General features: G+C 71.4%; 54 protein-coding genes (1 of these 54 only partly in view). 28 read left to right on the top strand and 26 right to left on the bottom strand.

The window, feature by feature from the left end; translation table 11 throughout:
* Window positions 1–56 precede the first annotated feature (56 nt).
* Entirely contained in the window at window positions 57–1394 is a 1338-nt protein-coding gene (locus tag VH914_03450; protein HEX4490239.1) for a putative Ig domain-containing protein, read from the top strand.
* 9 nt (window positions 1395–1403) lie between these two features.
* Here the strand turns inward: VH914_03450 and VH914_03445 are convergent, their stop codons facing one another.
* From VH914_03445 to VH914_03435, 3 genes are read right to left on the bottom strand one after another with little or no spacing between them, the layout of a single operon-like run.
* A complete protein-coding gene (locus VH914_03445; protein HEX4490238.1) occupies window positions 1404–1964 on the bottom strand; it encodes a histidine phosphatase family protein in 561 nt (186 codons plus the stop codon).
* Window positions 1961–2794 carry a DUF2127 domain-containing protein gene (locus tag VH914_03440; protein ID HEX4490237.1) on the bottom strand — a complete coding sequence of 278 codons (834 nt, stop codon included), beginning with the start codon at window positions 2792–2794 and terminating at the stop codon, window positions 1961–1963. Before VH914_03440 ends, VH914_03445 begins: the two co-directional genes overlap by 4 nt.
* Before the next feature lie 4 nt (window positions 2795–2798).
* Complete coding sequence (locus VH914_03435) at window positions 2799–3197, bottom strand: hypothetical protein (GenBank protein HEX4490236.1); 399 nt, start codon at window positions 3195–3197, stop codon at window positions 2799–2801.
* Window positions 3198–3361: 164 nt separating this feature from the next.
* Between VH914_03435 and VH914_03430 the strand changes: the two genes are divergently transcribed.
* Window positions 3362–7420, top strand: coding sequence for a Calx-beta domain-containing protein (locus VH914_03430; GenBank protein ID HEX4490235.1), 4059 nt, complete (start codon window positions 3362–3364; stop codon window positions 7418–7420).
* A 63-nt stretch (window positions 7421–7483) separates the two neighbouring features.
* Here VH914_03430 and VH914_03425 read toward each other — a convergent pair whose 3' ends face one another.
* The 3 genes from VH914_03425 to VH914_03415 all read right to left on the bottom strand — a co-directional run bounded on the left by VH914_03425 (window position 7484) and on the right by VH914_03415 (window position 10611).
* The gene (locus VH914_03425; GenBank protein ID HEX4490234.1) at window positions 7484–8896 is read right to left on the bottom strand and encodes an NAD(P)/FAD-dependent oxidoreductase; all 1413 of its coding nucleotides are present in this window, start codon (window positions 8894–8896) and stop codon (window positions 7484–7486) included.
* A gap of 91 nt (window positions 8897–8987) precedes the next feature.
* Window positions 8988–9944 carry an NAD-dependent epimerase/dehydratase family protein gene (locus tag VH914_03420; GenBank protein HEX4490233.1) on the bottom strand — a complete coding sequence of 319 codons (957 nt, stop codon included), beginning with the start codon at window positions 9942–9944 and terminating at the stop codon, window positions 8988–8990.
* Between the two features lie 28 nt (window positions 9945–9972).
* Window positions 9973–10611 (bottom strand): hypothetical protein, encoded by a 639-nt coding sequence (locus VH914_03415; GenBank protein HEX4490232.1) that lies wholly within the window; start codon window positions 10609–10611, stop codon window positions 9973–9975.
* Window positions 10612–10752: 141 nt separating this feature from the next.
* On the opposite strand from VH914_03415, the gene VH914_03410 reads away from it, so the two are divergent.
* The gene (locus tag VH914_03410) at window positions 10753–12036 is read left to right on the top strand and encodes a nucleotide sugar dehydrogenase (protein HEX4490231.1); all 1284 of its coding nucleotides are present in this window, start codon (window positions 10753–10755) and stop codon (window positions 12034–12036) included.
* An 89-nt stretch (window positions 12037–12125) separates the two neighbouring features.
* Here the strand turns inward: VH914_03410 and VH914_03405 are convergent, their stop codons facing one another.
* The 7 genes from VH914_03405 to VH914_03375 form a co-directional block, all read right to left on the bottom strand.
* Complete coding sequence (locus VH914_03405; protein ID HEX4490230.1) at window positions 12126–13559, bottom strand: hypothetical protein; 1434 nt, start codon at window positions 13557–13559, stop codon at window positions 12126–12128.
* Window positions 13556–14668, bottom strand: a complete 1113-nt coding sequence (locus VH914_03400; GenBank protein HEX4490229.1) for a nucleotidyltransferase family protein — start codon at window positions 14666–14668, stop codon at window positions 13556–13558. Before VH914_03400 ends, VH914_03405 begins: the two co-directional genes overlap by 4 nt.
* Window positions 14668–14961, bottom strand: a complete 294-nt coding sequence (locus tag VH914_03395; protein HEX4490228.1) for a PqqD family protein — start codon at window positions 14959–14961, stop codon at window positions 14668–14670. The genes VH914_03400 and VH914_03395 overlap by 1 nt, the downstream gene beginning before the upstream one ends.
* A gap of 2 nt (window positions 14962–14963) precedes the next feature.
* The gene (locus VH914_03390; GenBank protein ID HEX4490227.1) at window positions 14964–17060 is read right to left on the bottom strand and encodes a P-loop NTPase; all 2097 of its coding nucleotides are present in this window, start codon (window positions 17058–17060) and stop codon (window positions 14964–14966) included.
* Entirely contained in the window at window positions 17039–18898 is a 1860-nt protein-coding gene (locus VH914_03385) for a nucleoside-diphosphate sugar epimerase/dehydratase (GenBank protein HEX4490226.1), read from the bottom strand. Before VH914_03385 ends, VH914_03390 begins: the two co-directional genes overlap by 22 nt.
* 268 nt (window positions 18899–19166) lie before the next feature.
* On the bottom strand, window positions 19167–20966 hold the full coding sequence (locus VH914_03380) for an ABC transporter ATP-binding protein (protein ID HEX4490225.1): 1800 nt from the start codon (window positions 20964–20966) through the stop codon (window positions 19167–19169).
* A gap of 76 nt (window positions 20967–21042) precedes the next feature.
* The gene (locus tag VH914_03375) at window positions 21043–21894 is read right to left on the bottom strand and encodes a glycosyltransferase (protein HEX4490224.1); all 852 of its coding nucleotides are present in this window, start codon (window positions 21892–21894) and stop codon (window positions 21043–21045) included.
* Window positions 21895–22007: 113 nt separating this feature from the next.
* Between VH914_03375 and VH914_03370 the strand changes: the two genes are divergently transcribed.
* From VH914_03370 to VH914_03355, 4 genes are read left to right on the top strand one after another with little or no spacing between them, the layout of a single operon-like run.
* Window positions 22008–22919 carry a glycosyltransferase gene (locus VH914_03370; GenBank protein ID HEX4490223.1) on the top strand — a complete coding sequence of 304 codons (912 nt, stop codon included), beginning with the start codon at window positions 22008–22010 and terminating at the stop codon, window positions 22917–22919.
* Window positions 22916–23689, top strand: coding sequence for a class I SAM-dependent methyltransferase (locus tag VH914_03365; protein HEX4490222.1), 774 nt, complete (start codon window positions 22916–22918; stop codon window positions 23687–23689). Before VH914_03370 ends, VH914_03365 begins: the two co-directional genes overlap by 4 nt.
* Complete coding sequence (locus VH914_03360; protein HEX4490221.1) at window positions 23686–24516, top strand: FkbM family methyltransferase; 831 nt, start codon at window positions 23686–23688, stop codon at window positions 24514–24516. The genes VH914_03365 and VH914_03360 overlap by 4 nt, the downstream gene beginning before the upstream one ends.
* Window positions 24513–25226: a hypothetical protein gene (locus VH914_03355; protein HEX4490220.1), complete on the top strand. Its 714-nt coding sequence runs from the start codon at window positions 24513–24515 to the stop codon at window positions 25224–25226. The genes VH914_03360 and VH914_03355 overlap by 4 nt, the downstream gene beginning before the upstream one ends.
* On the opposite strand, the gene VH914_03350 is transcribed toward VH914_03355, so the two are convergent.
* The 3 genes from VH914_03350 to VH914_03340 are packed head-to-tail and all read right to left on the bottom strand — an operon-like array spanning window position 25210 to window position 27862.
* Entirely contained in the window at window positions 25210–26115 is a 906-nt protein-coding gene (locus VH914_03350; GenBank protein ID HEX4490219.1) for a hypothetical protein, read from the bottom strand. The genes VH914_03355 and VH914_03350 overlap by 17 nt on opposite strands.
* A gap of 2 nt (window positions 26116–26117) precedes the next feature.
* On the bottom strand, window positions 26118–27005 hold the full coding sequence (locus VH914_03345) for a glycosyltransferase family 2 protein (protein HEX4490218.1): 888 nt from the start codon (window positions 27003–27005) through the stop codon (window positions 26118–26120).
* The gene (locus VH914_03340) at window positions 27002–27862 is read right to left on the bottom strand and encodes a sulfotransferase (protein HEX4490217.1); all 861 of its coding nucleotides are present in this window, start codon (window positions 27860–27862) and stop codon (window positions 27002–27004) included. The genes VH914_03345 and VH914_03340 overlap by 4 nt, the downstream gene beginning before the upstream one ends.
* A 40-nt stretch (window positions 27863–27902) precedes the next feature.
* Here VH914_03340 and VH914_03335 point away from each other — a divergent pair, with 40 nt between their 5' ends.
* Both VH914_03335 and VH914_03330 read left to right on the top strand, forming a co-directional pair.
* A complete protein-coding gene (locus VH914_03335; GenBank protein HEX4490216.1) occupies window positions 27903–28808 on the top strand; it encodes a sulfotransferase in 906 nt (301 codons plus the stop codon).
* A 3-nt stretch (window positions 28809–28811) separates the two neighbouring features.
* Complete coding sequence (locus VH914_03330) at window positions 28812–29858, top strand: sulfotransferase (GenBank protein ID HEX4490215.1); 1047 nt, start codon at window positions 28812–28814, stop codon at window positions 29856–29858.
* Here the strand turns inward: VH914_03330 and VH914_03325 are convergent.
* Both VH914_03325 and VH914_03320 read right to left on the bottom strand, forming a co-directional pair.
* The gene (locus VH914_03325; protein ID HEX4490214.1) at window positions 29843–30742 is read right to left on the bottom strand and encodes a glycosyltransferase family A protein; all 900 of its coding nucleotides are present in this window, start codon (window positions 30740–30742) and stop codon (window positions 29843–29845) included. The two genes, VH914_03330 and VH914_03325, sit on opposite strands and share 16 nt — an antisense overlap.
* 7 nt (window positions 30743–30749) lie before the next feature.
* Window positions 30750–31691: a glycosyltransferase gene (locus VH914_03320; protein ID HEX4490213.1), complete on the bottom strand. Its 942-nt coding sequence runs from the start codon at window positions 31689–31691 to the stop codon at window positions 30750–30752.
* Between the two features lie 53 nt (window positions 31692–31744).
* On the opposite strand from VH914_03320, the gene VH914_03315 reads away from it, so the two are divergent.
* The 5 genes from VH914_03315 (at window position 31745) to VH914_03295 (ending at window position 37199) form a co-directional block, all read left to right on the top strand.
* Complete coding sequence (locus tag VH914_03315) at window positions 31745–32581, top strand: glycosyltransferase (GenBank protein HEX4490212.1); 837 nt, start codon at window positions 31745–31747, stop codon at window positions 32579–32581.
* Window positions 32574–33539 (top strand): sulfotransferase, encoded by a 966-nt coding sequence (locus tag VH914_03310; GenBank protein HEX4490211.1) that lies wholly within the window; start codon window positions 32574–32576, stop codon window positions 33537–33539. The genes VH914_03315 and VH914_03310 overlap by 8 nt, the downstream gene beginning before the upstream one ends.
* 63 nt (window positions 33540–33602) lie before the next feature.
* Complete coding sequence (locus VH914_03305; protein HEX4490210.1) at window positions 33603–34295, top strand: class I SAM-dependent methyltransferase; 693 nt, start codon at window positions 33603–33605, stop codon at window positions 34293–34295.
* 22 nt (window positions 34296–34317) lie between these two features.
* Window positions 34318–36048, top strand: coding sequence for a hypothetical protein (locus tag VH914_03300; GenBank protein HEX4490209.1), 1731 nt, complete (start codon window positions 34318–34320; stop codon window positions 36046–36048).
* 8 nt (window positions 36049–36056) lie between these two features.
* Complete coding sequence (locus VH914_03295) at window positions 36057–37199, top strand: glycosyltransferase family 4 protein (GenBank protein ID HEX4490208.1); 1143 nt, start codon at window positions 36057–36059, stop codon at window positions 37197–37199.
* Here the strand turns inward: VH914_03295 and VH914_03290 are convergent.
* Window positions 37189–38256 carry a glycosyltransferase family 4 protein gene (locus VH914_03290; protein HEX4490207.1) on the bottom strand — a complete coding sequence of 356 codons (1068 nt, stop codon included), beginning with the start codon at window positions 38254–38256 and terminating at the stop codon, window positions 37189–37191. The genes VH914_03295 and VH914_03290 overlap by 11 nt on opposite strands.
* Window positions 38257–38317: 61 nt before the next feature.
* On the opposite strand from VH914_03290, the gene VH914_03285 reads away from it, so the two are divergent.
* The 6 genes from VH914_03285 to VH914_03260 all read left to right on the top strand — a co-directional run bounded on the left by VH914_03285 (window position 38318) and on the right by VH914_03260 (window position 44426).
* Window positions 38318–39583 (top strand): right-handed parallel beta-helix repeat-containing protein, encoded by a 1266-nt coding sequence (locus VH914_03285; protein ID HEX4490206.1) that lies wholly within the window; start codon window positions 38318–38320, stop codon window positions 39581–39583.
* 105 nt (window positions 39584–39688) lie between these two features.
* Window positions 39689–40489: a polysaccharide deacetylase family protein gene (locus tag VH914_03280; protein HEX4490205.1), complete on the top strand. Its 801-nt coding sequence runs from the start codon at window positions 39689–39691 to the stop codon at window positions 40487–40489.
* Window positions 40486–41661 (top strand): glycosyltransferase family 4 protein, encoded by a 1176-nt coding sequence (locus VH914_03275; protein ID HEX4490204.1) that lies wholly within the window; start codon window positions 40486–40488, stop codon window positions 41659–41661. The genes VH914_03280 and VH914_03275 overlap by 4 nt, the downstream gene beginning before the upstream one ends.
* Window positions 41658–42263 (top strand): GNAT family N-acetyltransferase, encoded by a 606-nt coding sequence (locus VH914_03270; GenBank protein ID HEX4490203.1) that lies wholly within the window; start codon window positions 41658–41660, stop codon window positions 42261–42263. Before VH914_03275 ends, VH914_03270 begins: the two co-directional genes overlap by 4 nt.
* Window positions 42254–43210, top strand: coding sequence for an MraY family glycosyltransferase (locus VH914_03265; protein HEX4490202.1), 957 nt, complete (start codon window positions 42254–42256; stop codon window positions 43208–43210). The genes VH914_03270 and VH914_03265 overlap by 10 nt, the downstream gene beginning before the upstream one ends.
* 97 nt (window positions 43211–43307) lie before the next feature.
* On the top strand, window positions 43308–44426 hold the full coding sequence (locus VH914_03260; protein ID HEX4490201.1) for a glycosyltransferase: 1119 nt from the start codon (window positions 43308–43310) through the stop codon (window positions 44424–44426).
* Between the two features lie 145 nt (window positions 44427–44571).
* Here VH914_03260 and VH914_03255 read toward each other — a convergent pair whose 3' ends face one another.
* Complete coding sequence (locus tag VH914_03255) at window positions 44572–45555, bottom strand: GNAT family N-acetyltransferase (GenBank protein ID HEX4490200.1); 984 nt, start codon at window positions 45553–45555, stop codon at window positions 44572–44574.
* 103 nt (window positions 45556–45658) lie between these two features.
* On the opposite strand from VH914_03255, the gene VH914_03250 reads away from it, so the two are divergent.
* From VH914_03250 to VH914_03235, 4 genes are read left to right on the top strand one after another with little or no spacing between them, the layout of a single operon-like run.
* The gene (locus VH914_03250; protein ID HEX4490199.1) at window positions 45659–46594 is read left to right on the top strand and encodes a hypothetical protein; all 936 of its coding nucleotides are present in this window, start codon (window positions 45659–45661) and stop codon (window positions 46592–46594) included.
* Window position 46595: 1 nt separating this feature from the next.
* Window positions 46596–46937 carry a PqqD family protein gene (locus tag VH914_03245; protein ID HEX4490198.1) on the top strand — a complete coding sequence of 114 codons (342 nt, stop codon included), beginning with the start codon at window positions 46596–46598 and terminating at the stop codon, window positions 46935–46937.
* 43 nt (window positions 46938–46980) lie between these two features.
* Window positions 46981–47823 (top strand): hypothetical protein, encoded by an 843-nt coding sequence (locus VH914_03240; protein ID HEX4490197.1) that lies wholly within the window; start codon window positions 46981–46983, stop codon window positions 47821–47823.
* Window positions 47820–48602 (top strand): PqqD family peptide modification chaperone, encoded by a 783-nt coding sequence (locus VH914_03235; protein HEX4490196.1) that lies wholly within the window; start codon window positions 47820–47822, stop codon window positions 48600–48602. Before VH914_03240 ends, VH914_03235 begins: the two co-directional genes overlap by 4 nt.
* On the opposite strand, the gene VH914_03230 is transcribed toward VH914_03235, so the two are convergent.
* The 4 genes from VH914_03230 to VH914_03215 all read right to left on the bottom strand — a co-directional run bounded on the left by VH914_03230 (window position 48595) and on the right by VH914_03215 (window position 51885).
* Window positions 48595–48978: a helix-turn-helix transcriptional regulator gene (locus tag VH914_03230; GenBank protein HEX4490195.1), complete on the bottom strand. Its 384-nt coding sequence runs from the start codon at window positions 48976–48978 to the stop codon at window positions 48595–48597. The two genes, VH914_03235 and VH914_03230, sit on opposite strands and share 8 nt — an antisense overlap.
* On the bottom strand, window positions 48978–49958 hold the full coding sequence (locus tag VH914_03225) for a hypothetical protein (GenBank protein ID HEX4490194.1): 981 nt from the start codon (window positions 49956–49958) through the stop codon (window positions 48978–48980). The genes VH914_03230 and VH914_03225 overlap by 1 nt, the downstream gene beginning before the upstream one ends.
* Window positions 49955–51124 carry a DegT/DnrJ/EryC1/StrS family aminotransferase gene (locus VH914_03220; protein HEX4490193.1) on the bottom strand — a complete coding sequence of 390 codons (1170 nt, stop codon included), beginning with the start codon at window positions 51122–51124 and terminating at the stop codon, window positions 49955–49957. Before VH914_03220 ends, VH914_03225 begins: the two co-directional genes overlap by 4 nt.
* Before the next feature lie 128 nt (window positions 51125–51252).
* Entirely contained in the window at window positions 51253–51885 is a 633-nt protein-coding gene (locus VH914_03215) for a hypothetical protein (protein ID HEX4490192.1), read from the bottom strand.
* Between the two features lie 164 nt (window positions 51886–52049).
* Between VH914_03215 and VH914_03210 the strand changes: the two genes are divergently transcribed.
* Both VH914_03210 and VH914_03205 read left to right on the top strand, forming a co-directional pair.
* The gene (locus tag VH914_03210; protein ID HEX4490191.1) at window positions 52050–52640 is read left to right on the top strand and encodes a hypothetical protein; all 591 of its coding nucleotides are present in this window, start codon (window positions 52050–52052) and stop codon (window positions 52638–52640) included.
* A 103-nt stretch (window positions 52641–52743) separates the two neighbouring features.
* Window positions 52744–55188 carry an EAL domain-containing protein gene (locus VH914_03205; protein HEX4490190.1) on the top strand — a complete coding sequence of 815 codons (2445 nt, stop codon included), beginning with the start codon at window positions 52744–52746 and terminating at the stop codon, window positions 55186–55188.
* Here the strand turns inward: VH914_03205 and VH914_03200 are convergent.
* A complete protein-coding gene (locus VH914_03200; protein HEX4490189.1) occupies window positions 55160–55675 on the bottom strand; it encodes a pyridoxamine 5'-phosphate oxidase in 516 nt (171 codons plus the stop codon). The two genes, VH914_03205 and VH914_03200, sit on opposite strands and share 29 nt — an antisense overlap.
* A gap of 90 nt (window positions 55676–55765) precedes the next feature.
* Here VH914_03200 and VH914_03195 point away from each other — a divergent pair, with 90 nt between their 5' ends.
* Window positions 55766–56857, top strand: coding sequence for a TauD/TfdA family dioxygenase (locus VH914_03195; protein ID HEX4490188.1), 1092 nt, complete (start codon window positions 55766–55768; stop codon window positions 56855–56857).
* Entirely contained in the window at window positions 56854–57450 is a 597-nt protein-coding gene (locus VH914_03190; GenBank protein HEX4490187.1) for a YkgJ family cysteine cluster protein, read from the top strand. The genes VH914_03195 and VH914_03190 overlap by 4 nt, the downstream gene beginning before the upstream one ends.
* A 16-nt stretch (window positions 57451–57466) precedes the next feature.
* Here the strand turns inward: VH914_03190 and VH914_03185 are convergent, their stop codons facing one another.
* Window positions 57467–57671, bottom strand: the 3' portion of a protein-coding gene (locus VH914_03185; protein ID HEX4490186.1) for a helix-turn-helix transcriptional regulator. Its footprint extends 290 nt past the window's final position; the window shows 205 of its 495 coding nt (coding positions 291–495); the start codon falls outside the window, past its right edge; its stop codon occupies window positions 57467–57469.

Raw genomic sequence — 57671 nt, 5'->3', positions numbered from 1 at the left:
TGGGGAGGTCGAGAATGACGCGACGCCGCGTCGCTGTGTCCGTCGTCGGTTTGGTCGTGGCGCTGCTCGCGATTCCGCTGCAGACCGCCAGCGCGACCTCCGACACGACACCGCCGGTCCTCAGCGCGTTCGACTTCACACCCAAGTCGATCGACACGTCGTCGGCGCCGGCGACGATCACGGTGACCGCGACGATCACCGACGACTTGAGTGGCTTCGACCACGGCGACGTGACGTTCTCTGCATTGGGTCGCACGGGTGAAACGCCTGCCGAAGCGGACGTCGAGTTCGACGCGTCCGACCGCATCTCGGGCACTGCGCTCGCAGGGACGTACCAGAACACGATGACGTTCCAACCGACGGCGATCGGTGGGAAGTGGGGCGTCCAGCCGGGTGGATCGGCGTGGTTCTACGACGCGGCCGGAAACAGTGCGACGTACGGGGCCGACGACTTTCGCGCCGCCGGTTTCCCGACCGAGTTCGCGAACCACTCACCGACGCGGCCGCCGACGCAGCCGCGCAACCTGCGATTGGTGCAGCACGACCTCGAGAACGAGTGTGTCGGTACGACGGGTCCGCTGCGCTGGGAGCCGCCCGCGAACACCGGCGGCTACCCGCTCATCCGCTACGAGGTGCAAGCCGAGCACGACGCGAGCAATCCGCCGGAGTCGGAGTTCTACAACCTCGCACCCGACCGGACGCGACACCGCGTCGGCGCGTCGCTCTGGCTCAACGCCTATTGGGTGTGGGCCGTCACCGACGTCGGACGCAGCGAACGCGCCGCGATCAGCGTCGAGATGCACGCGCCGCCGAACGCTCAGCAGTTCGACTACTCACCCGGTCTGTTCGGAGACTCCGTCGGTAACCACCGAATCGACGTCTGGTCCTCGTGGTCGGGACAGAACCTTCTCTTCGATACCGGCGATCTCGGCGGCACCGTGACGGCGACCGCGTATCCCGACGGCACGAGCGTGACCGAGCCGACGTCGTACCCGGGCGAGCAGTTGCATCTGAAGGGCCTCACGAACGGGAAGCCGTACAGCGTGACGCTGCAGGTCGCGAACGCGTGCGGATCGCCCGGACCGGTCACGTCTCCGGTGTTGTTCATTCCGGGCGTCGGACCGTCGTGGACGGCGTCGGAACCGCCGCTCACTGCCACGACCGGCGCGACCTATGCGTACCGCTTCCATGCGTCGGGCAGCCCCGCACCGTCGTACTCCGTCGAAGGCCCCCGATGGCTTCACATCGACTCCGCGTCCGGGCGCGTGTCGGGCCGCCCGCCGGCGCATGCGACCTCGTTCCAGTATTCGGTGACTGCGCACAACGGTGTCGGCATCACCGAGATCCACTCCACCGACCTCACGGTCGGACCCATCACCGTCACGGTCGGCTGACCGCACCGCTCAACGCGCCGCGTTCCACTCCTGGATCACCGCGACCTCACGTTCGTAGCCGAGCGTCGAAGGGCGCGCGGGTTCGAGCGCGAGGCGCATGCCGCCTTCGGGCGGTAGCTCGATCCAGCGCGCCGCGAGCACGCGCAGCACGTGACCGTGCGCGAACACGAGTGCGTCGCCGTCGGCCGCGCGCAATCTCGCGAGCACGCGATCGGCGCGCCGACCGACCGCGGCGGCGTCCTCGCCTGCGGGCACGCCGTCGGTCCAGAGCAACCAGCCCGGCCGTTCGCCGCGAATGTCGGCGGTGGTGCGGCCCTCGTACTCGCCGTAATCCCACTCGAGGAGGTCGTCGTCGATCGCCGCGTCGGCGAAGCCGGCGAGCGCGGCGGTGTCGCGGGCGCGCGCCAACGGGCTCGTGAGCACGAGCGCGAACTCCCGGCGCGCGAGCAGCGACGCGAGCGCGGCCGCGGCGCGGCGACCGTCGTCGTCGAGCGGGATGTCGGTCCGCCCCGTGTGCCGCCCCTGCGTCGACCACTCCGTCGGCCCGTGCCGCACCACGACGACGCTCACGCGTCCTGCTCCCGCTCGCGCTCCTGCACCGCGGCGACGTGCGGCGGTTCGGGATGCGCGAGCGCGTCCGGCCAGTCGAACTCCTCTTTCGCACCCGGCCCGCCCCGGATGCCGAACAACCGCTTGTCCCACAGCAGGAAGATCACGAGCGCGATGTTCACGACGAACGCGCCCAGCCGCAAGGCCGTGACCCGCTCGATCAACTCGTGCACCTCGAACGGCAGGAAACCGGCCGTCGCAATCACCGTGAGGTACTCCGCCCAGCGTTGCTCGAGCCACAGACCGACCGCTTCGACGCCCTCGACGACTGCGTACACCGTCGCCGTGATCACGAGCACCGTGATCGTCGTGCGGTGCAACCCGAGCACGCGCGCGATCGAGCTGTCGAGGAACGTCCGGCTGCCGCCGCGACCCGACTGCTGCGCGAGCGAGTCGAGCTGGTCGCGGACGCTCTGCGCGGAGTGGTGCAACGCGTTCAGATGCGTGTCGAGCACGACGAGCACGATCGCGAGCAGCGCGAACGCGACGCTGTGCACCGCGCGTTCGAGCGAGATGAGTCGGAGGACGATCGCGTCACGCAATCGATCGGATCGGCGCGGCAGCTCGAGCTGCGAGAGCGGTGGTACGACGTCGAAGTTCGGCTCGTCGACCGCGGCGACGAAAAGCCACGCGTCGCAGCGCAGACAGCGACCGAAGCGTCGACCGTCGACCTCGAACCCGATCGACGCGTCTTCCTCTCGCAATCGCCGCACGTTTGCGACGGGAACGCAGTGACCGCGCAGCGAGCAGATCCAGGTCTCCGCGCTCCACCGGCGCGGGATCAACCGCACGCGACTATTGGATGTCGAGCGCGACCAGCGCGTGGCCGGCACGCGCGGCGGCGAGACACGCGTCCTGCATCGCGTCGAAGTCGATGCAGTAGGTCATGCGGCACTGGTGGTCGCACCGGTAGGTGAGCCGCGCGCAGACGTGGCCCTCGGCGTCGACGTAGTCCCGCAACCGGACCGACGGCCCGCGGCCGCGACGGGGCACGCGCTCGCGGAAGAAGACCCGTCCGTTCGGGAGGTCGACGGCGACCCACTCGAGCACGCGCCCGCAACGCCCGCAGACGAGCGGCAGCGCGGGCGCGGTGCGCAGGTCGTAGAGCGCATCCGTGGCCGACGGCGGACTCGCCCACAGCTCAGTGGCAACATCCGCCACTTCCACCACCTCGGCAACGCCCGGTTCCGGCATCGCCCGGAAACGCTAGCGATCCCGACCCCCGACTCTGGGGATCGGGCGCGCAGGCCCGCCGATCACGACTGCCGGTACGCTGCGAACGCGGTCGTTCGGGGCGCGCTGGTCGAGCGCGGGCGCCTGAGCGTGCGTTCGTAGTGGGACGAAGGGCGGATCCCGGCATGCGTATCGGTGGAACGCGGCGGCGCGTCGCGTGGGCGACCGCGGTCGCCGTGATCGTCTCGATGGCGAGTGCCGCCGGGTGGACACGCGGCGAGCCCGCGCTGGCCCGCGCGCGCGACCAACAGGTCGCGGCCACCACGACTCCCAGCCGCCCGAACATCCTGCTCATCGTCTCCGACGACCAGACCTGGTCGACGTTCAACCCGTCGCTCATGCCGAACGTGTACTCGCAGATCGCCGACCAGGGCGTGCTGTTCGACAACGCGTACGTGAACACCTCGCTGTGCTGCCCGTCGCGCTCGCAGATGCTGACCGGTCTCTTCGCGACCGACACCGGCGTGTCGGCGAATACCGACCAACTCGAGCGCCCGACGCTCGTGCAGGCCATGCACGACAGCGGCTACCGCACGATGCTCGCGGGCAAGTACCTCAACAGCTATCCGTGCCAGGACGTCCGGCCGGAGTTCGACGACTGGTACTGCTACGGCGGCGGCAACTCCGGCGAGAAGGACCCGACGATCGACGTCAACGGGACCGACCTTCCGTTCACCGGCTACTCCCCCGACATCCTGGCCGGGTTCGTGTCGCACTTCATCCAGACGACGCCGAGCGACCAACCGTTCTTCGCGGTGTACACACCGAAGGATCCGCACGCCCCCGCGAACGACGACCGCTTCGACAACATCGACGTGCCCACGTACCGCCCGCCGAACTTCGACGAGGACACCGTCGCCGACGGGAAGCCGCTCGTCGACCAGCGCGGCCCGTTCACGAATCGCGACATCAGCACGATCGACACGAACTATCAGGACATGTACCGATCGAGCCGCGGGGTCGACGACGCGGTGGGCACGATGCTCGCGTCGCTGGGCCCGCGCGCCGACAACACCGAGGTCATCTACATCTCCGACAACGGCTTCTTCTACGGCGAGCACCGCAAGGTGCAGGGCAAGATCGCGCCGTACCAGGAGTCGGTGAACGTCCCGCTCGCGATCCGCGACCCGCAGCTGCGCGCGACATCGGATCCATTGGAGTCGAAGGCCGTCGTCCAGAACATCGACCTCCCGGCGACGATCGCCGCGCGTGCGGGCGTGCCCTGGCACGCCGAGGGCGAGTCGCTGTCGCCGATCCTCGACGGATCGCAGTCGACGGTGCGCGACGCCGCCCTGATCGAACACTGCATCGCGGCCGCGGGCAGAGCCTGCTGGCCGCCGAACTCGCCGGCGAAGCAGGTGTTCCTCGGTGTCGTCACCGACCGCTACAAGTACATCGAGTACGCGAGCGGCGACCGGGCGCTGTACGACCTCGACGACGACCCGTACGAGCTGCACAGCGTCGCGGGTGATCCCGACTACGCCGACGTGCAGAGTCAGCTGGTCGCCACGCTCGCCGCGCTGCGCGCCGGTCCGCCACCGGACACGACGATCGTCACCGGACCGAGCGGCATCGTCGCGCCCGGAGTCCGGACGTTCACGTACTTCACGCAAGCGATCGCATCCACCTACACGTGCCGGCTGTCGAGCGTCGGCGATCCGGGCGCGTGGGCTCCGTGCGGCGCGCAGCAGACCACCATCGGTCCGCTCGATCCCGGCACCTACACGTTCGCGGTCGAGGGCACCACCAACGGCGTCACGGATCCCACGCCCGCCGAGCGCACGTTCACGGTCGACGGCACGCGGCCCGTCGTCTCCGTCGGCGACACCGCAGGCCCGGAGCACGGCTCCCTGTCGTTCACCGTCTCACTCGACCGGCCGTCGAACAAGCGCGTCAGCGTCGAGTACCGAACCGACGACCTGACTGCGCAGTCGGGCTCCGACTACACGACCCGCTCCGGCACGGTCGCGTTCGCGGCGCATCAGACGAGCAAGGTCGTGACGGTGCCGGTTCACACGGACCGGTTCCACGAAGCCGACGAGACGTTGCGGTTCGATCTCCGCAATCCCGTGAACGGGGTGCTCGGCGCGACCGACGCGACCGGAACGATCTTCGACGACGATGCCGCGCCCAAGGTGTCGGTCGCGCGCGCGTCCGCCGTCGAAGGCACGGAGCCCGGCGGCACGCTGCGGTTCCCGATCAAGCTCTCGGCGATCAGCGGCCTCCCGGTCACCGTGCAGGCCGACACCGTGATCGGCACCGCGCACCAGCAGGATTTCAAGGCGGTGCACACGACGGTCACGATCGGCGCCGGCGAACGCACCGCGTCGGTGAGCGTGCCGATCACGGGCGACGCGCTGAGCGAGAACGACGAGCACTTCAAGCTGCAACTGTCCGATCCCGTCGGCGCCGCGCTCGGCACTGCCTCGGCGCAGGGCACGATCGTCGACGACGACCCGTCACCCTCGATCTCGATCGGCGACACCAGCGTGATCGAAGGCGACGAGGGCGATCAAACGACGGTGTCGTTCCCGGTGACGCTGTCGGCGCGCGCCGGCCGTCCGATCACCGTCCACTACGCAACGGCCGACGGCAGCGCGTCCGCGCCCGACGACTACACCGCGACGAGCGGCACCCTGACGTTCCCGATCGGCGTGACCAGCGAGACCGTCCACGTCCCCGTCGTCGGCGACGACCTGACCGAGGGCGACGAGCAGTTCACCGTCGGGCTGTCGAATCCGTTGCACGCCACGCTCGCGGACGTCACCGGAACCGCGACGATCTTCGACGACGACAGCCCGCCCGTCGTGTCGATCGCCGACCCGAGCGTGCTCGAAGGCGACACCGGATCGGTGAACGCGCACTTCGTCGTGTCACTGACGGTGCCGAGCCGGCAGACGGTCACCGTCGCGTACACGACGGCCGACGGCAGCGCGACCGCGCCCGACGACTACACCGCGGGCTCGGGCACGATCACGTTCACGCCCGGTCAGACCGAAGCGAGCGTCGATGTCCCCGTGGTCGGCGACACGCTCGTCGAATCCGACGAGACCTTCACCGTGATCTTGAGCGACCCGATCCACGCGTCGCTCGGCACTGCGAGCGCGACGGGCACGATCCTCGACGACGACTCGCGTCCGACGGTGTCGGTCGGCGACAGCCCGCGCGTGTCCGAGGGCGACTCCGGCACCACCGACGCGGTGTTCCCCGTCTCGCTCGACGCGCCCAGCAATCGCGACGTCTCGGTCGACTACGCGACGAGCGACGGCACCGCGACCGCCCCCGAGGACTACCTCGCGACCTCGGGCACGCTGACGATCCGCGCCGGTGAGACGAACGGAACGATCTCGGTGCCCGTCGTCGGCGACACGCGCTACGAGCAGCTCGAGCACTTCACGCTCACGATCTCGAACCCCGTCGCGGCGCTGCTCGGCGACGACACCGCCGACGCCGCGATCCTGGACGACGACCCCACGCCCACGATCACGCTGCAAAAGAACGTCGTCGTCACCGAGGGCGACTCGGGAACGACCGACGCGGTCTTCACCGCGCAGCTGTCGGCCCCGAGCGGCTTGACGACGACCGTCGACTTCGACACCTCCGACGTCACGGCGACGGCACCCGCCGATTACACCGCGACCTCGGGCACGGTCACGATCGCACCCGGCGACACGACGGGAACCTTCTCGGTGCCCGTCGTCGGCGACACGCTCTACGAGGGTGAGGAGCGCTTCCTCGTCACCTTGTCGAACGGCACCAACGGCGATGTCTCCGACGACGACTTCGGCGGTTACGGGATCATCGAGGACGACGACGCCGAACCGGTGATCTCGGTCGCGGACCCGCGCGTCGACGAGGGCGACGCCGGCACGACGAACGCAACGTTCACGGTGTCGATCGACGCGCCGAGCGGTCTCGACACGTCGGTTGCGTACACGACCGTCGACGGCAGCGCGACCGCGCCCGACGACTACGACACGACGACGGGCGTCCTCACGATCCCGGCCGGCGAGACGAGCGCGACGGTCGACGTCGCGGTCAACGGTGACACCGAGTTCGAGGGCGACGAGACGTTCTCGCTCGCGATCTCGGATCCCCTGAACGCGCAGCTCGGGTTCGGGAGCGCGGACGCCACCATCGTGGATGACGATCCGGCCCCCGAACCCGGGCTGCACGTCTTCTGAGCTTCGAGCGACCCGCCCGCGACTGCGGGAGCGGCGAGCGCGCGAGCGGAGCGACCAGAAGGATCAGCGATGCTCGCGCTTCAGCACCGCGCGCGCGGCGTTCCAACCACACATGCCGTGCACTCCCCCGCCCGGTGGAGTCGACGACGAGCAGAGATAGACGTGCGGGATCGGCGTCACCCACGGCCGCGGCGACACGACCGGGCGCGTGAAGAGCTGGCGGATGTCGCCCGCGCCCCCGCTGATGTCACCGCCGATGTAGTTGGCGTCGTGATGCTGGAAGGCTTCGGTGTTCATCGTGTGCCGCGCGCGGATCGTGTCGCGGAAGCCGGGCGCGAAGCGTTCGACCTGACGCTCGATCGCGTCGGTGCGGTCGACGGTCGACCCGTTGGGCACGTGGCAGTACGCCCACGCGGTGTGCGCGCCGGGCGGCGCGCGCGTCGGGTCGAAGAGCGACGACTGCACCAGGATGACGAATGGTGAGTCCGCGTGGTGGCCCGACCCGACCGCGGCCTCCGACGCCGCGACCTCTTCGAACGATCCGCCGAGGTGCACGGTCGCGGTGCGCGCGACCTCGGGTGCCGCCCACGGGATCGGCGCGTCGAGCGCCCAGTCGACCTTGAACACACCGGGTCCGTACCGGAACCTTCGGAGCGCGCGCGCGTAGCCGCTCGGGATCGCGTCGCCGCCGATCGCGAGCAGCTGTCGCGGCGTGACGTCGAGCAGCACGGCGCGCGCCGCCGGAAGCTCCCCCAGCGCGCGCACTTCGGTGCCGGTCTCGATCCTTCCGCCGTGCGCGACGAGCTCGGCGGCGAGCGCGTCGGCGATGCGCTGCGAGCCACCCGCGGGGATCGGCCAACCGACGCGATGCCCGAGCATGGTCATGAACAGCGCGTAGCCACCGGTACCGAGCGCGGTGAACGGAAGGATCGCGTGCGCGGCACTTCCCGCGACCAGCCCCCTCGCCTCGTCGCCGGAGAAGCGCTTCACGAGCCCGGTCGCGGAGCGGATCGCGTGCAGCCCGAACCGCGCGTTGGCCAGCGGCGCGTGCGGCACGCCCAGCGGCGACATCATCGTGTCGACGATCGCGTCGCCGTGCGCGACGAGCGGATCGAGCAGCGCGCGGTACGCGTCGCCGTCGGAACCCAAGCGACTCGCGGTCGCGTCGACGCTCCGCTCGAGGATCGCGGCGCGGCCACCGTCGAGCGGGTGCGCGTACGCGGCGTCGGGCTGGATCCACTGCAGCCCGTGGCGTTCGAGGTCGAGCGCGCGCATCGCCGGGGATCCGACGCCGAGCGGATGAACCGCCGAGCACACGTCGTGCACGAAGCCGGGTTCGGTGAGCGCCGCCGAACGCGTGCCGCCGCCGATGATGTCGGCGGCCTCGAGCACGAGCACGTCCCAGCCGGCCCGAGCGAGCGTGACCGCGGCAACGAGCCCGTTCGGACCCGATCCGACGACCACCGCGTCTGTCATCGCGCTCAGTCTCGCGCCCCGATTGCGTCACGACGTTCCCGCAGGAACGGGCGGGTCGCTCCGCGGCCGGGTCGAACCGGGGACTGAGGCGTTAGGAGCGGCGAGCGGAGCGAGCGCGACCAGAAAAGCCGTTGAACCAATCGACGGTCTGACGAAGGCCGTGCTCGAAGTCGACACTCGGGCGGTAGCCGAGATCGGCGGCGGCGGCGCTGATGTCGGCCTCGCTGTGCTTCACGTCGCCCGCGCGCGGCGCGGTGAAGTCGGGCTCGGCGGCAACACCGAGGATCGCGCCGAGCTGCTCGAGCAGGTCGAGCAACGAGTACCGGTTGCCGCCGGCGACGTTGTACGCCTTGCCACTGCACGCGCTCGCGGGTGCGGTCGCGGCCGCGAGGTTCGCGGCGACCGCGTCGTCGATGAACGTGAAGTCGCGGCTCTGCTTGCCGTCGCCGTGCACGGTCGGGCGCACGCCGGCCTCGAGCGCCTCGATGAACAGCGGGATCACGGCCGCGTACGCGGAGTCCGGGCGCTGGCGCGGCCCGTAGACGTTGAAGTATCGGAGGCTCACCGTCTCGAGCCCGTGCAGCTCGCTGTAGACACGGCAGTACTGCTCCCCCGTGAGCTTCGACACCGCATACGGCGAGCGGGGCACGAGCGGCGCCGACTCCGGCGTCGGCAACTGCGTCGCGCCGCCGTACACGCTGCTCGACGATGCCGACACGACGCGGCGCACGCCCGCGGCCTGCGCGCACTCGAGGATCGTGAGCGTGCCGTGCACGTTCGCGGTGTCGGTCTGCAACGGATGCTCGACCGACGCGAGCACCGAACGGCGCGCGGCCTGATGGAACACGACGTCGATACCGTCCATCACGGCGCGCACGGCGATCTCGTCCGCGACGTCGCCGACGACGAGCTCGACACCGTCGGGCACGTTCTCGCGCGCGCCGGTACAGAGGTCGTCGATCACGCGCACGTCGTGACCGCCGGCCACGAGCTGGTGCACGATGTTCGAGCCGATGAAGCCCGCGCCGCCGGTGACGAGTGCTCTCACGAAACGCGCAACGCGGAGGGGGTCGCCGTCAGTGCTTCGTCGGGCAGCGCACGGTGCCGTGGCGCTTGTTGCGGTGCGGCTCGAAGCGCCCGCAACGCTGCGACTCGGAGCCGGTCACCTGCGTGAAGCAGACCTTGTGCACCTTCGTCGCCATGCACGTCTTCTGCGCGCCGTTCTTGCCGGCCTGGCAGGTGAGCGTCGACGCGATCTGCAGCGTGATCGTCGCCGGGTATGCGGTGACGTGCACGACGCACTGGTCGTCGGTCTGCGAGTAGAGCGTGCATCCCGTCGCGTGCACGACGGTCCAGACGTGGCTCTCGCTCACCTGCTCGCAGTTGGGACGGGTTCCGCAGCTGCCGCCGGTGAGCACTTGCAGCGTGACGTACTTGCCCGACTTCGCGATGCGCAGATGGGTGCCGGGCTCCGCGTGGCACGCGATGGGCTGCACGGTGACGATCGCCTCGCTGCACACGCACTGGCCCGGGTTGCCCGAGCCGCGGAACCACGCGTACGCGGAATCGTTGCCGAGGGTCTGTACGACGGGTGTCGCCCACAGCAGGGCGCCGCCCGCGATGGCAGTACGGCGGATCATGGTCCGCCGTGACATGCCCCCCGCGTCGCCCGAATCAGCCTCCGCGCTCGCGCCGAGGTCGACCTCGTCTTGCATGCCTCCGCCTCTCTCTGTGGGGAGTGTATCGGCCGAACCCGGGGCGTGCCTATGCCCGCGCCGCGCGCGCAGAGCTCACTCTGCGTACGATTCCCGTTTCCCCTCGTGGCGAGCCCGGCCGGGAACTGCCAAACTGGTGGGGTGAGGGGGCAGGGTCAGGAAGACGGCAGGACCAGGGTCCTCGTCGTCGGTCAGGGTTACGTCGGTCTTCCGCTGGCACTCCGCGCGGTCGAGGCCGGTCATGTCGTCGTCGGCTACGACACCAACGAATCGCGAGTGAAGCGCCTCTGCGCGGGCGAGTCGTACGTCGAGGACGTCAGCACCGAGCAACTCGCCGCGGCGCTCGAGAGCGGGCGCTACACACCGTCCGACGAGGCCAAGGCGTGCGCGGGCTTCGACGTCGCGGTCATCACCGTGCCGACGCCGCTGCGCGACCGCGCACCCGACCTTTCGTTCATCGAGGCGTCGGCCGCGACGCTTGCGCGTTACTTGCGTCCCGGCGCGACCGTCATCCTGGAATCGACGACGTATCCCGGAACGACGGAAGAGCTCGTCGGTCCGATCCTTTCGGAAGGATCCGGACTCACGCCGGGCATCGACTTCCATCTCGGCTACAGCCCCGAGCGCATCGACCCCGGCAATCCGACGTGGACGCTCGTCAACACACCCAAGGTCGTATCCGGTATCGACGACGCATCGCGCGACGCGGTGCAGTGGTTCTACGACACGATCGTCGAGCGCACCGTGCCGATCTCGGGCACGCGCGAAGCCGAGCTCACGAAGCTGCTCGAGAACACGTTCCGCCACGTGAACATCGCGCTCGTCAACGAGCTCGCGATGTTTGCGGCCGACCTCGGCATCGATGTGTGGGAGGCAATCGACGCGGCGTCGACGAAGCCGTTCGGCTACCTGCGCTTCACACCCGGACCCGGCGTCGGCGGCCACTGCCTCCCGGTCGATCCCAGCTACCTCTCGTGGCGCGTGAAGGACCGGCTCGGGCAGTCGTTCAAGTTCGTCGAGCTCGCCAACGAGGTCAACGAGCACATGCCCGACTACGTCGTGCGCCGGCTCGTGTACGCGTTGAACAAGAACCGCAAGTCGATCAACGGATCGTCGATCCTCCTGCTCGGACTCGCATACAAGAAGAACACCGGCGACGCGCGTGAGTCGGCGGCGATGGTCGTGGCCGACCGCCTGCTCGAGCTCGGTGCGACCGTCCGCGCGGTCGACCCGCACGTGCTCGCGGAGCAGGTCGACACGCGCATCCGCCTGGTCGAGCTCGACCGCGAGGAGATCGCGCGCGCCGACGCGGTCGTGCTGCTCATCGATCACGACGCGTTCGACCTCGGCATCGTCGAGACGTCGGCGCGCTACGTCCTCGACACCCGCAACCGCCTCCACCGCGGCAACGTCGAAAAGCTCTGAGTTTTCTGCTCGCACTCGCTTCGCTCGCCGCTCCTGACGCCTCAGTCCCCGGGTCGGGCAGGCCGCACCGCGGCCCGTCGTTGCGGGAACTAAGAGACGCTTCTCGTGAGCGCCGGTTCGAGCGGCGCGGGTGACGGGCGCCGGCGCGAGCGCTTGCGCGATCGACCCCGTGAGCGGCTCTGCCGGCGCCGTTCCTTCGCCGACTCGCGGATCGGCAGCGCGAGCAGCACGAACAGCAGCGGGTACACCTGCACGCGCTCGCGCACGAGGATGCCGAAGTTCGAGATCGTCGAGAACGCCCACACGAACGAACACGTGTAGATGACGACGAACAAGACGTAGGGCGTGCGCACCATCTCGCTGAGGAGCCCGCGCAATCGGGCCAGCGAGAGCAACATCAAGAGCATGAGGAACGCGCCCTCGAGCGCCGACACGATGCCCTGGGTCGTGTTCGCCTCGTTCGGGAACGGCCGGAAGAGCACCGTCACGAACGCGGCCGGGAACTGGACCGGCGTGTGCACGCGCGCCGGTTGGAAGCTCGATCCGCCCGTGTTCGTCTGGTCCTGGGCCTCGTTGAGCACCGCGGTCGCGGTGGTCGAGTTCGCGGACGCCACCTTGAAGCGTTGCTCGACGCCGCCGAGCGTGACCACGACGGCAACGACGAGCGCGGCGACACCGAGCAGCTTGAGCGACTGCTTGCGTTTTGTCTCGCTCTCCGGCCGACGGCGGAGGAGGTACGCAGGCAGCAACCCGCCGAGGATGAGCAGCGCCATGTGCGGACGGACGACCTCGGTGCCCCACAACCCGAGCCCGAGAAACACGAACGCGAAGCGCTGTTTCTGCAACGCCCGGGCGGCGCCGTACGCGACGGCGCCGATCGTCATCGTCATCCAGGCTTCCTTGCCGATGCTCGACGACCAGAACAGCAGCGACGGCATGAAGAAGAGCAACTGCGCGTACCGCTTGCGGTCGCCGTGCGGCATCGCGAGCAGGAACGCCCGGTAGAAGAAGTACAGGCCGAGGAAGCCCATCCACGAGTACACGAAGAACGCGCCGAGCTTCGTGTTGCCGATGATCGCGTAGAGAACGCCGGTCACGATCTCGATGAAGTGCGTGTCCTTGATCGCGCCGTGACCGAAGTTCGTGAGCTGACCGGCGCGGAATCCGGCCGCGAGGACGCGCCCGGCCTTGTCGTACGCGTTGGCGTCGGCCTCACCGCCGTACACGTTGAAGGCGACCGCGTAGCGCACGAGCGCGCCGACGAACTTCAGCGCGAGCGCCACCATGAGGAAGCGCTCGACCGACGCGTCGTTCGCCGCGATCGCGGCGCGCCGGCACATCGGCATCGAGATCGCGAGCAGCACGGGCACGAGCAGGTAGCCGCCCCAGACCTCGGGACCCGCCGACGCGAACGACCAGCCGAGCGCGCCGAGGTACGCGATCGCGAGCACGAAGGTCACGGCCGTGACCATGATCGACGGCCGCGGCTTCGCAAGCCCGGTGCGCCCGCGCGATCGGCTCATCGCGCACCGCCGCGCCGGAGATGCGCCGCGCCGCGCCGCACGTGGTCGAAGCGTCGCACCCGCTGTGCTGCAAGGTACTCCCGGCCCGGGAACAGCAGCGACCGCGCGAACGCAACCTTGGCCCGGGCGCCGGGGATGACGCGCAACGTCGCGACCGCGCGGCGCGTGTAGCTGCGGTCACCACCGAAGTACGCGTCGAGGGCGCGGCGCTCCGACGCATCGGGCCGGTATCCGCGCGCCCACTGCGACACCGCGTGGTCCGGCAGCGCGAGGACGCGCCAGGAGCCTTCGATCGCGCGGGCAACCGCGGCGCGCGCGTGCCACCCGCGAGCGAGCTCGAGCGTCCGGTCGAAGTCGAGCGCCGGCGCGGTTGCGAGCTGCGCGACGTCGCGCACCGCAGCACGCGGCGCGTCGGGCGAGAGCGCGGCGTGGACGCACGCGTGCACGAAGCGCTCCTCGGTGCCGAGCGCGTCGAGCCGGCGACCGCCGAGGGCGAACGTCGACGCGGTCGCGAAGAGGTCGTCGGGCCGCACCGTGACGCCGAGCGGTCCCGTCACCAGCGTGCGGTGGAGGTCGACCTCGAGGTCACCGGGCATCTCGATCGTCGCGCCCTTGCCGAAGCGCCGATCGAAGTTGCGGCGCAGCTCGGGCACGTCGCGGTGACCACCGAGACCCATGAGCGCGGCGATCGCGCGCTCGACGTCGTCGCCGCGTACGAGGAGGTCGAGGTCGCCGAAGCTGCGCCACGCGGGGTCCCCGTAGTCGAGATGCGCGACCGCCGGGCCCTTCAGCACGCGCGCGCCGATCCCGTCGGCCGCGAAGCGATCGACGACGCCGAGCAGCAACCGCTCGAGGAGCACCGATGCGGTCGCGACGTCGACCTGGAGCGCGGCCGCGGCGACGCGCTGGTCGTTGGTCACCGGCCACGCGCCGTCGGCGATCGCAGCCCCGAGCAATCCCACGAGTCGTTCCGACGCGACCGATTCGAGCAACCGCGCGAAGTCCGCGTCCGCGAGCGGCCGTTCGGGCAGGGCGTGCCGCGAACCGGCGAGGCCGTACGCGGCGAGCGCGTCGAGCGCGGCGTCGAGGTCGGTGCTCGGAGCGGACATCAGCAACACAGCGCGCCGACCTTCACGAGCGCGTCGACCGCGCGCTCCACGTCGTCGGCGATGCGCTCCACCGGCACGCCGTAGTCGTGGGCCAACGCGGCGCCGAGCACGGCGACGCTCGCGGGCTCCTCGAGCAACTCCCAGATGTCGGCCGCGGCGCCGCGGAGCGCGACCGGCTGCGCCGACTCGGCCGGACCGAGCACGACCACGCCGTCGAGCGTGCGCCGCCAGAGCACCGTCTCCGCTCGGCGCCACGCGACCGTGCCCAGCGGGCTCGGGTCGCCGGCCGCCACGGTCACTCGTCCCGACGGATGTCGCGCCGGCGCCACCGCGGACGCGGGCCCATGCCTTCGGGCCGGGGCGGCTCGGTCAACGGAGTCGCGACCACCGGCGGCGAGACGACCGAAGGCGGTGTCGCGATCGGCGGAGCCGCGACAACGGGAGGCGGAGCGGCGAAAACCGGGGCCGGCGAGACGACCGGCGGCGGTGTCGCAGCAACCGGCGGTGTCGCAGCAACCGGCGGAGCGGCGACGACCGGGCGCGTCGCGGCGAGCGGCGGCACGGTCACGACGGGCTCGGGACGGACCGGCGGATCGAACGTGATCGTCGTCGCCGGCGACGCGGGCGTCGGTCGCGACGGCACGTCGACGGAACGGGTGGGCTCGAGCGCGTCGGCGCGCGCACCGATCTGGATGTCGCGCTTCTTGAGCTCCTTCCGGCGCTTGCGCCAACCACCGGGCGGGCGGCTGTAGCCGGAGTACTCGCGACTCACGCTCGGGATCTGCGGACCGACGAGCACGACACCGAGGACGTTCGCGTCGAGCAGTCCGAGGCGCTCGTGCACGCGCATCGCCGCTTCTCGCGTCGTGCGCGAGCTGCGGGCGACGATGACCGACACGTCGGCCGCGGGCAGCAGCTCGCTCGCGGCACTCACCGAGAGCAGCGCGGGCGTGTCGATGATGACGACGTCGGCGAGCTTGCGCGCCGCGTCCATCAACGGGCCGACCGACGATGCGAGCTCGGGCGGGTTGTCGATGCCGTCACCGCTCGGCGCGAGCCAGACCCCCGGGATCGACGTCTCGACCGTGACCTCCGCGAGCGACGGCGCGTTCGCTCCACCGTGCAGGACGTTGGCGATACCGGGCGCGTCGGTCGCGCCGAGCATCTCCTGGATGCGCGGGCCGTGGAAGTCGCAGCTCATCACGAGCACGGACTGACCGGACTCGGCGAAGCTCGCCGCGAGGTTCGCGACCGTCGTCGTCTTGCCCTCGGCCGACCCGGCCGACGTCACGACGATCACCTGCCGGCGCTTGTGCCCGTTCCCGTTGCCGTTTCCATTGCCGTTCCCGTTCGAGTGGCCGTTCCCGTTTCCGTTGCCGTTCCCGGTCGCGTGGCCGTTCCCGCTGCCGTTGGCGTGCTCGGCGATCTTGAACGGCGTCATGTGCGCGAACAGCAGCGAGTGCCGGAGGATGCGGTGCACCTCCGCGTACGGCGAGATCGGTTGCACCGCGGTGATGACCTCGCGGCGGCGGCGGGTGCCGTACCAGAGCGCGGGGATCTCGGAGATGACCGGCAGGCCGAACGCGTCCTCCGCGTCCTCCTTGGTGCGCACCCGCAGGTCGAAGCGGTCGAGCACCAGCGCGATGCCGGCGCCGAGGAAGAAGCCGATCAGCAGCGCGAGTAGCGCACGGGTCGAGCGCGTCCCGACCGAGGTCACGCTGAAGCCCTGCGTCATTCGCCGCGCGTAGTCGGCCTCGACGAGCCGCAGCGGTGCGTCGGGGACGCCCGCGCTCACGATCTTGGCGTACCCCTTCTGCGCGTTCAACGTCGCGGTCTCGAGCGCCTTCTCGCGGTTCTGGAGCCCTTCGTCGGTCGGCTTGCCCGCGAGCGTTGCCTTGGCTGCGACCAACTCGTGCGAGAGCGTCTGCACCAGGTCGGCCGCCTTGTTGACGCTCGAGGTGTACGAGGTCTGCGCGACCTGCTTGAGGTACTGCACGAGCTGCCCGGTGAACGCGTTGACGAGCACGATCGCCTGGGTCGACGTCGGCTGCGTCGACGCGACCGTGATCGTGCCGACGTTCTTGTCGATCGTGGTGTGGATCTGGTTCACGAGCCGCTGCGGCGTCTTGGTCGAGTGCAGCTGGAGCGCGACCCGGTTGGGCACGACGCCGATGCGCAGCAGCAGCTCTTCCTGCGCCAGGCTCGACGAGCTCGGCCGCGTCTTACCCGACACCGCGAGCAGCGTCGCCGCCGCCTTGAACTCCTTCGCCTTGGGCGTCTTCGCGCTGTGTGACGGCGTCAAGAACAACGACGCCGTCAGCGCGACGAGCGCGCAGGCCACGAGGACGCGCCAGCGGCGTCGAAGGACCCTCAGGAATTCGATGGGCTCCACAACTCACTCCGTTCCAACGCAGCCACATCGACGAAGAGATCCCCATCCGGCTGCGGGCCGCTCACCAATTCGAACAGAACCCGCGCCGCGTCGTCGTCACACCGCCCGGCCGCCAACTCGCTCAGACTCAGGATACCGTCGCTCAACTGGTCGACCGGCAGCGGGACCGGCACGAGCCGCAGAATCGACGGGTGCGCCGTCGCCTCCGCGCGCTCGGCCGGTGCTCGCAGCTCCTCGACCAACTTCTCACCCGGACGCGGTCCGTCGATGCGGATCGCGATGTCCGTCCCCACTGCACGCCCCGACAGGCGAATCATCCGCTCGGCGAGGTCGCGGATGTTCACCGCCTCCCCCATCTCGAGCATGAAGACCTCGCCGCCCTCGACGAAGACCGACGCCTGCAGCACGAGCTGCACGGCCTCGTGCACGCTCATGAAGAAGCGCGTCATCTTCGGGTCGGTCACCGTCACGGGGCCACCGCCGGCGATCTGACGCGCGAACGTCGGGATCACGCTGCCCCGGCTGCCGAGCACGTTGCCGAACCGCACCGAGCAGAACCGCGTACCAGCCGGCGCGCTCGAGAGCACGATCTGCTCGCCCACCCACTTCGACGCGCCCATGACGCTCGCAGGACGGACGGCCTTGTCGGTCGAGATGAACACGAAGCGCTCGACGCCGACCGCGATTGCCGCGTCGACGACGTTGCGCGTGCCGAGGATGTTCGTCGCCACCGCTTCGCACGGGTGGCTCTCGAGCAACGGCACGTGCTTGTGCGCGGCTGCGTGGAACACGACCTCGGGCCGATACCGGTGGAACGCGTCGAGGACGACCCGCGCGTCACGGATGTCGGCGAGGACCTGCACGACCTCGACCGCGAGCAGCGCGGCCGCGTCGTGGAGGTGCGTCTCGTCGTGGTCGAGCAGCACCAGGCGCTTCGGCTCGAGCTGTGCGACCTGCCGCGCGATCTCGCTGCCGATCGAACCCGCACCGGTGATGAGCACCGTGCGTCCCGCGAGGAGCGCCCGCACCGCTTCGAGGTCGGTCGACACCTGCTTGCGACCGAGGAGGTCCTCGATGCGCAGGTCGCGCACGTCCTTCACCGTCGGCTCGCCGCGCACGACCTCGCGCACGCCGGGGAGGACCTTGAGCGGCACTCCGGTCGCGTCGGACGTCGCGGCGACGCGCTCGATGAGCGCCCGGTCGGCCGCGGTGACGGCGAGCACGATCTGCTGCACGTCGTAGCGCTTGATCGCGTCGCCGAGGCTGTCGGTGTCGCCGACGACCGGAACACCGAGGAGCGAAAGGCCGTGCTTGCGGCGGTCGTCGTCGACGACGACGACGGGCGAAAGGCCTTCCTGCGGGTGGTCGAGCATCTCTCGCACGATCGTCGCGGCGGCCTTGCCCGCGCCGACGACCGCGATCCGTAGCCCCGCCTCGGGCCGCGCCATGGCGCGGTTGAACGCGAAGAGGCGTGACTGGAAGCGCAACATCCCGAGGAAGTACGTGACCACGAGCGCGCCGAGGATGATCACCGAGCGGGGCATCGGCTCGCTCGTCGCGTAGCTGGCGACGAACAGGACGACGCCCGAGACGAAGCCGGCCGCGAGCACCCGCCGGGCCTCGGCGATGCTCGCGTAGCGCCACACCTGGCCGTAGAGCCCGGCGAGCCAGTTCGCCACGAGGTGCACGCCGAGCGCGAGCGGCAGGAACAGACGAAAGGCGTGCCAGTAGTGCGTCGGGATGTGCCCGTTGAACCGCAGGACGAGGACGAGCGAGTAGGCGGCCGCAGCCAGGAAGAGGTCGAGGGGAAGGAGCGGAACGCTCGCGCGCACCTTCACCAACGTCGTACTGATCCTGCTCGGCCCGCCTCGCATGCCCCTGGCCCCCCGGCTGATGCCGCCCCTGCCAAGTCCTTTCCGCCGCCACGGAAAGGACGAGTCCGCCCAAGAATCTTCGCGCGCAAAGAGTGGTCGACGCCAGGGCTCTGCCAAGTCTTTCTAGAACCGTCACGCGTTCGTTGGGAGCGGGTTGACTACTCTCCGCGCGAAGCGACCGAGCGGTCCGCTGACCTGCACCTCCGCGCCCCGGGGGGCGCGAGCGGCGGGTTCAGGCCTCGTCGGCGGGCGTCGGAGCCGCCTGCGGGGCGGTGGGTGCACCGCCGAGCTCGAGCGTCCCGGCGTCGAGGGCGCGGCGGAAGAAGTCGCTCCGCTCGGTCACCTCCGAGAGCGAGCCCATCGTCTCGACCTCGCCGTTGCGCAGCACGAGCACCCGGTCGCAGATGCTCAGCGTCGACAGCCGGTGGGCGATGATCAGCACGAGCGCGTGGCTCCGCAGCGTCTCGAGCGTCGACTGGATGACCGCCTCGGAGTGCACGTCGAGCGCGCTCGTCGGCTCGTCGAGCACGAGCACCTGGGCACCGCGTGCCAGCGCGCGTGCGATGCCGATGCGCTGGATCTGGCCACCGGAAAGGTCACGGAAAGCCGGGCCGATCTCGGTGTCGTAGCCGAGGTCGAGCGTGTCGATGACCTCGTGCACGTTGGCGAGGTTGGCCGCCGCGATCACCTGGTCGCGCGTGATCGCGGGGTCGAGGAACGAGATGTTGTCGGCGACCGTCGCGTGGAGCAGGCGGGGGTCCTGCGGCACGAGCGACACGTGCCGGTACCAGGACGCGAGCGTGTAGTCCTCCGCCGGCGTCCGGTTCACGAAGATCCCGCCGCCGGTCGGCTGCCGCAGCCGCAGCAGCAGCTGCGAGAGGGTCGACTTGCCGCTCCCCGACGCACCGACCAGCCCGACGATCTCGCCGACCGCGAACGACACGGAGACGCCCGCGAGCGCCTCGGTCTCGCCGTCGTAGCTGAAGCGAACGCCGTCGAGATCGAGCGTGTGCACCGCCTCGAGCGTCACGTGCCCGTCGGGCGTCGCGTGCTCGCGGTAGGTGGTGCGGTTGGCTTCGAGCGTCTCGAGATACGGGAGGCTGTCGATGAACGTCTGGTACGAGTTCTGCAGCTGCTGGCCGTACGACATGCTGCGGATCAGCAACAGCGCGATCGCGCCGAACTCGGTGATGTCGAGCCCGTGCAGGCCGGCGGCCGCGGCCAGCGCGCCGATGATGATCAGCATCCCGAGGTACTGGTACACGGGCGTCGTGAGGTTGTTCACGAACATCGAGCGCTTGCGCAGACTCGCGAGCTGCTTCGAGATGCGGTCGAGCCGGGCGGCGATCGCGTCACGCGCGTGGAAGACGCGCATGTCGCGCGCCATGCGCGTCGCCTCGGTGACCTCCTGCCCGTACGACAGCAGCACCTGCGTGGCCGCGCGGCTGTAGCGCTTCGTGCGCTGCATCACCGGGCGTAGACAGACCGACAGCACGACGACCATGCCGACGAGCAGCAGCGCGGCGAACGCGTTCAACAACAGCGCGCCGACGAGGAAGATCAAGATCGTGATCGCGGCCTCGAGGCCGTTGACGATCGCGCCCAACGAGGTGGTGCCGCGCGTGACGTAGGTGACGAGCGTGGCGAGCGAACCGAGCCGTTCCCGCGATTGCGTCTCGTGGTCGGCGCTCAGGAACTCCGTCATCAGGTAGTTGCGCCGCTCGTACTCCCAGCGCGACATCATCACCGAGCGGCCCCACGCGATCGAGATGTCGAGCGCGGCGGAGGCAACGGTCGAGAGCGCCGCCGCGATCGCGAGGGCTTCGACGCCGAGCGAGAGGTGCAGCGGACCGATCGTCTGGTCGAAGTGGTGGTGCCCCTTCGAGATCACCTCGGCGAGCGGGACGACGAGGACGAGCGTCGCGGCTTGGAAGATGCCGGAGAGGAGCGACAGAAGTCCGAGCCACGTGATCGGAGCCGCGCGGTCACGGAAGTACGTGACCGATCTCAGCTTCGTCGCGTTCGCCGGCATGGCCGACCCGCTCCCTTCCGCCCGGTGCCGCCGCCCGCAGACCGGCGGCACCCATAGCTTCGCAGAAGCTCGCCGGTCACAGGAAGAGCACGCGGAATCGCAGGCTTCCGTAGAGCCGGCCCGCGGACTCCGCGGCCCGCCGCACCCAGGTCGCGCGGCCAGGCTCGGCGATCATGGTCGGGCTCCTAAACACGACCCAGGCCCACGTGTACAGACCGCGCTTCGTCGACGCCCGCGGCAGGCCCTGACGGCGGTAGTCCCGGTAGAGGCGCGCGGAAAAGCGACCGCGGTCGAAGGCCTGGCGGGCGATCGCGCGCGTTCCGACGCGGTAGCGGTAATGGACGACGGCACCGGGCGCGAAGCCGATCGTGCTGCCCGCACGCAGCTGCGCGCGCCACGACCACTCGACGTCCTCGCACTGCGCGTAGGCGTCGTCGAACCCACCGGTCGACGTGAACACGTCACGCCACACCCCGACGTTCCCCGACGGCGCGAACGGCAGGAACCGGTTCGAGCGCGGGATGCCGTCGGCCCGCAGCGGCCGCGAGACCGAGACGTCTTCCGAGTTGAGCTGGTCGGCGTCGAGCGGGCCGGTGACGATGTCGAACTCGCTCGCGGCCGACGCGAGCGACGCGAGCCATTCGGGCCCGACGACGTCGTCGGCGTCGCAGAACGCGAGGAAGTCACCGCGGGATTCGGCCACTCCCGCGTTGCGCGCGGTCGCCGCGCAGGTCGGACCGGCGGCGTCGACGACCCGCAAACCCGGCAGGCGCGGTCCCCACTCGGCGACGACGGCGCGCGTCGCGTCGGTCGAGCCGTTGTCGGCGACGACGACCTCCCACGGCGCCTCGTAGCGCTGCGCCGCGAGCGCGGCGAACTGGTCGGCGATGGTCGTCGCGCCGTTGCGCACGGGGACGACCACGGTCACCAGTCGCGGGGAAGAGCGCACCGAGGGTGGGGTTACCATGGATTCCCTGGACGGTACCGGAGGGGCCCGGTACCGAGCCGAGACCGACGCGGGCACGACGACGGATGGATTCCTTGGCGGGGTTGCGAGAGCCGAACGCGGCGTTCCCCGACGACCGCGCTCGGACGCGCGCGATGACGCTGTCGGTCGTGATCCCTTCCCGTGATGTCGAGACGGTACTGCCGCGCCAGCTCTCGGCCCTCGCGGCCCAGTGCGTCGTCGACGGCGACCGCGAAGTGATCGTCGCCGACAATGGATCGACCGACGCGACGCGAGCCGTCGCGAGCGCGTCGGGCATCGCGAACGTGCGCGTGATCGACGCGTCGGGCCACGCGGGGCGCCACCACGCGTGCAATGTGGGCGCGCGCGCGGCGCGCAGCGACGCGATCGTGTTCCTCGACGCCGACGACGAGATCGCGCCGGGATACCTCGACGCGATGGCATCGGCCCTGCGCGAGCACGCAGTGGTCGCGGCGCGACTCGACCACTCCGCCGATCCGGACTGGATGCGCGGCGTCGGCAGCACGGTGCAGACGAGCGGGTTGCAGGACGAGTTCGGCTTCCTCCCCCACGCGGCCGGCGCGACGCTCGGGTTCCAGAAGCCGGCGTTCGACGAGATCGGCGGGTTCCACGAGCGCATGACGTACTGCGAGGACGTCGACATCTGCTGGCGCGCGCAGCTCGCGGGCTACGACCTCGCGTTCGCGCCCGACGCGGTGCTCCGCTACTCGTCGCGCCCTGACCGCGCGGGCATGCACGTGCAGCACCGCAACTACGGCGCCGCGCAGGCGCTGCTCTACCGGGAGTTCCGCGCTTGGGGGATGCCCCGCCGGCCTGCGAAGGCCGTCGGCGAGGACTGGATGTCGGTCGCGCGCGGCTTCGTCGCGCGCGACACGGGCTCGGAGCGCGCGCGGTGGGCGCGCCGCGCGGGACGCAACCTCGGACGACTCGTTGGCAGCCTGCGCTACCGGGTGTGGTACCCGTGACCGCGCCCGAGCTCGGCGTCACCTACGACGACGCGTTCTACCAATCGCTCGACGCCGACGTGTCTGCGTCGGCCGCGACCATCGCACCGATCGTCGTCGACCTCCTGCACCCCACGTCGGTGCTCGACGTCGGCTGCGGGCGCGGCACGTGGCTCGCGGCGTTCGCGCGGCTGGGCGTGAACGATGTACTCGGCGTCGACGGGGCGCACGTCTCGGCGCGCGACCTCGAGATCCCGCCCGCGGCGTTCCTCGCGCACGACCTGACGCAGCCGCTCCGACTCGGCCGGCGCTTCGACCTCGTCATGTCGCTCGAGGTCGCCGAGCACCTCGACGAGCAGTACGCGTCGGCGTTCGTCGAATCCCTCGTCACCCACGGCGCGGCCGTGCTGTTCTCGGCCGCGGTGCCGGGGCAGGGCGGCGCCGGCCACGTGAACGAGCAGTGGCCGAGCACCTGGGCCGCACGCTTCGCCGAGCACGGTTACGTGCCGGTCGACGCGGTCCGGCCGAAGGTCTGGACCGACCGTCGCGTCGCGTACTGGTACGCGCAGAACGTGCTCCTCTTCGTCGACGGCACCGACGCCGCGACCAGCGCCGTGCGCGCCGCGTGCCCTTCGGCGCCGGCGCTGCTCGACGTCGTGCATCCGGGTCTGCTCGCGGCGGTCGCGGCCACTCGCCGGCAACCGGCGCCCCCGTCGTTGACGCGCGCGCTGCGCGCCGTTCCCGCGGCGGCACGGCGCGCGCTGCGCAACCGGATGGGGCGCGACCGATGAGCGAGCTCACGCGGCGTATCGAGGCCCCGTTGCGCGGTGCGCGCCGGCGGATCGTGCGCGCGCTGCCCGCGGACCGACGCATCAAGGGCCTCGGCGGAGCGAAGGGCCGCGGGTGGCTGCAGGCGCGCCGGCTCGTCGCGCCACTGATGCAGCGGCCGGTCACGCTGTCGACGCGCGCCGGGCTCAAGCTGCGCGTGAGCGCCGATCCGGTCGACGAGCAGATCGCGCAGCACGTGCTCGGCCCACACCGCACGCAGTACTTCCCACCGTGGCCGCACGGCGCGCCGCACGCGCCCTGCATCCTCGACGTCGGCGCGCACCACGGCCTCTACGCGGCCGCCGCGCTGCACGAGTACCCCGGCTCGCGCGTCGTGTGCGTCGAGCCGAGCGCGGAGGCGTTGCCGATGCTGCGCGCCAACCTCGACCTCAACGGCTTCGCGAGCCGCGCCCGCATCGTGAACACCGCGCTCGCGCCGGCCGCGGGCGAAGCGACCTTGCAACACGCGGCCGACGGCTCGTGGGGCTACTCGCTCTACGAGGACGCGGAGTCGTCGACGGGCAGCGAGGTCGTGTCGCTCGCGACGCTCGACGAGATCCTCGCCGGCGCGAGCCCCGAGATCGTGAAGTGCAACGCCGAGGGCGCCGAGTACAGCCTCATCGAGCAGATCGAGCGCACCGCCGTACGACCAATGCTCATGATCGTGATGGTGCACCCGCAGTTCGGTGACATGGCGCAGCTCGTCGCACGGGCGGAGGCGATGGGCTACCGCGTCGACAGTGTCGGCTGGGAAGCGCGGCCCGCGTTCCAGATGTGGCGCACGGGATGAGCGAGCGGATCACCGAGGGCCACGACGGACCCGGGATCCTCGTCAACCTCGAGCCCGCGTCGCGCGCGACCGTCGTCGCGTTCGGCGGGCTGACGACCGACGGCGAAGTTCCGAAGTTCGAGTTCTTCCGATTCCTCTCGACGTTCGGCGCGCGGTACGTGCTGCTGCGCGACCACGAGCAGGCCTGGTACCACCTCGGGGCGCGGGACGTCGCCGACACGATCGACGGCGTCGGCGAGCACCTCGCGTCGCTGCTCTCACCCGACGAGCTCCGCCACGCCGTGTTCACCGGCGGCAGCATGGGCGGCTTCGTCGCCCTGCTGCTCGGCAGCCGGCTCCAAGTCGGCGAGGTGCAGGCGTTCGCGCCACAGACGTTCATCTCACGCGTTTTGCGCCGCTACCACAAGGATTTCCGCTGGCAGAAGCAGGTCAACAAGACGTGGGCGAGCGTCGGCACGCGGCGCACGTACTACGACATCAAGGGCGCGCTGCGACGCACGCAACGCCGACACGCGGTGCCGCTGCACATCCACGTCGGCACGATGGCGACCGACCAGCGGCACGTGCAGCGCATCGCGCGCATCCCCGGCGTGCACGTGCACACCTACGACGAGGTCGCCGACCACAACATCGCGGGTGCGCTGGTCGACACCGACCGGCTGCGACCGTTGTTCGAGGCGTCGATCGCGCGCGTCAATGCCGGCGCGTGAAGGCTTCCGTGAGCCGCTCGACGGCGGACCGCTCGTAGAACTGCCAGATCGCGCTGTCGGTCGCGAGCAACCGCGATGAGAGCGCGCCGACGACACGCGCGCTGTAGATCGTGTTCGCGTTGCGGCTCTTCAGCTCGACGGTGAGCGCCGCGGCGGCGGGCGCGATCACCGCGAGGTCGGACGGCTTCGTGACGACGTCCTCGTAGCGGAGGACGCGCGCCCGCGGCAGGTGCTCGACGTACTTCTCGAAGTACCACGAGAGCAGCGAGATCTGTCGGTCGTAGCGGTCGGAGATGCGATCGAGCCGCGGCCCGAGCGCCGGGTCGATCCTCTCGGCGATCGGCGCGCGCCCGGTGCGCTTGAAGTCGACGGTGTTCCACGACGCCAGAGTCGCCAGCGGGTTGCGCACGAGCGCGACACACGGGAACCGCTCGACGAGCATCGGCAGCGCGGCCGTGAACGCCGCCGGGTGCTTCACGATCAACGTGAACGGCTCCTGCGCGGGCGCGTCGAGCTCGAGCCAGCCCATGTTCGACTCGATCTCGCGCGACGCGAAGCGCGCCCACAGCCGATCACCGAGCCGGCCGGGCACCGCGCCGAGCACCCCGCGCCACCGCGGCACCTCCTCGCGGGCATGGTTGCCGCCCTTCGGCACCACCTTCGACTTCGCACGCCCCTCGCTCGCGAGCAGCGCGCGCTGCTCGGCGAAGAACGCCGCGAGCGCGTCGACGAAGTCGGCCCGGCCGAACAGGCCCGACGGCAGTGGCTCGTCGAGCGCGACCGTGCCCGCGAGGCGGTTCAGGAGCGAGCACACCAACGTGGTTCCCGATCGCTGGGGACCGGTCAGCACCACGTCGCCGCCCGCGACGGGGTGGGACTCGCCCACCACGCTCAGCCCGGCTCCGCGCGGCTGCGCAGATGCTGGGCGAACGACGGGTCGTGCGCGAGGTCGCCCGCGGCGATCGCGTCGTCGATCGCGTGCGCGTCGAGCGTGTACACCGAGCGGTAGTACTCGCGCAGACCCGACTCGCCGCCCGCCTGGTACACGTCCCACCAGCGCGCCTTGAAGTCGCGTCCTACCGGCGACGGGATCGGCCGGTGCGCGACGCGCCGGAACACGTTCTTCACGTCCTCGAGCCGTTGCCGGCGGATCGACTGCCACGACCGCAGCCGCTTCACCTTGTCGACGAACTGGTCTTCGCTCTGGATCATGAAGTGGTGCAGCACCGGTTCCTCGGTGCCCTTGTCGTGGGGAACCTCGGGACACCAGTGCTCGTGGGTGAGCGTTTGCAGCCAGTCGCCCCGGTAGAACGACTTGCCCATGCGGTAGCTCGTGTGGAGCGGGCTCTGCGGACCGGTCGTGCGGTACACGCGCCGGCACTCGACCGGCCCGTCGGCGTAGTCGCGCGCGGTCGGGAGGAACAGCTTCTGCGCGTAGCTCACCGCGACGCGATCGGAGGGCACCGCGGCGAGCAGCTCGCGCGGGCCGACGCCGTCCTTCCAGAAGAACTCGTCGGAGTCGGAGACGCCGGCCCAGTCGACCGTGTGATGCGCGCGCAGGTCGGTCAGCATCTGGATCCGCACCTTCTGGCGGTCCATGAAGTCGCGGAAGACGACCGTGCTCACCTGGTCGCCGAAGCTGTGCAACACGTCCTGCGTGTCGTCGCGGCTCGCGTGATCGCCCACCGCGATGTGGTCGACACCCCAGTCGAGGTGATGCTCGATGTTGCGTCGGATGAGGTCGGCCTCGTCGTGCGCCAGCAACAACAGCACGATCACGACGCGCTCCAATCGATCCCGTAGCGATCGGCGAGCTCGCGGTTCGGATCACGGAAGCGCTCGTCGAGCGCGGCACGCGCCGCGGGATCGATCGCGTACTCGTGGCGCGCCACGTTGTGACGGGTGAACGCCGGACGGTGGGGCGCGAGGTCGAGATGCGTGAGCACGCGGTCGTAGGTCGCGTCGGGATCGTGAGCGAGGTCCTCGCTGCGGATCACGAGGAGCTGGTCGCGCGCGAACCACTGCAACCAACGATCGAGCTGTTCGGCGTAGCGCCCGCGAGCCGCATAGCTGTAGAGCGGCACGGGACCGCGCACGCCGGGGTCGGTGCCGTCGGTCATGCGCGCGAGCGCGCCGTCGATCCGCTCGGGCTCGGCCGCGATCGCGTCGAGAAGCGCCAGCGTTTCCACGCCCGTCTCGACGTTCATCTGGTGGTGCGCCGCCGCCCGGTCCACGGGATTGCGCAAGATCGCGACGAGCCGCGCGTGCGGGATCGTGCGCGCGGCGCGCTCCGGCACGAGCGGGTGCATCAGGTAGTAGGGCGTCTTCTCACCGGTGAGCGTGACGCGCTCCGTCTGCTCACGCCGGCGCTCCATGCGGGCCACCGGCGGGAAGAAGGAGCGGTAATAGTGCTCGCCCTTCGCCCAGTGGTTGTCGAAGAAATGGACCTCGCCGACACCCGGCTCGACGACGATGTCGGGGTGCTCCTTGAGGTACCGCATGAGCGACGTCGTTGCGGCCTTCTGCGCGCCGACGATGACGAAGTCGGGGAGGCTGCGACGCCCGGCCGTGAGGGTGCGGTAGCGCGGGCGGAGCTGCGACGTCGCGCGCCGGACCGTCTCGGGAAGTCGCGACACGCTCAAACCTACCGCAGCCGCGACCGCTAGGTTCCGGGAGGTGGAGCCGACGACGGTCGTTTACATCGCCGGCTACGGGCGCAGCGGGAGCACGCTCCTCGACCTCCTCCTCGGCCGTCTCGACGGCTGGTTCTCGATGGGCGAGTTCCGCTTGTTCTGGTGGGCGTTGCGCGACCACTGGCGCTGCGGATGCGGACACGATGTCGAGGACTGCCCGGTGTGGTCCGCAGTGCTCGCGGACGCGAAGGTCGCGCCCGTGCTCGACGTCATCGCCGACCTGCGCGAGACGGTGCGGGTGCGCCGCGTGCCCGCGCTCGTGCGACCCGCGTTGCTCGGGAGCCACCGCGCCGCGCGCGACCGCTTCGCGGCGACGCTCGACGCGATCTACGGCTCGACGCAGCGCGTCACCGGCGCGCGGGTGCTCGTCGACTCGTCGAAGGACCCGATGTACGGGCTCGTGATGTGCTCGCTGCCGAACGTGCGCGTGCACGTCGTGCACCTCGTGCGCGACAGCCGCGCGGTGACGTTCTCGTGGCAGCGCAAGAAGGCGCGTCCGGAGATCGAGAAGAAGGAAGCGTTCCTCCCGCAGCACGGTCCGCTCCACACGAGCCTCGAGTGGGACCTGCGGCACTCGCTCGTGCAGGTGCTCGGCCGCGAGGCTCCCGCCTACACGCGGGTCACGTACGAGGCGCTCGCGAGTGATCCGATCGGAACGCTCGACCGGATCACCGAGGCGGTCGTGGGCCGGTCGGCCACGGAGCTCGGCGCGTCGTTCGAACGGCGTGAGGTCGAGAACCACACGGTCGCGGGGAACCCGATGCGGTTCCAGCCGGTCGGCCTCGATCTTCGCGTCGACGAGGAGTGGCGCGGCGCGCTCCCGGCGCGCGACCGCCGGCTCGTCACGACGCTCACGTATCCGCTGTTGCGCAAGTACGGCTATCACTGAGCGATGGCGATCAGCGTTCCCCCGCTCCCGAAGGGTGTGCGGCCGATCGTCGGGGACCACCTCGCGCCCCTCGCACTGGGCGCGCGCGAACGCCGGTGGCGCTCCGCGGTGAACTACGCGGCCGTCGTGCGGCGGCGGGTGCTCCCCGCACCACGGCTGCCCGAGCATCCGGCGTACCCGAAGCTGTTCGTCGTCGGCTGCCCGCGGTCGGGCACGAGCTGGGTGCAGGCGATCATCACGGCGCAGCCGCGCGTGATCTCGAGCTCCGAGTCGCACGCGTACGAGACGATCTTCGAGAACACCGTGAACCGCGCCGGATCGCGCATCGACGCGTGGACGAAGGTGCTGCACCGGCACGACCTGAGCGAGCGCGAGGCGCGCTGGGTCGGGCTGCACTGGTGGGTGAACCGCGCGACGTTGCTCGACCTCATCGGCTGGGCGCTCCATCAGGGCGAAGCTGATCGTGCCGAGGTCGCGGAGCGCGTGATCCAGGGCGTGTTCGATTCGTACTTCTTCGAGATGGGCGGCGACCCGCAGCACGTGCTGCTCGAGAAGACGCCCGGTCACCTCAACGACTCGGCGCGCATCCTCCGCCGATATCCGGACGCGCGTGTGATCGAGGTCGTGCGCGACGGGCGGGACGTGTGCGTGTCGCTGCAGATGCAAGGGCTCACCGCGGCGTGGCCGCCGAAGGACCGGCGCGGCCAGATCGAGCTGTGGGTGCGCTCGATGCAGCGCGGCGCGGCGCTGCACGCCGATCCCGCGCTCGCCGACCGCGTGCTGCGCGTCCGCTACGAGGACATCAAGGCCGATCCGCCGGCGCACATCGCGCGCCTCCTCGCGTTCGCAGGACTCGACGCGGGCGCGGCGGAGATCGCGACGACGGCCGAGCTCACCGACTTCGGCCGGCACCAGAACACGGGGGCCGGCTCGCACACGCGCAAGGGCAGCGTCGGCGACTGGCGCAACCACTTCACGCCCGACGACGAGGCGCTCTTCCGCGAGCTCGCGACCGCGGAGTTCGAAGCTGCGGGCTACCGCTTCGACTGACGCACTCCGTCGCGCCGCGTCGTTGCGAGCGCGACGGCGAGCAGGCCGCGGTAGCGCGTGAGCGAATCCGGCTCGCTGCGCAGCGCCGCGAGCGCGTAGCGCCACGCCTCGCGCCGCAGTCCGAGCGCGGCGGCGCTCGATCCCGCGACCCCCTGGAAGTTCGCGCGCCGGTGGCGAGGTGCAGCGGCGCCGGTGACGGGATCGCGCAGCACCGCGGCATAGGCATCGAGGATGCGGACTGCGGCCTCGTAGCGCTGACGGTCGAACGCGCGCCCCGGCTGCGAATACCGCAGCACGAGGGGCTCGTGGATCATGCCAACCGTCTGGTGCGTGCGCGCGAGCACCTCGCGCACGCGCCAGCCGAGCGCGGTGTTCTCACCGAAGCGCAAGAGCTCGTCGTAGCCGCCGGCGGCGTCGAACACCGCTCGGTCGAGCGCGAACGCGCCCGGCAGGTACGGCCCCACGAGTTGGGGCGCGGCACCGCTGCGCTCGGGCACGCACGAGACGTGGTCGCGCTCGTCGGCCGACACGCGCGTCCACCCCGAGACCACGACCGCCCAGCCGTTGTCGTCGGCCGCGGCGCGGAAGCGCGCGAGCGCGTCGGGCACGAGCTCGTCGTCGCTGTCGAGGAACACGAGGCGGTCGCCGTGTGCCGCGCGTGCACCGGTGTTGCGAGCCGCGCACACCCCGCCGTTCGGCTGAGTGAGGAAGCGCACGCGCTCGTCGGCGTAGCCGCGCACCACCGCTTCGGTGTCGTCGGTCGACCCGTCGTCGACGACGACGATCTCGAAGCTCGGCTCGGTCTGGTGCAGCACGCTGTCGAGCGCGCGCGGGAGCAGCGCGGCGCGGTTGTAGGTCGGGACGACGACGCTGAACGTGACCATGCGCGCTTCAGCCGCGCAGGAACCAGTAGTCGCGCTTGCCGAGCCGCCCCATGAGACCGTCGTAGAGCGCGACCACGCGCGCGCTCACGCGCGCGAGCTTGCGATCGTCTCGCGCGACGGTCGACGCGATCGCGGCGAGCGTCCAGCCGGTCCAGCGGAGGGCGGAGCCGCGCAGCTTGCGCACCGAATGGTCGACGTACACGCCGTTGCGCATCGAGTAATACAGGCGCAGAACCGACGGCGTGACGCCGTGACGGCGGTTGCCCTTCGTGGGATGGATCACGATCGCGTGCTCGTCGTACATCACGTGGTAGCCCGCGGCGCGCAGGCGCTCGGAGTACTCCCAGTCCTCGTGACCGACGAAGAAGTCGTCGCGCGGGAAGCCGATCGCCTCGATCACCGTGCGGGGCACGACGATGCCGTTGAACGTGATGCGTCGGCGCTCGATCGCGCCGAGCGCGGGATCGGAGTGCTGGAGCACGGTGTGCACGGCCTCCTCGGCGCTGCGTTCGAGGCGCGCGTTCAGCGCCCCCCATCGCAGACCCGACGCGGTCATGCGCAACGACTCCGACTCGAGCCGCTCGAGGCAGCCGGGGTCGGTGAAGGTGTCGTGCTCGAGCGACCAGATGTACTCGCAAGCGTCGTCGCGGAGCGCTTCCTCCCAGCCCCGACGGTGGCCGGCGCCGACACCGGCATTCTCCGGCAACGGGAGCAGCGTGATCCACGGGAAGTCGGAGCGGACCATCTCGGCCGTGCCGTCGGTGCTGCCGTTGTCGACCACGATCGTGCGCGCCGGCCGCACGGTCTGGGCCTCGATGCCCTGCAGCACACGCGCCAGCGAGTCGCGCGCGTTGAAGGCCAGCACGACCGCGACGAAGACCCCGGCACGCGAAAGCGGAGTGCTCGGCGACGAGTCCCGACTCATTGGCTCGGGCCCCGATCCCGCCATCGAGCGAACGATACTGTACGCAAACTCTCGTCCGTCCGAGGAGCGCGGCCTCGTTGGCTCCCGAGTTCAGCGTCGTGATCCCCACGTTCGGACGTCCCGAGTTCCTCGCGGCGGCGATCGACTCGGTGCTCGCGCAGACGGTCACGGATTTCGAGGTCGTCGTGGTCGACGACGCGAGCCCGCAAGCCGCAGTGCTGCCGCCGGATTCGCGCGTTCGGCTGGTGCGGCGCGCCACCAACGGCGGGCCGCCCGCGGCGCGCAACAGCGGGATCGACGCGGCGCAGGGCCGGTACGTCGCGTTCCTCGACGACGACGACGTCTGGACCCCCGACCGGCTCGCGCTCGCGCGCGCCGGCCACGACCGCGCGCCGGTCGCGATCTGCTGGCAGGCGACGCTCGGCGACTCGACGACTCCCCCGCACGGGCGCCGGCTCGACGGCAACGTCGGCGACGTGGTGCTCGACGGCATGACGCCCCACCTCGGCGCGACGAGCATCGAGCGCGAGCGCGCGCCGCGCTTCGACGAGCGCTACGGAAGCTGCGAGGACGTCGACTGGTGGCTCCGCGTCGCACAGACCTTGCCGGTCACGACGACGCCGCAGGTCGGGCTGCGGTACCGCTACCACGGCGGCCCGCGGGAGCGGACGGGCATGCGGGCGCGGGTCGACGACGCGCAGACGCTGCTGCGCGAGCACCGCGACTGGTTCCGCGCCCATCCGCACGCCGAGGCGTTCCGGCTCGAGCGTCTGGGCCTGTCGGCGCTGCGCGTGAACGACCGTGGTCTCGCGCTGCGCTCGTTCGCGCGGTCGTTGCGACTGCGTCCCGACGCGCGCACCGCGTGGCACGCACTGCGCGCGCTGGCGCCGCGCCGCGCCCAGGTCGATGCCTGAACGCGCGCCGTTCCCGTTCGTCGTCGGCTGCGGCCGTTCGGGCACGACGCTCATGCGGGCGCTGCTCGACGCGCATCCACAGATCGCGGTGCCGTTCGAGTCGTATTTCCCGGTGTGGTTCGCGCGCGACCAAGCGCGCTACGAGAGGTCGAGCGGCTTCGATGTCGCGAGCTTCCTCGACGACCTGCTCGCGCACGAGTCGTTCGCACGTTGGAGCCTCGATCCGGAGGCCGTGCGGACACACCTCTCGACGACGGCGCCGGCGAACTATCCGGACGCGATCCGAGCGTGCTTCGCGCTGTACGCGAGCGCGCACGGCAAGCCGCGCTACGCCGACAAGACACCCCTGTTCGTGACGCACATCCCACTCCTCTCGTCGCTGTTTCCCGAGGCGGTGTTCGTGCATCTCGTGCGCGACGGCCGCGACGTCGCGCTCTCCCGCACCGAGGTCGCGTGGGGCACGGGCCAGTTCGCGCAGGAGGCCCTCAACTGGCGCGACCAAGTGGAGCAGGGACGGCGGGACGGGCGCGCGCTCGGCGACGTGCGCTACTGCGAGGTGAAGTACGAAACGCTGCTCGACGATCCCGAGGCGGTCGCGCGCCGGCTCTGCGAGTTCATCGCCGTCGACTTCGACCCGGCGATGCTGCGCTACCACGAGCAGGCCGACGCGGTGCTCGAATCACAGCCCTTCCCCGACGAGCACCAGAACCTCCGGCGACCGCCGACGAAGGGGCTCCGCAGCTGGCGCGCCGACCTCGAGCCCGGGCGGGTCGCCCTGTTCGACTGCCTCGCGGGCCGGACGCTGAGCCGCTTCGGCTACGAGCGCACGACCGCGCGGCCTTCGGTCCGTACCCGGCTCCACGCGCTCGCCGCCGAGGCCCGCCACACCGCGACGAACGGCTACCGGCGCTCGCGGAGCCTCGTTTGGCGTGCCGTATACTCCCGCGCCGCGCCCTGAAGGGTCGCGTCGAGGTGGAGCATTCGGTTGGAGCGGGACGCCCAGACCACGACGCGACAGCGCTTGACCGGGCGGCTGCCGCTCTCGCTTCGCAAGCTTCCGTATCGCGCGGCCGACAGCGCGGTCGCCTTGTACGACGCTCCGAAGTTCAAGCGTGATCTCCCCACCGTCGCCACCGCGCTCGAGGGCGTCGGCGACGGGTCCGAGCTACGACCGGTCTACGACCGCTACGTCTCGACGATCTCCTCGTGGGACTGGGCCGTCGCCTGGCGCACGGCGGTCGCGCTCGACGCGCTGTGCGACGCGCTGCGACCGCGCCGCATCCTCGACCTCGGCTCCGGCTTCAGCACGTACGTCGAGTGTCGCTGGGCGCAGAACGCGCAACCCGAGACCGAGATCGTGTCGGTCGACGATTCGCCCGAGTGGTTGGAGACGACGCGCGGCTTCCTCGCGGGTGAGGGGCTCTCGTGCGAGCTCATCGCACGCGCCGACCTCGGGTCGCTGCCCGCCGGCGCGTTCGACCTCGCGTTCGACGACATGGGCCGCGTGGAGCAGCGTGCAGAGGCGATCGACACGCTTGCGCGCGTGATGGCACCCGGCGGCGTCGTCGTGCTCGACGACATGAACGTGCGCGGTTACCGCGCCGAGGTGCGCGCCCGGCTCGACCGCGCGGGCTGGCCGCTCTACAGCCTCCGCAAGCAGACGATCGACCAACGCGGCCGCTTCGCGATGCTCACCGCCGCGCCCCGGCGCTAGTCCTCTGCTCGAGCCGCGCCCCATGACGGCCGCGCCGCGATCGTCGCTGCGCTTCGGCGTGATGTGCACGGGCACGGTCTTCGACGCGTGGCAGGCACGTTGTCTCGACGCGCTGCTCGCGGTCGACGGCGTGGAACCTGGTCTCCTGATCGTGGACGCGCGTCCGCGCCTGTCGCACCGCGCCGGCGATCGCGTCACCCGGCTCGTTCGCAGCGAGAACCTGCTCTGGAAGGGCTTCAACGACGGATTCGTCGCGCGCCGGTCGCAGGCGCTGCGCAAGGTCGACCTCGGCGAGACGTTCGCGAGCGTGCCCCGCATCGACTGCACGGTCACGAAGCGCGGGAAGTGGTCGGAGCTCTTCGACGCCGCCGACGTCGAGATCATCCGTCGCCACGAGCTCGACTTCCTGCTCCGGTTCGCGTTCGGCATCGTGCGCGGCGACGTCCTCACCGCGGCGCGCTACGGCATCTGGTCGTTCCACCACGACGACGAGGCCGTGGTGCGCGGCGGTCCGCCGTGCTTCTGGGAGATCTACGACCGCGATCCCGTCAGCGGCGTGATGCTGCAGCGCCTCACCGAGCGGCTCGACTCGGGCGTGGTGCTGCACAAGGGGTTCGTGCGCACGGCGGCGACGTCGTACGCGCGCAACAGCGATGCGGTCCACTTCGCGGGCGCGGCGTTCCCGGCGAAGATCTGCCGCGACATCCTCGCGGGACACGATTCCCACGTGACCGCGGCCCCGACGGAATCGAAGGCACCCATCCGTCACAACCCCACGAACCGGCAGATGCTGCGCTTCCTCGCGCGGCAGGCGCGCAGCTTCGTCACCGGACAGGTGCAGTCGAGCGTGCGGCGCGACCACTGGAACGTCGGCGTCGTCGACGCACCGATCGCGCGCTTCGTCGATCCGTCGTTCGCGCCGGCGATCCGGTGGCTGCCGCGCGCGACGAGCCGCGAGGTGTACGTCGCCGACCCGTTCGGCACCCGCGGCCGGGAACCCAACGACAACGGCACCGGCACCGGCGAGTCGATCCTCGTCGAGGCGTTCGACCAACGCACACAGCTCGGCGACATCCGCGCGCTCGACGTGCAGACCGGCCGGCTCGGCGAACGCGCCGTGCTGCCGGACGCGGTGCACATGTCGTATCCGTACCTCGTGCGCCACGACGGCGACCTCTTCTGCATGCCCGAGGCCGCGCGCGGGCGGGGGGTGCGCCTGTTCCGCGCGCGTCGTTTCCCGGACGACTGGGAGGACCTCGGCGTGCTCGTTCCCGACGTCGCCGCCGTCGACCCCACGGTGTTCGAGCACGACGGTCGCTGGTGGTTGTTCTTCACCGACCGCGACGTCGACTCGAACGCCGCACTTCACGTCTGGCACGCGCCCGCGCTGCGCGGCCCGTGGTCTCCGCACGCGGCGAACCCGGTGAAGACCGACGTGCGCTCGGCGCGTCCCGCGGGCACACCGTTCGTGCACGAAGGCCGGCTCTACCGGCCCGCGCAGGACTGCTCGGAGACCTACGGCGGCGCGATCGCGATCAACGACGTGGAGGAGCTGACGACCGACCGTTTCCGTGAGCGCGTCGCGCACCGCGTGCGCCCCGAGCCTTCGTCGCGGTATCCCGCGGGGCGCCACACATTGAGCGCGATGGGCAATCAGACGTTGATCGACGGCAAACGGCGCACGTTCCGCGGCCGCACGGTCGCGAGCGCGATCGAGGCGAAGCTGCGGCGCGGGCTCGCCCGCGCGCGCTGAAGGGCACCGTGCGCGTCCTCTACGTGATCGAGGCCCTCGGCGAGGGCGGCACCGAGATGTCGCTCGCGCAGCTGCTGCCCGGGCTGCGCGACGTGGGCGTCGAGCCGATCGTGGTCGCGCTCAAGTCGCGCGGCGCCGAGGGCGTCGAGCACTCGCTGCGCGCCGACAACTTCGACATCCGCGTGCTGGAGCCCGGGAACCTGCTCGCGCAGGCGCGGCAGCTGCGCACGATCATCGGCGCCGAGGATCCCGCGCTCGTGCACACGATGCTGTGGCGCGCCAACCAGGTCGCGCGGCTCGCGAACCTGCGGCGCGTGACGTTGCTCACGAGCCTCGTGAACGAGAGCTACGGGGCGGCGCGCCTCGCCGACCCGCACGTGCGGCGCCGCAGCCTCCGCCTCGCGCAGGCCGTCGACGTGACCACCGCGCACCTCCTCACCCACGCCTTCCACGCGGTGTCGCAATCCGTGAAGGACGCAGAGATCCGCGGTCAGCGGCTGGCGGCGGCGCGCATCACGGTCGTGCCGCGCGGGCGCGACGACGGCCGGCTCGGCGCGCCGTCGCAGGAGCGCACGCAACAGCAGCGGCGCGCCGCGGGCATCGCCGACGACGCGCTCGTGCTCGTGAACGTCGCGCGGCAGGAGTACCAGAAGGGCCACCGCCATCTCGTGGCCGCGATGCACGCGGTCGTCGAGCGGCAGGCGAACGCGCAGCTGTTCGTGGCCGGCCGTAGCGGCACCGAGACCACGGCGCTGGAGCAATTGCTCGCGACCACGAACACGGGCGCGAACGTTCACTTCCTCGGCCACGTACCCGCGGTCGGCGACTTCCTCGCGACCGGCGACGTGTTCGTGTTCCCCTCGCTCTACGAGGGAATGCCCGGCGCGGTGATCGAGGCGATGGCCATGGCGCTCCCGATCGTCGCGAGCGACATCCCGTCGGTCCGTGAGGTCGTGGAGCCGGGCGTGAACGCGCTCCTCGTCGATCCGTCCGACCACCGCGCGCTGGCCGACGCGCTGCTCACGTTGCTCGCCGATCCCGCGCGGCGGCGCGCGTTCGGCGCCGAGAGCCGCCGCATCTTCGAGTCGCGCTTCCGCCTCGACGCGTCGGTGCGCGCGATGTACGCGCTCTACGAGCGCCTCACCGGCTGACCCGTTCGGCGAAGAGCGCTTCCCACGCGCGCAGGCTCGTGTCGAGGCCGAAGCGCTCGACGCAGCGCGCCCGCGCTGCGGCACCGAGTCGCGCGCGCAGACCCTCGTCTTCCACCAGCCGGCGCGTCGCGCCGACGAGCGCGTCGAAGTCGTCGACCGCGACGACGAAGCCCGTAGCGTCGTTCTCGATGACGTCGGCGGCCCCGGGCACGTCGGTCGCGACCGCCGGAAGGCCCGCCATCCCGGCCTCGATGAGCACGCCGGGCATCCCCTCGTTCGGCGCGCTCGTGAGCACGAGCACGTCGGATTCGGCGAGCAACGACGGGATGTCGTCGACGCGACCGAGCACCTTCACGGCGTCGGTCGCGGCCGCGCGCACGCGGTCGAGCAACGGCCCGTCGCCCGCGACCGACGCGCGCACCTCGGTCCCCGAGCTGCGCAGCGCGCCGACGATCTCGAGGAACCGCAGCGGTCGCTTCGCGTCGTCGAGATGGCCGACCCACACAAGGTGAACCGGGAACACGGCGGCGGGGCGATGCACGTGAAAGGCAGCCGGATCGCGACCGTTCGGGATCACCCGCAGCGCGCTCGCGGCGACGCCGTACGAACGGGCTTCGTCGGCCGCGGCCTCCGACACCGCGACGACCGCGCCCGCGCGCAGCAGCAGCGTGCGGTACACCCATCCGCGCGCGCCGCCCAGTCGCGTGTGATTCGCTCCGATCTTCAGCGCGACGACGCGTTCGCGCGGCACGCCCGCGAGCACCGCGTACTTGAGCGGCTCGCTGCCGTGCACGACGACCACCGCAGGATCCTCGTGGCGGAGCAGCCTGCGCAGTCGCAACACGGCGCGAGGATCGACGCCCGCGCGCCGCAGCGGCCCGTCGGGCACGGTGAGCGCCCAGTCGGGTTGCAGCGCGCCGGCCGGCCCCGCGAACAAGGTGAGCGTTCGGTGCCGCACCGCGGCGCCGTCGAGCGCGGTTCGGAGCTCGCGCGCGTACGTCTGCGCGCCGCGCGCGAGATCGACCGGCAAGACGTGGAGTACGAGCGGCGCGCGCATCCGGGGAGTCTCACCGGGCGCGCGACGAGTCGCAAAAGTCGCCGCGTAGGCTGCGCGGCGCGTGAACCTCTCCTCCCGGCGCCGCACGGCCGCGGCCGTGGCGTGCGCGTTCGTCGTCTTCGCGACGGCGTGCCACGACTCCGGTACCGGATCGGGCTTTCCCGGCACGACCACGCCCGGGTCGCCCGGAACCCCGGTCGCCATGCCCGGCGGCACGACCGGCGGAGCGGGAGGCAACGGCTCGATCGCGCCGCCCGCGAACGCCGCGGTCCCCTCACCCCCACCGCTTCCGACCGGCGCGGTCGCGCACCCGCCCGCGTCGATCGCGGCCGACTGCTCGGCCGACGTGACCGACGCGCTGCAGTCGTGGGTCGAGTCGGTGCCCGACAACTCGACGCTGCAGCTCGGGACGAACGCGTGCTACCGCATCGAAGGCACGCTCGTGATCGAGGGCCGCAACCGGCTCCTCCTCGACGGCGAGGGCGCGACGCTCCGAGCGAGCGGCACAGGCCGGCGCAATCGCGGGCAGCTGTCGTTGAAGGGCGGCGCCGACCTCACCGTGCGCGATCTCATCGTGCGGGGCGTCAACCCGCACGCGGGCGCGAGCGCGGCCGCGTACGTGCCCGACCTCGAGGCGCAACACGGCTTCTCGGTGCACGGCGCGACCGACGTGCTGCTCGAGCACGTGCAGGCGTACGACACGTACGGCGACCTCGTCTACATCGGTCCCGACGGCAATACGCCGAGTCACAACGTGACCGTCGCCAACTCGGTCTTCGAGCGCAGCGGCCGGCAGGGCATCTCGATCACCGACGCGAACGGCGTGACGATCACCGCCAACGTGATCGCCGGGATCGCGCGCTCGCTCATCGACATCGAGCCGAACTTCATCCGTCAGACCGTGCGCAACGTGCACATCGTCGGCAACGTCACGGGCGCCGCGGTGAACTTCTGGCTCGCGAACAAGGGCGCGCCCGCCGACATCGGCGAGATCGTCGTGAGCGGGAACCGCATGACCGCGCCGACCGGCGGGCTCGTGTTCGTGTTCGCGCGCAAGGGCCCGGCGCGTGGGCCCTACGCCTTCGACGGCAACCAGATGATCGCGAACGACGTCGTCACCGACGAAGACTCGAGCGGCGCGTTCTACTTCGCACGCGTCGACGGCGTGACCGTGCGCGACAACACGGTGCGGTTCCCTGCGGGCAAGAACATGCCCGCGGTCGAGCTGCACGACGTGCACGGCGCGCAGGTCTCGGGCAACCACTTCGACGGCGCGGGCCGAGGGATCCTCGCGGACTCGCAGAGCGCCGACGTCCACGGCCCGTAGGCGCCCCGAGGCACTACCATGCCGCCCCGTGAGCGGGCACCGAGGGCGGTGGCGCCGGCTCGTCCTTCGGTCCGTCGCGCGAGGCCCGATTCATCGATGAACCGAATGGGTGCGGGGCTGGTACGAACGATCGTCAAGGCGGGCGCGGCCGCGGTGCCGGCGGGTCGCGGCACCGTCGTGCTGATCTACCACCGGGTCGGTGCGTCGAGCGCGCTCGACGTCGACCTCGCCACGGCCGAGTTCGCGCACCAGATGGAGTGGCTCGCGACCCGCGGTGGGGCCCGGCCGCTCGCCCCCGCGCTCGAGACCCTGCAGGACGCCGCGACCGACCCGCACGATGTCGTGGTGACCTTCGACGACGGCACCGCCGACTTCGCCGAGACCGCGCTCCCCGTGCTCGTGGAGCACCACATCCCGGTGACGCTCTACCTCGCGACCGCGTTCATCGAGGAGCAGCGGCCGTTCCCCGACGACGGCCGGCCGCTCACGTGGGCGGCGCTGCGCGACGCGTGCTCGACCGGGCTCGTCGACGTCGCGTCGCACACGCACACCCACGCCGTGCTCGATCGTCTGCCTCCCGGACGCGTCGCCGACGAGCTCGACCGGTCGCGGCGGTTGATCGAGGACCGGCTCGGGCGCCCGTGCACGGACTTCGCGTATCCCAAGGCGATCGCGCCGTCGGATGCGGCCGACGCGCAGGTGCGCGCACGCTTCCGGTCGGCCGCACTCGCGGGCACGCGCGCGAACCGCGCCGGGCACACCGATCCGCACCGGCTCGCGCGCTCGCCGATCCAACGCAGCGACGGCCGGAGGTACTTCGAGCGCAAGGTCGCGGGCGGCATGGGATTCGAGGACACCCTGCGCCGCGCCGCGAACCGTTGGCGCTACCGGAACGTCGATTCGTGAGCGGATCCCGCCCGCGGCTCGTCCACGTGACCACGACCGACATCAGCCTCGAGCTCCTCCTCGGTCAGCACCTGCGCGCGTTTCGAGACGCGGGGTACGACGTCATCGCGATGTCGGCGCCGGGTCCGTTCGCCGACGCGCTCGTCGCCGACGGAATCGAGTTCGTCGGGCTGCAGCACGCGAGCCGCGCGATCGCGTTCGGCAGCGACCTGCGCGCCGGCCGCGAGCTCTATGGACACTTCCGCGCGCTCCGACCCGACATCGTCCACACGCACAATCCGAAGCCCGGCATCTACGGACGGCTCGCGGCCCGCGCCGCGCGCGTGCCCGCGATCGTCAACACCGTGCACGGCCTCTACGCGCAACCCGACGACGCGCTCGCCAAACGCGCCGCCGTCTACAGCCTCGAACGGATCGCCGCGTTCTGCTCGCACGCGGAGCTCGTCCAGAACCCGGAAGACCTCGAGACGCTCGCGCACCTCGGCGTGCCGCGCCGCAAGCTGCACCAGCTCGGCAACGGCATCGACCTCCGGCGCTTCCGGCCCGGGCGTCTGAGCGACGAGCGGCGCGGCGCGCTGCGCGCCGAGATGGGCGCAGGCCCCGACGACGTCGTGTGCGGGGTCGTCGCGCGACTGGTGTGGGAGAAGGGCTATCGCGAGCTCTTCGCGGCCGCTGCCGCGCTTCGCGACCGCTATCCGCAGCTGCGCGTCGTCGCCGTCGGCGAGACCGACCACGACAAGGCGGATGCGGTGACGCCCGCCGACATCGACGCCGCCGAGCGCGAGAGCGGCGTGCACTTCCTCGGCCATCGCAGCGACGTCGAGGACCTCTACGCCGCGTTCGACGTGTCGGTCCTCGCATCGCACCGTGAGGGCTTCCCGCGCACACCGATGGAGGCGGCCGCGACCGGCGTGCCCGTCGTCGCGACCGACATCCGCGGCTGCCGGCAGGTCGTCGACGACGGCGTCACCGGGCTGCTCGTGCCCCGCGCCGACGCGCCGGCGCTCGCGCGCGCGATCGAGACCCTCGTCGTCGACTCTGCTCGGCGCGCGCAGATGGGCGTCGCCGCGCTCGACAAGGCGCGACGCGAGTTCGACCAACAACGGCAGATCGATATCACGCTCGACGTGTACCGCGCGCTCACGGGTCGCGCACGCGCGGCGGCCGCATGATCCGCGTCCGCGTCGGCACCGCGGCCGACGCGCCCCTCGCGGCGCGCCTGCACGTGAGCGAGATCAGCGAGGGGTTCCTGCCGACGCTCGGGCAGCCGTTCCTCGAGACGTTGTACCGGCGCATCGTGCGCTCGCCGCGGTCGTTCCTCCTGATCGCGGAGCGCGACCTCGAGCAGATCGGCTTCGTCGCGGGCACCGAAGACGTGCGCGCGCTCTACACCGAGTTCCTCTGGCACGACGGCTTCTCGGCCGCGCGCGCCGCGCTCCCGCGTGTGGTGCGCTCGTCGCGTCGGGTACTCGAGACATTGCGGTACGGCGTCGGCGGCCACAGCGGCGCGGAGAAGGCGAACGCGTCCGACGCGTCGGCCGCGGAGCTGCTCGCGATCGCGGTCGCGCCCGACGAGCGCGGTCACGGTGCGGGCCACGCGCTCGTCGACGCGTTCACCGGCGAGCTCTCCGTGCGACGCGTCCCGCGCGCGCGGGTCGTCGTCGGGGCCGACAACGCCCCCGCGATCGCGCTCTACCAGCGCTCCGGCTTCAATCCGACGGAGACGATCGAAGTCCATCGCGGCACGGCGTCGCAGGTGCTCACGTGGCCCTGATCGCCGCCGCGATCGCGCTGGTCGTCGCGCTCCTGGCGACGCCGGTCGCGATGCGCGTCGCGCGCCGCACCGGCATCGTCGACCGTCCCGGTCCGCTCAAGGTGCAGACCGCGCCGGTCCCCTATCTCGGAGGCCTCGGCGTCTTCGTCGGGGTCGGCGCGGTCGTCGCGGTCGTGCACCCGGTGCTGCTGGTCCCGCTCGCGCTCGCCGCCGCACTCGGTGTCGCCGACGACGCGCGCGAGGTCCCACCGGTCGCGCGACTCGCCGGTGAGATCGGCATCGGAGTCATCACCGCCGCGGTCGCGCCAGTGCGGTGGAGCGGGCCGGTCGGGCCCGTTCTCGTGGTGATCGCGGTCGTCGGCCTCGTGAACGCGCTCAACATGCTCGACGGCCTCGACGCGCTCGCGGGCGGCGTCACGCTCGTCGGCGCGGTCGGCTTCGCGATCGTGCTCCGGCACGACGACCGGCTGGTCGCGCTCGCGCTCGCCGGCGCCGTCGCGGGCTTCCTCTGGTTCAACCGCCCGCCCGCGCGCGTGTACCTCGGCGACGCCGGCGCGTACCTCGTCGGCACCGCGCTCGCGCTGCTGCTCGCGATGTCGTGGCACCCGCACCGGGTCGCGGCGGTCGGCGTCGCGGGGCTCGCGCTCGTCGCGCTCCCCGTGCTCGAAGCGACCGTGACGATCCTCCGGCGGGTGCGCGCCCACCACCCGCTGTTCCAGGGCGACCGTGGCCACGTATACGACCAGCTCGTCGACCGGGGGTGGGCCGCCGCGCGCGCGAGCGGCGCGTTCGCGGGCGTCGAGATCGTCCTCGCCGCAGTCGCAATCGGGGTCGCGCACGCATCGACCGCGGCGGCCGGCGCGATCGCGATCGCCGCGGTCGCGCTCCTGTTCGTGGCCGTCGTCGCCGCCGGCTTCACCCGCCCCGAGTTCCGGCGCGAGACATGAGCGAGCGAGCCGGCCGCCGCACGCGCCGAGCACCCGCCCGTTCGCGAGCGAGCGGGGCTCGAGCGGCGCGGCGCCGCAGGTGCCGAGAACGGGAAGCATGAGCGACCGCATCAGGGTCCTCCAGCTGATCAAGGGCCTCGGTCCGGGGGGCGCGGAGCGTCTGCTCGTTTCCAGCGCGCGGGTGCGCGATACCGAGCGCTTCGACGTCGAGGTCGCATACCTGCTGCCCACGAAGACGCAGTTCGTCGCCGATCTCGAGGCGGCCGGCGTGCGGACCCGTTGTCTCGACGCGCCGCGCGCGGAGGACCCGCGCTGGTGTGCGCGTCTGCGCGGGCTGCTCGCCGCCGAGCGCTACGACATCGTTCACGTGCACTCTCCCGTCCCCGCGGGTCTCGGGCGCCTCGCTGTGCGCACGTTGCCGCGCGCGCGGCGACCGCGCGTGGTGTCGACGGAGCACAACATCTGGCCGAGCCACAACCGCGCGACGCGCGCATTGAACGCGACGACGTTTCCGCTCGGTGACGCGTGGCTCGCAGTGAGCGACGAGGTGCGCGCCTCGATCCCGGCGCGTCTGCGCGAGCGCGTCGAGGTCGTCGTGCAGGGTCTCGTGCTCGCCGATGTCGAGCGCGGTCCCGAGTCGCGCGCCGCGGTACGCGCCGAGCTCGGAATCGCGCCCGACGAGATCGCGATCGTCACCGTCGCCAACTTCCGCAGCACGAAGGGCTACCCCGATCTGCTCGCGGCCGCGCGACTCCTCGTCGACCGCGGGCTGCCGTTGCGGTTCGTGATCGTCGGGCAAGGGCCGATGGAGACCGAGATCAGGGCTCGGCGCGCCGAGCTCGGACTCGACGACCGCGTCGACCTGCTCGGGTTCCGGTCCGACGCGATGCGTCTGCTCACGGGCTGCGACCTGTTCGCGCTCGCGTCGCACTACGAGGGCTTTCCGGTCGCGATCATGGAGGCGATGGCGGTCGGGCTCCCGATCGTCGCGACCGCGGTCGGCGGCGTGCCCGAAGGCGTGCGCGACAACGTCGAAGGGCTGCTCGTGCCGGCGCACCGCCCCGACCTGTTCGCCGACGCGATCGAGGCGCTCGTACGCGATCCAGCCCGGCGGGCGACCTTCGCCACCGCGGCCGCGCGCCGCGGCGGCGAGTACGACATCACCCACGCGGTGAAGCGGACGGAAGCGATCTACGCCGACCTCGTCACCGGCTGAGCCTGCGAGCGGAGCGAGCGAAGCTTGCGAGCCCGACCGGACGAGCGAATCGCTCTCGCCAGAACGACCGGGTCGCTTGGCGGCCCGGCCGAGCCGGGCACTGAGGCGTCAAGAGCGGCGAGCGGAGCGAGCCCGACCAGAAAGCTCAGAACAGCTCGATGTCGCCCATGCCGACGTGCCAGGCCGGGGCGGGTGGCATGACGTCGTCGCACACCGCGCGCCACACGAGCGTCGGACCCTGACCCGGGAGCGGCAACGAGAGGGCGCGCGCAACGTCCGAGCCGCCGATGCGGATCGCGTAGTCGGCGCGCGACGCGCGCAGCACCGATCGCAGCAACGAGCCGACCGACGTCCGCGGCGTCGACGGTACGAGCATGTCGCAGATCACCGCCTCGAGCGCTCCGCCCCGCCGCCGCAGGCGGAACACGACGCAGCCGTCGGCGAGTCGGTCGGTCAGCGTGACCACGCGATATTCCAGCGGCGCGAAGCCGTAGCGCCACCCGAGGAACTCGGGTGTGCGATTCGTCCGCACGCCATCGGTCGCGCGAGACGCGGCGAGCAGCGCGGTGACCGCGTCGTGATCCGCGAACGCGTCGACCGCGGCGCGCCCGGCGGATGTCGGCTGCGACCACTTGTCGGCGGGCACGCGGGCCCGCGCGATCGCGAGCAGCGACGGCAGCGAACGCGGCGTCACGAGCACCGGCAGCCGAGCGACCGGCTGCCACCCCATCTTGAGGTATCCGGGACGGCTCTGGTCGTTCGGCGTGTTGAACACGAACCCGACGCCTTCGGCGCGCACCTGCTCGAGCGCGTGGCGCGTGAGCTTCGAGAAGATGCCGCGACCCTGCGCGTCGGGATGCGTCGCGGTGTCGACGGCGCGGACCGCGCGCACGATGCGCCCGTCGTGCACGTACTCCCAACGCAGGAAGATGCGGAAGCCGACGATGCGGTCGCCGTCGAGCGCGACCCACGCGGGCGAACGGCCGAAGGCGTTTTCGTGGTGCTTCCAGTGGAAGAAGCGCGCGTACTGGTCGTCGGGCACCCAGCCGAGCGAGGCCTGTAGGAGCGCGAGCACCTCGGCCTCGTCGTCGTCGCGGTACTCACGGATCTGCACGTCGCCCCCGGTCACGGGCCCAGTCTGGTGTGACGCACCCGCGCCCACGCAAGCCGGCCGGGGAGCGCCCCTCCGGACGCCGTCTACCATTGCCCGCCGGGCGACAAGGGGATCTTGTTTGAGCGAACCGGCAACACCGCGACGCCGTCCCGCGCGCGAATCGGCGACGCTCGCGCGGCTCGACGCGCGCCCGTGGCCGCGCCGCACCCCCGTGTTCAAGGCGCTCGGGCTGACGTTCGACGCACGCCTCATGGGTGACGATCTCGCCGACTACCTCGAGCTGGTCCTGGCCCCGTTGCGCGCGCCGGCCGGGATCGAGGCCGCGCACCGGTTCTCCGTCGTCGACGAGGGCGAGCGTTACCAACGTCGCTATGCGGTCTACTTCGACGGCCTCCCGATCGTGCGCACACCGAGCGAGCCGCTCGCGCTCGTGTACCTCCTCTGGCACCTCAACCGCGCGGTCGTCGAGGCGTCGAACGACTGGCTCCTGCTGCACGCGGCCGCGGCCGAGCACGACGGCAGCGCAGTGCTGCTACCCGCGCGGATGGACGCGGGCAAGAGCACGCTCGTCGCCGGGCTCGCGCTGCGCGGGTTCGGCTACCTGACCGACGAGGCGGTCGCGATCGACCCCGCGAGCGCGCGCGTCGACCCGTATCCGAAGCCGCTGTCGATCGAGATGGGCTCGTGGGACGCGCTCGCGCCGCTGCGCCCACAGCTCGACGCCCGCTTCGCGCGCTTCTGCGACGACGTCTGGCACGTCGTGCCCGACGCGATCCGTCCGGGAGCGGTCGCGGAGTCGTGCACCGCGCGCGCGATCGTGAGCCCGCGCTTCGAGCCCGGTGCGACCACCGCGCTCGAGCCGATCAGTCGCGCCGAGGCCGTGATGATGCTCGCGGAGAACGCGTTCAACTTCTCCGCGCACGGCGCCGCGGGCCTCGACCTCCTCGCCGGCGTCGTGCGGCCGTGCGAGTGCTACCGCCTCACCGTCGGCACCCTCGACGACGCGTGCGACCGCGTCATCGACGTCGTGGCCCGGCTCGGTGCGAGGGTCTGACGTGAAACGCCGCGCCCTCGCACCCGAGTGGTCCCCGCACGACTCGGTCACCACCGAAGCCGTGCCCCGCCACCGCGCGGGCGTGCACGGTGTCGAGCTCGACGACGAGAGCGTGCTGTACGACGCGCGCACCGACCGCCTGCACCTCCTGAACTGGAGCGCGAGCGCGGTGTGGTGGTCGATCGACGGACGCGCGACGGCCGACGATCTCGCGCGCGAGCTCGCCGATCGTTTCCACGCCGAGGCCGGCGTGATGGCGTCCGACGTACGCAAGCTGCTCGAGACGTTCGGCGCACAGCAGCTCGTCGAGGCGGTTCGGACGCGTGCGGTGGCCCGTGGCTGAGCGTCGCGGACCCCGCGTCCTCGAACCGCGCACCGTGCCGGTCATGAGCACGTGCAGCTCGTGCATCGAGTCACTCGACGACATGGAGTGGGAGGCCGCGAGCACGTTCCTCGTCGGCGAGTGGGCCCTCGGCGTGCGTTCGTCGACGGCGGAGCTCGACGCCGACCTGCGGCGCATCCTCGCCGCGCACGTGATCGACCTCGACGCGCCCGCCAACTTCTCCGCGCTCGTGAGCCGGGGCGACGACGACGAGCAGGTGCACGGCTTCCACTTCCTCTATCGCGCGAGCGACACGCTGGTGCGCACGCGCACGCCCCGTCGCATCGTGCGCACGCTGCTGCACCACCTCTCCGACTTCGCCGAACCCGCCGCCACGACGACACTGCCGCGGCTCGCGGCCGTCGGCCTGGTCGCCAACGGCCGCGCGGTGATCGCACCCGAGCGGATCCGCGCCGAGCTACCGAACGTCGAGAGCCGGCTCAACGACGCGGGCGTCGCGATCGTCGACGTGCCGGTGCTGCACCTCGATCCCGACGACGCGTGCCTCGTGGTGCCCGAGCCCGCGCTCACGATCGACCGCGACGCGCTCGCCGACTTCGAGCGTCGGCACCCGCCCGCGCCGCGCGAGCTCGAGCCGGTCGCGCCCGGGCGCTACCCGCTCGCGGCGTGGGCCTTCACGACCGAGGAGCACGCCGCGGGGCCCCTCGGCGTCGCGCCCGCAGTCGCGGCCGGAGCACAAGAGGTCGTGAACGCCGCCGCCGTCGGTGCGCAGGCCGTCCTCGACGGCGTCGCCGCGGTCTTCAGCCGCGTGCCCGCATTCGGCATCTCGTGGGCGAACCCGGCCGCGCTCGGTCGGCGCCTCGTCGAGCTCTCGGAGTCCCGGTGAGCGCGAGCCCGGCCGTCGACGACCCGGCCGCCGACCTCCGGCCCGACGAGCTCGACGCGTCGTTCGTGCCGCACGTGCGTCCCGACGTCGCCGAGGTGCCGATCGGAGCCGAGCTCGTCATCGGTCGCGTCGCGCCGGGCACCGTCTTCCTCGAGACCTGCGCGCTCAACGAGAGCGCGGCGATCGTGTGGCAGTGCTTCGACGGGTCGGGCTCGATCGACGAGATCGCGGCCGACATCGCCGACGTCTTCGAGGTCGACGTCGATGCGGTGCGCGCCGACGTGCTCCGTCTCGCGCGCGACATCGGCGCGATCGGCTTCCTCTTCGGCGTGTCGGAACCGGTCACCGAGATCGGCGACGAGCCCGAAGGTCTCGCGGTCGGCGCCGCGCTCCCCGACTTCGACGCGCGAACCCACGCCGGCGCGCACTGGTCGAGCCGCGCGCTGCGGGGCCGCGCCGCGCTCGTCGTCGCGTGGAGCCCGACGTGCCGGTACTGCGCGACGATCGTCGACGACCTCGCCGCGCTCGCGCCGCGACTCGAAGCCGCCGGCGTCGACGTCGTGCTCCTCGCAACCGGCGACGCGCGCGCGAACCGCGCCCTGCTCGACGGCAGCGGGCTCGGGGCCCGCCTCCGACTCCAGGACGACGATCGCGCGGAGGCGTTCGCGGGACTCGGAACTCCGGTCGCCTACTTGATCGACGCCGACGGTCGCGTCGTGCGGCCACTCGCGCTCGGCTCCCCTGCCGTCGTCGCGCTCGCGCGCGACGGGCTCAGCTGAAGCGCTCGCGCAGGTAGTCGATGTAGCCCTGTACCTCGCGCAGCTGCGCGCTCGTGAGCCCGCGCACGTCGAGCGTGAGCTCGGGTTGCGGCGGCGCGGCGGCGCGTTCGGACGCGTCGAGATCGACGACCATCTCGCCGTCGGGGTTCACGTGGATCTCGTTGCGCAGCAAGTTGTCGATCGTCGCGGGCGTCCACTCGAGCGCGCGGCAGATCGCACCGAGCATGAGGTCGCTGGGCGCCTGCTGGCCCTGCTCGATCAGCCTCCACGACGTCTCGGGGATGCGCGCGCGTACCGCGGCGTCGTCGGTGCTGAGGTGCAGCTCTTCGCGCCGGGCTCGAATCGCGCGCCCGAGCGTCGACGTCGGATCGACCATCAGCGCGGCACGCTCCGCCGACGCGGCTGCGGCAGCGCCTCGGCCTGGATCGCCCACAGCACGGCGACGGCGCTGACGAGCTCGGCCACGACGATCAGTGTCGCCTGTCCGACGTCCTGACGCAGACCCGCGACGCGCGCGGCGACGAACACGAGCACGAGGTGGCCGACCGCGACGGGGATCGCGAGCCACCAGCGACGCGGCAGCATGTCGAAGATCGTCCGCTTGAACCCGAGCAGGATGCGCGTGACGGGCTCGACGACGAACAGCCCGAGGCACGCGACGCCCGCGACGATCGCCGACGGCCGGCCCAGTCCTTCGTACGCCGCGGTCCACGCGAGCGCGCCGACCGCGGGGTACGCGCCGACGGCACCGATCGACGTGAGCGGCACCGGCCAGCCGAGCAGCACGAGCGGCAGCGACGCGCCGAGCAGCACGAGCGCGACTTCCGTATCGGGAACCGTGAAGTACATGCCGACGACGGTGACCGCGAACATCACCGGACCCCAACCGCGCCTGCGGTGGCGCCGGTCGAAGTCTGCGACCAACGTCCCGCCGACGACGGTCGTCAGCACGACGAGCGGCGCGACCCAGTGTTCGTTCGGCAGACCGCTCTTCTGCGTCAGCAGCACCGCGCCCGGGATGGTGACGACGAGGCCGACGAGCACGAGCGCGCGCTGCCACATCATGAGCAGGCCGACGACGAGCCCCGCGATGCCCAGGTAGACGAGCCCGTGGCCGACGTTGCTCGGCAGCCCGGTGCGACCGAACCCGTCGATCGAGACCGCTCGCGCGGGCGTCACCGCGGACGCGAACGCGATCGTGACCACAAGGCCCGCGATCGGCGCCGGCTTACGGAACACCGACGTGCAGATGACGCCCGCGACGACCGATACGGCCGCGAGCGCGACGCCCCAGCGCAGTCCCTCGTGGAACTCCTGGCGATTCGCGAAGTCGTGCAGGACGGACGCGGCGATCATGCAGCGAGGGCGGCTCGCACCTTGTCCGCGTGGTGGTGCAGCGACGCGAGCACGCGCGTCACGGTGTCGATGTCGCGATCGGTGAGCGACGCGTAGATCGGCAGGCTCACGACGCGCCCCGCGACCGCGTCGGTGACCGGGAGGTCGTAGGGCGCGACGTCGCGGTACGCGTGCTGACGGTGCACCGGCGGCGAGAAGTAGCAGCGCGTGTCGATGCCGTCGGCGCGCAGCGCGTCCACGACGGTGTCGCGCGCGATGCCGAACGTCGGCTCGTCGATCGCGATCGTGAAGTCCTTGTACGTCGACTCGTCACCCGCGTCGATGCGCTGCACCGCGACGCCGGGCAGCTCCGCGAGCCCGCTGCGATAGCGGTCGACGATGTGCCGGCGCTGCGCGAGCCGCTCGTCGAGCCCTGCGAGCGACTCGACGCCGATCGCGGCGTGCAGCTCCGACATGCGTGCGTTCAGCCCGACGAACTGCGTGTCGTAGTCGCCCGGGTTCCCGTAGTCGCGCCCGATGCGCAGCTCGTCGGCGAGCGCGTCGTCGTGTGTCGCGATCACGCCGCCTTCGCCCGCGACGACGACCTTTGTCGGGCTGAGGCTGAAGACCTCGGCCGCGCCGAACCCGCCGATGGGGCGCCCGCCGTGCGCCCCCCCGAACCCGTGCGCGGCGTCGAAGAGCACCGGGATCCCGGTCCGTGCGGCCAGCGCCTCGACCGCGTCGACGTCGCACGCGGCGCCGAACACGTGGGTTGCGAGCAGCGCGCCCGCGCCGTCGATGCGCGCCGCCGCCGATGCGGTGTCGATCTGGAACGACGTCGGATCACACTCGACGAAGCGCGGCTCGAGCCCGTTCCACACGATCGCGTGGGCCGACGCCGAGAACGTGAAGCTCGGCAGTACGACCGGTCCGCGGGGTGCCAGCGAACGCAGCACGAGCATGAGCCCGGCCGTGCACGACGACACCGCGATCGCGTGCGGCACACCGAGCCGGTCGGCCGCCGCGGCCTCGAACTCGCGCACGATCGGCCCGTTGGTGAGCATGCCGCGCGAGTACGACGCGTCGACGCGCGCGGTGACGCGCGCGAGATCGGGAACCGTCGGACGCACGAACGGGAGCGCCGGCGCGAACGCGGGCTCACCGCCGATGACCGCGGGCGTGCTCATGCTCGACACCGCACCGCCACCCGCATGGGCGCAGACGGTACCACCCGCTCTTTTCGGCCCCGGCGGGCCGAACACCGCCCCGAACCCGACGAGCGGCTCACGCGCGCGGGGCGCGTGAGCCGCCGATCTCAATAGCCGTAGGCGTTGGTCGTCGTGGGGCCGGAGCCCGTGGTCGGGCTCACGACGGAGGCCGGTGCAGTCGTCGCAGTCGAGTCCATCGCGGTGCCCGCGTGCCAGGTTCCGCCGAAGCTCGTGATGCCCTCACCGTTCGTGTCGCCGGCGCTCGTGTCACCCGAGAAGTGGTACAGCGGCAGACCGTTCTCGGTGACCTGCGTGCCGCCGGCGGCCGAAGTGGCACCGAGTCCGGTCACGCCGGATCCGGGTGTCGCACTGGTCGCGCCGGACGCGAGGAGCAGTGGCGGCCACGCGCTCAGGCAGCCGCCGGTGCACGCGACGGCCTTGCCGTTGTTCGTGAGCGTGTAGAGCGTGCGCCCGGCGTCGTCGACGAGGATCGTGCCGAGCTTCGAGTCGGTCGCGGTCTTGACCGTCGCGCTCGTCGCTCCATTCCCGGCGGCCGTCGTCGACGGCGTGGTCGCGGCCGGCTGCCCCGACGTCGCCGGGGTTCCCGAACCACTCGACGACGACGATCCGCACGCGGCCAACGCGATCACGGCCATGCCCACGATCGCGGCCATCGTGACACCGCGCTTCCCGCGCACACCGCGCACACCGCCCGTCTTGAGTCGCCCAACTGTGTTCATCGCATACCTACGACTTTCAAGGGTCTCCACCTGAGGTTCCGGCGAACACATACGGTCGCGGCGGCTCCGGAGTTCACGCGCGCCCGCCCGACGCCCGGTTGCCCGGCTCGAAAGGGCATGAGAGGGTTTTCACGAACGAGCCGCTGACCGCAGAGGAGTGCGCCGTGTCCGACAAGCCCAGCTATCTCGGACTCCTGAACGCCGTCGCCGTCGCGGAGACGAACGCACACGAGTACCTCCGCGCGTGGATCGACGTGACGCCGAGCGCCGACGTGTGCGCGGTGCTGCGCACCGTTGCGGCGCGCGAGGGCGAGCACGGCATGACCTTCGCGAAGCGCATCAACGAGCTCGGCTACGAAGTGCGTTGGGCGAAGGACGACGCCGACCACGCGCGCAAGCTCGAGATCGCGCGTTCGGATCGCAGCGACCTCGAGAAGATGAAGGCGTTGGGTCTGCACCGCATCGACACCGGCGATCGTCCCGACGTGTTCGACAACTTCTTCCACGACCACTCGATCGACATCCACACCGGCGCGCTGCTCGGCCGCTACATCGCGGAAGAGCGCGACAGCGGTCGACTGCTGCGCGGTTGCTACGAACAGTTGAAGGCCGCGGCGAAGTCGAGGCGCGCGGAAGTCGCCGACGGCGACCGGCTCGGCGGGCTCGAGGAGAAGATCGACACCGTGTGCCGCGCGGTCGAGGAGTTGCGGCAGATCGTCTGCGCGCAATCGATGCCGGCGGCCACCCAGGCGTAGTCCCCCGGCGCCCGGGCATCGCGTCCCAACGGCGTCACGCCGGGCGCCCACGGTCTCGGGGCAATTGGGTCAATTGACCAGCCCGGCGCGCCGATGAGGTGGAGTGCCGCACGACTTCTTCGCGCTCGCCGACATCGCGGGCGCACTTCCCGATGCGGTGCTCGTCATCGGCGCCGACGCACGGATCCGGTGGGCGAACCGGGCGGCCGAGCGCATCTTCGGCCTGCCGCTCGACGAGGCGATCGGGGCGAACGGTCTCGATTTCATCCACCCCGAGGATCTCCAGCTCGCAGCGCTCGCGATCGCGAGCGTGCAGCAGAAGGAGGTCGGTTCGCTGCTCGAGCTGCGCGTGCGCAGCGGTGACGGCTGGCGCCTCGTCGAGATGATCGGCGCCCCGCTCGGCGACGAGTTGTTGCTGAGCGTGCGCGACGTCACGGAGCGTCGGCGTTGGGAGGTCGCGGGCGACGAGGTCGCGCGCTTCCGATCGTTGATGCAGAACTCCGCGTCGCTCACGATGCTCCTCACCGGCGACGGCGTCGTGACCGCGTCCTCCGGCGCGCTCACGCGTCAGCTCGGACACGACCAGGAATGGCTCGAGGGGCGCACGCTCGACGCGCTCGTCGACGGCGACGACCGCGCGATCCTCGACGCCGCGCTACGCGACGTCTGCAGCGACGAGGACGGCGCGCCGCGCGTGCCGGTGACCGTCGACCTCAGGCTCCGCCACATCAGTCGCGATGCGATCCCGTTCGCGCTGACCTTCACGAACCTCCTCGACGACCCGACGGTCGAAGGGCTCGTCGTCACCGGGCACGACATCACCGATCGCGTGGCCGCCGAGGAAGACGTGCGCGCGACCAACTCGGTGCTCGCGGCGACGCTCGAGTCGACCGCCGACGGCATCCTGGTCGTCGACGAGTCGGGCCGCATGACCAGCGTGAACGGGCGCTTCACCGAGATGTGGAAGCTGCCGCCCGACGCGCTCGACGACCGCAACGACGTCGCGGCGCTCGCGTTCCTCCTCGACCAACTGTGCGACCCGGCCGCGTTCGTCGCCAAGATCCACGAGCTCTACGCGGATCCCGAGGCGTCGAGCCACGACACGCTCGACTTCAAGGACGGCCGGGTCTACGAGCGCGACTCGCTCCCGCAATGGATCAACGGTCAGGTCGTCGGCCGGGTCTGGAGCTTCCGGGACGTCACCGAGCACCGGCGGCTCCAGAGCGAGCTGATCCACCAGGCGTTCCACGACCCGCTCACCGGGCTCGCCAACCAGGCGCTGTTCCGGGACCGGGTCGACCACGCGACGACGCGGCTCGAGCGCTCGGACGGGCAGCTCGCGGTGCTGTTCATCGACCTCGACGAGTTCAAGACCGTGAACGACAGCCTCGGCCACTCCGCGGGTGACGACCTGCTGCGCGTCGCGAGCGACCGGCTCACGAGCTGCCTGCGGCAGGGCGACACTGCGGCGCGCCTCGGTGGCGACGAGTTCGCGGTGCTGATCGACGACCTCGAAGCGCCCGAGCACGCGACCGAGATCGCGGAGCGCATCGTCGCCGCGTTGCAACAGCCGGTCGCGCTCGGCACGAAGCCGGTGGCCGCGACGGCCAGCATCGGCATCGCGTTCGGTGCCGCGGGCTCGAACGCCGACGAGCTGCTCCGCAACGCCGACCTCGCGATGTACACCGCCAAGGCGAACGGCAAGAACTGCGTCCGCGCGTACGCGCGCGAGATGCACGAGGCCGCGATCGAACGCCTCGATCTCGAGGTGCACCTTCGCGGCGCGGCCGAGCGCGGCGAGCTGGTCCTGCACTATCAGCCGATCTACGAGCTCACGAGCCAGCGCATCGCCGCGTTCGAGACGCTCGTACGTTGGAACCACCCCGAGCGCGGGCTGCTCGGGCCGATGGCGTTCATCCCGTTCGCGGAGTCGGGCGGGCTCATCGACGAGATCGGCAACCACGTCCTGGCGACCGCATGCGAAGAAGCGCAGAACTGGGTGCGCGCGCACGGCCAGGCTGCGCCCGCAGTGACCGTGAACATGTCGCCCCGTCAGCTACTCGACGCCGACCTTCCGGCGCGCGTCGACGCGCTGCTGCGGCGCTGCGGGCTCGAGCCGGGCCGGCTGATCCTCGAGATCACCGAGCACGCGCTCATCAAGGATCCCGAGGCCGCGGCCGCGCAGCTCCAGTGCCTCAGCCGGCTCGGCGTGCGCCTCGCGGTCGACGACTTCGGCACCGGCTACTCGTCGCTCGCCTATCTGCAGCAGTTCCCGATCGACATGTTGAAGATCGACCGCTCGTTCGTGAGCGACATGGCCCGATCGGGCGCATCGCTCGCCGCCGCGATCGTGCAGATCGCGCACACCCTCGGGTTGGTGCCGATCGCCGAAGGCGTCGAGACCGACGCGCAGGTCGCCGCGCTCAGCGGGCTCGGCTGCGATCTCGCACAGGGCTTCCTGCTCGGTCGCCCGCTCGACGCGGACTCGACGCGCGAGCTGCTCGCGCGCGTGCGGCCCTTTACGTTGACTGCCGAAACCGCCGCTTGACGCGCGCGGGTTCCTCGCGCCACACGGTGTGCCCGTCGGAGAGTCCGTCACGCGTGTTCGTGAGCGTGAGCAGACAACGGTCGAATGTGAACTCGATCAGGTCCTGCTGGTCGAAGCCCGGCCACGGCTCCGAGAGCTGACGTTCGCCGAGAAACTGGCGCGCGAGCAGGTTCCGCAGCTCGCCGTCGCGCACCCAGTCGACGACCCCACTCATCATGAACGCGTCGTCGTGGTTCGGCGGCGGGTACGTCTCGCAGTGCAGCGAGTACCTCGGGTCGCGGTGCAGGTCGTTCAGCTTCGGGCCCGGGACGATGAAGGCGAAGAGCCCGGCCTCACTGAACACCGGGCAGATCGGGTGGACCCGGGGTCCGCCGTCGGGCCGCACCGTCGCGAGGAAGCCGAGCCCGACATCGTGGTCGTAGAAGAGCTTGCGCCCCTGCGCCGCCAGATCGGGCCGGAGCTCGGCGAAGGCGTTCCATCGGAGCATCCGTGCAGGTTGCCGCATTGAATTCGCCCTCGCAATGGCGGGGCCGCCGGGCGGCGCGCGCCCGAGCGCTCGCCGTATCGTTGGCACCGCATGGTGTGTGAGCTCGAACCCGCGGCCGAGTGGCGCGCCGCCGACGTCGCCGATCCCGAGCGCTGGACGCTGCGGCTCGAGGCCGCCGACCACGAGGAGCTCGACGCCGCGCTGCGCGCCGCGCGCGCGGTCGGCGGCGACCCGCTCGCGATCCGGCGCGAGGACTTTCCGCTCGAAGCGCTCGCGACGAAGCTCTCCGACGCGGTCACCACGCTGCTCGACGGGCGCGGCTTCGTCCGGATCAGCGCGCTCGACGTCGACCGTTACTCCGACGACGACCTGAGCCTTCTCTACTGGGGCATCGGGCTGCACCTCGGCGAGCCGTGGCCGCAGAACAAGCACGGGCACGTGCTCGGCGACGTCACCGATCAGGGCAAGTCGTACGACGATCCGACCGCGCGCGGCAACGAGCTCGGCGCGATCGCGCTCGACTACCACACCGACGGCTCGGATCTCGTCGGGCTGCTGTGTCTGCGCACCGCGCGCCGCGGCGGCCTCTCGTGCGTCGCGAACGCGGTCGCCATCCACAACGCGCTCGTCCGCGAACGACCCGATCTCGCCGCGCTCCTCTACGAGCCGCTTCCCTACGACCTGCGCGGTGAGGAGAAGGACGGCACGCGCCCGTTCTTCACGATCCCGGCGTTCACCGAGCACCACGGTCGACTCTTCGTCCGGTTCATCCCGCCGTACATCTACGCGTCGCAGCGCCACGCCGACGCGCCGCGGCTCTCCGATGACGCGAAGGAAGCGATCACCGCCGCGATCCAGCTGGCGAACGACCCCGACTTCAACGTCTACATGGACCTGCAGCCGGGCGAGATGCAGTTCATCAACAACTATCACGTGCTCCACGGCCGCACCGCGTACGAGGACGACCCCGCGAGCGGCCACAAGCGGCACCTCAAGCGGCTCTGGCTCGCGACGCACCGGCTCACCGACCGGCCGCTGCTCTTCCAGGCGCGCGGGGTCGCGCACTGGGCCGAACGGCGATCGGTCAGCCACGTCGCCGCGGTCGACCGCCCCTCCGCCTCCCGGGCGGGCTCGCCAGCGACCCGCTCGTTCTTGCGGAACTCAGACGCCCCCACGACGTGAGCGAGACGCTCGACGCGGGTGAGCTCGGCGCGTGGCTGCCCGTGATGACGCGCGCGGTGCGCGGCGAGGGCGGCTCCGACGTACCGTGCGACGGCTGTACCGCGTGCTGTCGCGCGTCGCAGTTCGTGTTGGTCGAGCCGGACGAGCACGACGCGCTCGCGCACATCCCGTCCGAGCTCCTGTTCGCCGCACCTCAGATGCCGCGTGGTCGTCGCGTGCTCGGCTACGACGAGCACGGACACTGCCCGATGCTCGTCGACGATCGCTGCTCGATCTACGCGCATCGGCCGCGGGCGTGCCGCGCCTACGACTGCCGCGTGTTCGCGGCGACCGGCGTCGAGCTCGACGACCCCACGAAGGCCGAGGTGCTCGCGCGCGTGCGGCGCTGGCGCTTCCGCGTCGGCGACGACGACACGCGCGTCCGCGAGGAGGCATTGCGCGCCGCGGCGCGCTTCCTGCGATCGCACGCCGACGAGCTCGGGATCGGCCGCAACCCGACCGCGATCGCGGGCCTCGCGGTCGAGCTGCACGAAGCGTTCCTCGATGGCGAACCGACCGTCGACGAAGTGCACGCGCGGCTGCCGTCGCGCTGAGGCCTCGCGGACGGCGTCACTCCGTGCGGTCGACGCTCCGATCGGTCACGACGAGCCGGTCGATGAGCTGCTCGACGAGCCGCCGGTCGGCGGGGCCGAGCCTCGTGATGCGGGCGCAGAGCGAATCGGCCGAGACCCCGCCGAGGTGCGCCTCCAACGTCCCGGCGAGGTGTGCGGGCGGGAGCTCGAGCGCGTCGGCGATCCGTTCGAGCTCCGCGTGA

This window comes from Acidimicrobiia bacterium, from assembly GCA_036271555.1.
Taxonomy (GTDB): Bacteria; Actinomycetota; Acidimicrobiia; order IMCC26256; family PALSA-610; genus DATBAK01.
The sequence above is the reverse complement of the archived record's forward strand: the minus strand, read 5'-3'. Positions and strand labels throughout refer to the sequence as shown.

Excerpts from the sequence above, each read along its gene's own strand:
- VH914_03325 (HEX4490214.1), bottom strand. The coding sequence starts at position 30,742 with ATGGTCACGTTCAGCGTCGTCGTCCCGACCTACAACCGCGCCGCGCTG.
- VH914_03225 (HEX4490194.1), bottom strand. The coding sequence starts at position 49,958 with ATGATCGCCGCGTCCGTCCTGCACGACTTCGCGAATCGCCAGGAGTTC.
- VH914_03270 (HEX4490203.1), top strand. The coding sequence starts at position 41,658 with ATGATCCGCGTCCGCGTCGGCACCGCGGCCGACGCGCCCCTCGCGGCG.
- VH914_03360 (HEX4490221.1), top strand. The coding sequence starts at position 23,686 with ATGAGCGAGCTCACGCGGCGTATCGAGGCCCCGTTGCGCGGTGCGCGC.
- VH914_03430 (HEX4490235.1), top strand. The coding sequence starts at position 3,362 with ATGCGTATCGGTGGAACGCGGCGGCGCGTCGCGTGGGCGACCGCGGTC.
- VH914_03415 (HEX4490232.1), bottom strand. The coding sequence starts at position 10,611 with ATGCAAGACGAGGTCGACCTCGGCGCGAGCGCGGAGGCTGATTCGGGC.
- VH914_03405 (HEX4490230.1), bottom strand. The coding sequence starts at position 13,559 with ATGAGCCGATCGCGCGGGCGCACCGGGCTTGCGAAGCCGCGGCCGTCG.
- VH914_03215 (HEX4490192.1), bottom strand. The coding sequence starts at position 51,885 with ATGAACACAGTTGGGCGACTCAAGACGGGCGGTGTGCGCGGTGTGCGC.
- VH914_03240 (HEX4490197.1), top strand. The coding sequence starts at position 46,981 with ATGAGCACGTGCAGCTCGTGCATCGAGTCACTCGACGACATGGAGTGG.
- VH914_03260 (HEX4490201.1), top strand. The coding sequence starts at position 43,308 with ATGAGCGACCGCATCAGGGTCCTCCAGCTGATCAAGGGCCTCGGTCCG.
- VH914_03220 (HEX4490193.1), bottom strand. The coding sequence starts at position 51,124 with ATGAGCACGCCCGCGGTCATCGGCGGTGAGCCCGCGTTCGCGCCGGCG.
- VH914_03320 (HEX4490213.1), bottom strand. The coding sequence starts at position 31,691 with ATGGCGGGATCGGGGCCCGAGCCAATGAGTCGGGACTCGTCGCCGAGC.
- VH914_03425 (HEX4490234.1), bottom strand. The coding sequence starts at position 8,896 with ATGACAGACGCGGTGGTCGTCGGATCGGGTCCGAACGGGCTCGTTGCC.
- VH914_03280 (HEX4490205.1), top strand. The coding sequence starts at position 39,689 with ATGGGTGCGGGGCTGGTACGAACGATCGTCAAGGCGGGCGCGGCCGCG.
- VH914_03290 (HEX4490207.1), bottom strand. The coding sequence starts at position 38,256 with ATGCGCGCGCCGCTCGTACTCCACGTCTTGCCGGTCGATCTCGCGCGC.
- VH914_03310 (HEX4490211.1), top strand. The coding sequence starts at position 32,574 with ATGCCTGAACGCGCGCCGTTCCCGTTCGTCGTCGGCTGCGGCCGTTCG.
- VH914_03435 (HEX4490236.1), bottom strand. The coding sequence starts at position 3,197 with ATGCCGGAACCGGGCGTTGCCGAGGTGGTGGAAGTGGCGGATGTTGCC.
- VH914_03195 (HEX4490188.1), top strand. The coding sequence starts at position 55,766 with ATGGTGTGTGAGCTCGAACCCGCGGCCGAGTGGCGCGCCGCCGACGTC.
- VH914_03380 (HEX4490225.1), bottom strand. The coding sequence starts at position 20,966 with ATGCCGGCGAACGCGACGAAGCTGAGATCGGTCACGTACTTCCGTGAC.
- VH914_03355 (HEX4490220.1), top strand. The coding sequence starts at position 24,513 with ATGAGCGAGCGGATCACCGAGGGCCACGACGGACCCGGGATCCTCGTC.
- VH914_03400 (HEX4490229.1), bottom strand. The coding sequence starts at position 14,668 with ATGTCCGCTCCGAGCACCGACCTCGACGCCGCGCTCGACGCGCTCGCC.
- VH914_03230 (HEX4490195.1), bottom strand. The coding sequence starts at position 48,978 with ATGGTCGATCCGACGTCGACGCTCGGGCGCGCGATTCGAGCCCGGCGC.
- VH914_03330 (HEX4490215.1), top strand. The coding sequence starts at position 28,812 with ATGGCGATCAGCGTTCCCCCGCTCCCGAAGGGTGTGCGGCCGATCGTC.
- VH914_03300 (HEX4490209.1), top strand. The coding sequence starts at position 34,318 with ATGACGGCCGCGCCGCGATCGTCGCTGCGCTTCGGCGTGATGTGCACG.
- VH914_03200 (HEX4490189.1), bottom strand. The coding sequence starts at position 55,675 with ATGCTCCGATGGAACGCCTTCGCCGAGCTCCGGCCCGATCTGGCGGCG.